53 protein-coding genes, 2 tRNA genes, 1 riboswitch and 1 other annotated feature (1 of these 57 running past the window's edge) are annotated in these 57,671 nt (G+C 35.3%); of the genes, 43 read left to right on the top strand and 12 right to left on the bottom strand.

Annotation, left to right across the window (positions count from 1 at the left end; translation table 11 throughout):
* Positions 1-272, top strand: a 272-nt coding sequence (locus NH288_RS02950; protein WP_265212948.1) for an IS3 family transposase, incomplete at its 5' end; no start/stop codon positions are given.
* A 68-nt stretch (positions 273-340) separates the two neighbouring features.
* On the opposite strand, the gene NH288_RS02955 is transcribed toward NH288_RS02950, so the two are convergent.
* The 4 genes from NH288_RS02955 to NH288_RS02970 all read right to left on the bottom strand — a co-directional run bounded on the left by NH288_RS02955 (position 341) and on the right by NH288_RS02970 (position 2,656).
* A tRNA-Leu gene (locus NH288_RS02955) sits at positions 341-430 on the bottom strand.
* Between the two features lie 41 nt (positions 431-471).
* Entirely contained in the window at positions 472-1,191 is a 720-nt protein-coding gene (locus NH288_RS02960; protein ID WP_265212949.1) for an amino acid ABC transporter ATP-binding protein, read from the bottom strand.
* Positions 1,178-1,882 (bottom strand): amino acid ABC transporter permease, encoded by a 705-nt coding sequence (locus tag NH288_RS02965; protein ID WP_265212951.1) that lies wholly within the window; start codon positions 1,880-1,882, stop codon positions 1,178-1,180. The genes NH288_RS02960 and NH288_RS02965 overlap by 14 nt, the downstream gene beginning before the upstream one ends.
* 6 nt (positions 1,883-1,888) lie before the next feature.
* Positions 1,889-2,656, bottom strand: a complete 768-nt coding sequence (locus NH288_RS02970) for a transporter substrate-binding domain-containing protein (protein WP_265212953.1) — start codon at positions 2,654-2,656, stop codon at positions 1,889-1,891.
* A 42-nt stretch (positions 2,657-2,698) separates the two neighbouring features.
* Positions 2,699-2,930 (bottom strand) — a binding site (T-box leader).
* 94 nt (positions 2,931-3,024) lie between these two features.
* On the opposite strand from NH288_RS02970, the gene ispE reads away from it, so the two are divergent.
* The 10 genes from ispE (at position 3,025) to thiE (ending at position 13,113) form a co-directional block, all read left to right on the top strand.
* Entirely contained in the window at positions 3,025-3,870 is an 846-nt protein-coding gene (gene ispE, locus NH288_RS02975; RefSeq protein ID WP_265212955.1) for a 4-(cytidine 5'-diphospho)-2-C-methyl-D-erythritol kinase, read from the top strand.
* Complete coding sequence (gene murI, locus NH288_RS02980) at positions 3,863-4,615, top strand: glutamate racemase (RefSeq protein ID WP_106459883.1); 753 nt, start codon at positions 3,863-3,865, stop codon at positions 4,613-4,615. Before ispE ends, murI begins: the two co-directional genes overlap by 8 nt.
* Complete coding sequence (locus NH288_RS02985) at positions 4,612-5,517, top strand: exopolyphosphatase (RefSeq protein WP_106459884.1); 906 nt, start codon at positions 4,612-4,614, stop codon at positions 5,515-5,517. Before murI ends, NH288_RS02985 begins: the two co-directional genes overlap by 4 nt.
* Before the next feature lie 2 nt (positions 5,518-5,519).
* On the top strand, positions 5,520-7,703 hold the full coding sequence (ppk1, locus tag NH288_RS02990) for a polyphosphate kinase 1 (RefSeq protein ID WP_265212958.1): 2,184 nt from the start codon (positions 5,520-5,522) through the stop codon (positions 7,701-7,703).
* 230 nt (positions 7,704-7,933) lie between these two features.
* A complete protein-coding gene (locus NH288_RS02995; RefSeq protein WP_265212960.1) occupies positions 7,934-8,932 on the top strand; it encodes a M15 family metallopeptidase in 999 nt (332 codons plus the stop codon).
* Between the two features lie 8 nt (positions 8,933-8,940).
* Positions 8,941-9,312 carry a RidA family protein gene (locus NH288_RS03000; protein WP_106459887.1) on the top strand — a complete coding sequence of 124 codons (372 nt, stop codon included), beginning with the start codon at positions 8,941-8,943 and terminating at the stop codon, positions 9,310-9,312.
* A gap of 732 nt (positions 9,313-10,044) precedes the next feature.
* Positions 10,045-10,530, top strand: coding sequence for an NUDIX hydrolase (locus NH288_RS03005; RefSeq protein WP_265212964.1), 486 nt, complete (start codon positions 10,045-10,047; stop codon positions 10,528-10,530).
* A gap of 136 nt (positions 10,531-10,666) precedes the next feature.
* Positions 10,667-10,767: riboswitch (TPP riboswitch) on the top strand.
* 405 nt (positions 10,768-11,172) lie between these two features.
* Positions 11,173-11,718: an energy coupling factor transporter S component ThiW gene (gene thiW, locus NH288_RS03010; RefSeq protein ID WP_265212965.1), complete on the top strand. Its 546-nt coding sequence runs from the start codon at positions 11,173-11,175 to the stop codon at positions 11,716-11,718.
* Positions 11,687-12,502 carry a hydroxyethylthiazole kinase gene (gene thiM / locus NH288_RS03015; protein WP_106459890.1) on the top strand — a complete coding sequence of 272 codons (816 nt, stop codon included), beginning with the start codon at positions 11,687-11,689 and terminating at the stop codon, positions 12,500-12,502. Before thiW ends, thiM begins: the two co-directional genes overlap by 32 nt.
* Positions 12,499-13,113 carry a thiamine phosphate synthase gene (gene thiE, locus NH288_RS03020; protein WP_265212969.1) on the top strand — a complete coding sequence of 205 codons (615 nt, stop codon included), beginning with the start codon at positions 12,499-12,501 and terminating at the stop codon, positions 13,111-13,113. Before thiM ends, thiE begins: the two co-directional genes overlap by 4 nt.
* Before the next feature lie 63 nt (positions 13,114-13,176).
* Here thiE and NH288_RS03025 read toward each other — a convergent pair whose 3' ends face one another.
* A complete protein-coding gene (locus NH288_RS03025) occupies positions 13,177-14,394 on the bottom strand; it encodes an FprA family A-type flavoprotein (protein WP_265212971.1) in 1,218 nt (405 codons plus the stop codon).
* Positions 14,395-14,597: 203 nt separating this feature from the next.
* On the opposite strand from NH288_RS03025, the gene NH288_RS03030 reads away from it, so the two are divergent.
* From NH288_RS03030 to NH288_RS03045, 4 genes are all read left to right on the top strand, one after another.
* Positions 14,598-16,274: an acyl-CoA dehydrogenase family protein gene (locus NH288_RS03030; protein WP_265212972.1), complete on the top strand. Its 1,677-nt coding sequence runs from the start codon at positions 14,598-14,600 to the stop codon at positions 16,272-16,274.
* 71 nt (positions 16,275-16,345) lie between these two features.
* Positions 16,346-18,139, top strand: a complete 1,794-nt coding sequence (gene nadE / locus NH288_RS03035) for an NAD(+) synthase (RefSeq protein WP_265212973.1) — start codon at positions 16,346-16,348, stop codon at positions 18,137-18,139.
* Positions 18,129-18,929 (top strand): metallophosphoesterase, encoded by an 801-nt coding sequence (locus NH288_RS03040; RefSeq protein ID WP_265212975.1) that lies wholly within the window; start codon positions 18,129-18,131, stop codon positions 18,927-18,929. Before nadE ends, NH288_RS03040 begins: the two co-directional genes overlap by 11 nt.
* Positions 18,920-18,993: transfer RNA gene (locus tag NH288_RS03045), tRNA-Arg, on the top strand. Before NH288_RS03040 ends, NH288_RS03045 begins: the two co-directional genes overlap by 10 nt.
* A gap of 76 nt (positions 18,994-19,069) precedes the next feature.
* On the opposite strand, the gene NH288_RS03050 is transcribed toward NH288_RS03045, so the two are convergent.
* Together NH288_RS03050 and NH288_RS03055 are read right to left on the bottom strand one after the other, a co-directional pair.
* The gene (locus tag NH288_RS03050; RefSeq protein ID WP_265212977.1) at positions 19,070-19,756 is read right to left on the bottom strand and encodes a thermonuclease family protein; all 687 of its coding nucleotides are present in this window, start codon (positions 19,754-19,756) and stop codon (positions 19,070-19,072) included.
* The gene (locus NH288_RS03055; protein WP_265212979.1) at positions 19,749-20,168 is read right to left on the bottom strand and encodes a Fur family transcriptional regulator; all 420 of its coding nucleotides are present in this window, start codon (positions 20,166-20,168) and stop codon (positions 19,749-19,751) included. The genes NH288_RS03050 and NH288_RS03055 overlap by 8 nt, the downstream gene beginning before the upstream one ends.
* Before the next feature lie 98 nt (positions 20,169-20,266).
* Between NH288_RS03055 and NH288_RS03060 the strand changes: the two genes are divergently transcribed.
* The 11 genes from NH288_RS03060 (at position 20,267) to NH288_RS03110 (ending at position 37,429) form a co-directional block, all read left to right on the top strand.
* On the top strand, positions 20,267-21,343 hold the full coding sequence (locus NH288_RS03060) for a metal ABC transporter solute-binding protein, Zn/Mn family (protein WP_265212980.1): 1,077 nt from the start codon (positions 20,267-20,269) through the stop codon (positions 21,341-21,343).
* Between the two features lie 26 nt (positions 21,344-21,369).
* Positions 21,370-22,029: a metal ABC transporter ATP-binding protein gene (locus NH288_RS03065; protein WP_265212982.1), complete on the top strand. Its 660-nt coding sequence runs from the start codon at positions 21,370-21,372 to the stop codon at positions 22,027-22,029.
* Positions 22,023-22,838 (top strand): metal ABC transporter permease, encoded by an 816-nt coding sequence (locus NH288_RS03070; RefSeq protein WP_265212984.1) that lies wholly within the window; start codon positions 22,023-22,025, stop codon positions 22,836-22,838. Before NH288_RS03065 ends, NH288_RS03070 begins: the two co-directional genes overlap by 7 nt.
* An 85-nt stretch (positions 22,839-22,923) precedes the next feature.
* A complete protein-coding gene (locus tag NH288_RS03075; RefSeq protein ID WP_265212986.1) occupies positions 22,924-23,928 on the top strand; it encodes a hypothetical protein in 1,005 nt (334 codons plus the stop codon).
* Positions 23,929-23,955: 27 nt separating this feature from the next.
* On the top strand, positions 23,956-24,921 hold the full coding sequence (locus tag NH288_RS03080; RefSeq protein WP_265212988.1) for a helix-turn-helix transcriptional regulator: 966 nt from the start codon (positions 23,956-23,958) through the stop codon (positions 24,919-24,921).
* Positions 24,922-24,930: 9 nt separating this feature from the next.
* On the top strand, positions 24,931-25,785 hold the full coding sequence (locus NH288_RS03085; protein ID WP_265212990.1) for a GIY-YIG nuclease family protein: 855 nt from the start codon (positions 24,931-24,933) through the stop codon (positions 25,783-25,785).
* Between the two features lie 79 nt (positions 25,786-25,864).
* On the top strand, positions 25,865-26,587 hold the full coding sequence (gene yaaA, locus NH288_RS03090) for a peroxide stress protein YaaA (RefSeq protein WP_265212992.1): 723 nt from the start codon (positions 25,865-25,867) through the stop codon (positions 26,585-26,587).
* Positions 26,584-27,705, top strand: coding sequence for an exonuclease SbcCD subunit D (locus tag NH288_RS03095; RefSeq protein WP_265212994.1), 1,122 nt, complete (start codon positions 26,584-26,586; stop codon positions 27,703-27,705). Before yaaA ends, NH288_RS03095 begins: the two co-directional genes overlap by 4 nt.
* Positions 27,695-30,730, top strand: coding sequence for an AAA family ATPase (locus NH288_RS03100; protein WP_265212996.1), 3,036 nt, complete (start codon positions 27,695-27,697; stop codon positions 30,728-30,730). Before NH288_RS03095 ends, NH288_RS03100 begins: the two co-directional genes overlap by 11 nt.
* Entirely contained in the window at positions 30,727-34,083 is a 3,357-nt protein-coding gene (locus NH288_RS03105) for a PD-(D/E)XK nuclease family protein (RefSeq protein WP_265212998.1), read from the top strand. The genes NH288_RS03100 and NH288_RS03105 overlap by 4 nt, the downstream gene beginning before the upstream one ends.
* Positions 34,070-37,429 (top strand): UvrD-helicase domain-containing protein, encoded by a 3,360-nt coding sequence (locus NH288_RS03110; RefSeq protein WP_265212999.1) that lies wholly within the window; start codon positions 34,070-34,072, stop codon positions 37,427-37,429. Before NH288_RS03105 ends, NH288_RS03110 begins: the two co-directional genes overlap by 14 nt.
* 964 nt (positions 37,430-38,393) lie before the next feature.
* On the opposite strand, the gene ymfI is transcribed toward NH288_RS03110, so the two are convergent.
* Positions 38,394-39,122 (bottom strand): elongation factor P 5-aminopentanone reductase, encoded by a 729-nt coding sequence (gene ymfI / locus NH288_RS03115; RefSeq protein ID WP_265213000.1) that lies wholly within the window; start codon positions 39,120-39,122, stop codon positions 38,394-38,396.
* A gap of 77 nt (positions 39,123-39,199) precedes the next feature.
* Between ymfI and NH288_RS03120 the strand changes: the two genes are divergently transcribed.
* Entirely contained in the window at positions 39,200-40,036 is an 837-nt protein-coding gene (locus tag NH288_RS03120) for an aldo/keto reductase (protein ID WP_265213001.1), read from the top strand.
* A 66-nt stretch (positions 40,037-40,102) separates the two neighbouring features.
* Positions 40,103-40,867 carry a nucleoside phosphorylase gene (locus tag NH288_RS03125; protein ID WP_106459908.1) on the top strand — a complete coding sequence of 255 codons (765 nt, stop codon included), beginning with the start codon at positions 40,103-40,105 and terminating at the stop codon, positions 40,865-40,867.
* A 65-nt stretch (positions 40,868-40,932) separates the two neighbouring features.
* On the opposite strand, the gene NH288_RS03130 is transcribed toward NH288_RS03125, so the two are convergent.
* The 3 genes from NH288_RS03130 to NH288_RS03140 form a co-directional block, all read right to left on the bottom strand.
* Positions 40,933-41,472: an NADPH-dependent FMN reductase gene (locus NH288_RS03130; protein WP_265213003.1), complete on the bottom strand. Its 540-nt coding sequence runs from the start codon at positions 41,470-41,472 to the stop codon at positions 40,933-40,935.
* Between the two features lie 89 nt (positions 41,473-41,561).
* Positions 41,562-42,953, bottom strand: a complete 1,392-nt coding sequence (gltA, locus tag NH288_RS03135; RefSeq protein ID WP_265213004.1) for an NADPH-dependent glutamate synthase — start codon at positions 42,951-42,953, stop codon at positions 41,562-41,564.
* Positions 42,940-43,782: a sulfide/dihydroorotate dehydrogenase-like FAD/NAD-binding protein gene (locus NH288_RS03140; RefSeq protein ID WP_106459910.1), complete on the bottom strand. Its 843-nt coding sequence runs from the start codon at positions 43,780-43,782 to the stop codon at positions 42,940-42,942. Before NH288_RS03140 ends, gltA begins: the two co-directional genes overlap by 14 nt.
* 171 nt (positions 43,783-43,953) lie before the next feature.
* Between NH288_RS03140 and NH288_RS03145 the strand changes: the two genes are divergently transcribed.
* From NH288_RS03145 to mnmA, 11 genes are all read left to right on the top strand, one after another.
* Positions 43,954-45,729 carry an ABC transporter ATP-binding protein gene (locus NH288_RS03145; RefSeq protein ID WP_106459911.1) on the top strand — a complete coding sequence of 592 codons (1,776 nt, stop codon included), beginning with the start codon at positions 43,954-43,956 and terminating at the stop codon, positions 45,727-45,729.
* Between the two features lie 78 nt (positions 45,730-45,807).
* Complete coding sequence (locus NH288_RS03150) at positions 45,808-46,608, top strand: J domain-containing protein (protein ID WP_106459912.1); 801 nt, start codon at positions 45,808-45,810, stop codon at positions 46,606-46,608.
* A gap of 8 nt (positions 46,609-46,616) precedes the next feature.
* Positions 46,617-47,399, top strand: a complete 783-nt coding sequence (locus NH288_RS03155; protein WP_265213008.1) for a threonine/serine ThrE exporter family protein — start codon at positions 46,617-46,619, stop codon at positions 47,397-47,399.
* Position 47,400: 1 nt separating this feature from the next.
* A complete protein-coding gene (locus NH288_RS03160) occupies positions 47,401-47,883 on the top strand; it encodes a threonine/serine exporter family protein (protein ID WP_106459914.1) in 483 nt (160 codons plus the stop codon).
* On the top strand, positions 47,880-48,362 hold the full coding sequence (msrA, locus tag NH288_RS03165) for a peptide-methionine (S)-S-oxide reductase MsrA (RefSeq protein ID WP_265213009.1): 483 nt from the start codon (positions 47,880-47,882) through the stop codon (positions 48,360-48,362). The genes NH288_RS03160 and msrA overlap by 4 nt, the downstream gene beginning before the upstream one ends.
* Position 48,363: 1 nt before the next feature.
* The gene (locus tag NH288_RS03170; protein WP_265213011.1) at positions 48,364-49,434 is read left to right on the top strand and encodes a GH25 family lysozyme; all 1,071 of its coding nucleotides are present in this window, start codon (positions 48,364-48,366) and stop codon (positions 49,432-49,434) included.
* A gap of 2 nt (positions 49,435-49,436) precedes the next feature.
* Positions 49,437-49,658 (top strand): YdbC family protein, encoded by a 222-nt coding sequence (locus NH288_RS03175; protein WP_106459917.1) that lies wholly within the window; start codon positions 49,437-49,439, stop codon positions 49,656-49,658.
* A 43-nt stretch (positions 49,659-49,701) separates the two neighbouring features.
* Positions 49,702-50,115, top strand: a complete 414-nt coding sequence (locus NH288_RS03180; RefSeq protein WP_265213014.1) for an EamA family transporter — start codon at positions 49,702-49,704, stop codon at positions 50,113-50,115.
* A gap of 33 nt (positions 50,116-50,148) precedes the next feature.
* The gene (locus tag NH288_RS03185; RefSeq protein ID WP_265213016.1) at positions 50,149-50,844 is read left to right on the top strand and encodes an aldose epimerase; all 696 of its coding nucleotides are present in this window, start codon (positions 50,149-50,151) and stop codon (positions 50,842-50,844) included.
* A 154-nt stretch (positions 50,845-50,998) separates the two neighbouring features.
* The gene (locus NH288_RS03190) at positions 50,999-52,066 is read left to right on the top strand and encodes a cysteine desulfurase family protein (protein WP_265213017.1); all 1,068 of its coding nucleotides are present in this window, start codon (positions 50,999-51,001) and stop codon (positions 52,064-52,066) included.
* Positions 52,063-53,166 (top strand): tRNA 2-thiouridine(34) synthase MnmA, encoded by a 1,104-nt coding sequence (gene mnmA / locus NH288_RS03195; RefSeq protein ID WP_265213019.1) that lies wholly within the window; start codon positions 52,063-52,065, stop codon positions 53,164-53,166. The genes NH288_RS03190 and mnmA overlap by 4 nt, the downstream gene beginning before the upstream one ends.
* Before the next feature lie 38 nt (positions 53,167-53,204).
* On the opposite strand, the gene NH288_RS03200 is transcribed toward mnmA, so the two are convergent.
* Positions 53,205-54,032 carry an exodeoxyribonuclease III gene (locus NH288_RS03200; RefSeq protein ID WP_265213020.1) on the bottom strand — a complete coding sequence of 276 codons (828 nt, stop codon included), beginning with the start codon at positions 54,030-54,032 and terminating at the stop codon, positions 53,205-53,207.
* A gap of 147 nt (positions 54,033-54,179) precedes the next feature.
* Here NH288_RS03200 and NH288_RS03205 point away from each other — a divergent pair, with 147 nt between their 5' ends.
* The 4 genes from NH288_RS03205 to NH288_RS03220 all read left to right on the top strand — a co-directional run.
* Positions 54,180-55,604 carry a hypothetical protein gene (locus tag NH288_RS03205; protein WP_265213022.1) on the top strand — a complete coding sequence of 475 codons (1,425 nt, stop codon included), beginning with the start codon at positions 54,180-54,182 and terminating at the stop codon, positions 55,602-55,604.
* 96 nt (positions 55,605-55,700) lie between these two features.
* Positions 55,701-56,150, top strand: coding sequence for a hypothetical protein (locus tag NH288_RS03210; protein WP_265213024.1), 450 nt, complete (start codon positions 55,701-55,703; stop codon positions 56,148-56,150).
* 45 nt (positions 56,151-56,195) lie between these two features.
* On the top strand, positions 56,196-57,467 hold the full coding sequence (locus NH288_RS03215) for a serine hydrolase (RefSeq protein WP_265213025.1): 1,272 nt from the start codon (positions 56,196-56,198) through the stop codon (positions 57,465-57,467).
* 13 nt (positions 57,468-57,480) lie between these two features.
* On the top strand, positions 57,481-57,671 hold the beginning of the coding sequence (locus NH288_RS03220) for an RluA family pseudouridine synthase (RefSeq protein ID WP_265213026.1). 727 nt of this gene lie beyond the right edge of the window; the window shows 191 of its 918 coding nt (coding positions 1-191); the start codon lies at positions 57,481-57,483; the stop codon falls past the right edge of the window.

A 57,671-nucleotide genomic window follows, 5' to 3' on the forward strand; every position in this document is an offset into this window, starting at 1 on the left:
GATTTCATTACCAACATAGTACTTGGACTAAAAAACTAGAAAAGATGAATATAAGGCAAAGTATGTCAAGAAAAGGGAATTGTCTAGACAATTCTCCAATGGAGAACTTCTTTGGAATATTGAAACAGGAAATGTATTATGGAGAAGATTTTAAAAGTTATGATCATTTAAGAAATGAGATTGAAAAATATATAAAATGGTACAATGAGGATAGGATTAAAACAAAATTAAACGGAATGTCCCCTGTTATGTACAGATTACATTCCGCTTAAAATATTATTAAATTATTCCGTGTTTACGGGTTCAGGTCAATGCCTTCTTTTTTTATGTTAATTAAGTTTGGTGCGGGATAGAAGATTTGAACTTCCACGACCTAAAATCGGTCACAAGATCCTTAGTCTTGCGCGTCTGCCAATTCCGCCAATCCCGCTTAGTATCACTATTAAATGATACTATGGTTTTTATCTTTTGTCAAATAATTTTTCCTAAGAAATCTTTAGCCCTGTCTGTCTTTGGATTTGCAAAGAAGTCTTTTGGATCCTTACTTTCTTCTACAATTTTTCCTGCATTCATAAAGATTAGCCTGTTTGATACTTCTCTTGCAAAGGCCATTTCGTGGGTTACTACAAGCATTGTCATGGCATCATTTGCAAGATCTGCCATTAGATTTAGGACTTCTCCTACCATTTCTGGATCGAGGGCGCTGGTTGGTTCATCAAAGAGCATGATTTTTGGATTCATCATGAGAGCTCTTATTATTGCTATCCTTTGCTTCTGACCACCTGAAAGCTCATCTGGATAGGAGTCTTTCTTATCTGATAGACCGATTCTTTCTAGGAGCTCTTTTGCCTTTAATTGGGCTTGCTCCTTATCTAGCTTGCCCCTTAGGACTGGAGCTAGGGTTAGGTTGTCTATTATTGTCAAGTGAGAGAAAAGGTTGAAATTTTGAAATACCATACCTATTTCTTCTCTAAGACTATTTATATTTATATCTTTTACATTTTCTCCTAAAAATAATATCTCGCCGCTATCTATCTCTTCTAGGAGGTTTAGGCTTCTTAAGAAGGTTGATTTTCCTGAGCCTGAAGGGCCAATTATTGATATTACATCACCCTTATTGACTTTTAAGTCTATTCCTTTTAGAACTTCGTTGTTTGCAAAGGACTTGTGGAGATTTTTAACTTCTAACATGTTTTACCTTCCTTTCCATGGCTTTGAAGGCTTGCTCTATTAGAATTACTATAATTAGATAGATTAGAGCTGCCGCAAGGTAAGGGACACTGGCCTTAAAGGTTTTGGATATTATTATTGATGCCCCACGAGTTAGGTCTGCTAGGCCTATGAATCCTGATATTGATGTCTCCTTTAGGAGGGTTATTACTTCATTGCCGAGGGCTGGGAGGGCATTTCTTAAGGCTTGGGGAAGGCTTATCTTAAAAAGTGCTTGGTTATATGATAAGCCAAGGCTTCTTGCTGCTTCTACTTCTCCTTTAGCCACTGAATTTAGTCCGCTTCTTATAACTTCAGACATATAAGCTGCTGAGTTTAAGGTGAAGGTTGCTATGGCAATGATTACCAGGTTATCAAGTCCTACTAGGATTACGTTAAACATAATTAGTAGTTGGATGGTTGATGGAGTCCCCCTTATTATTGTTATAAATAGGCCTGCTAGTTTATCAAGAAGATTAAGGGCAAAGCCTTTTGGATTGTCCCATTTTGGATTTAAGTCTAGCTTGGCTTTTTTTATTATAGCAAGGATTAGGCCTAGGATGAAGGATAATATCAGGGATACTATACTTACTAGAAGGGTTATTTTAAGCCCTTCTAGCAGGTAAACATATAGGTTATCATCTAAGAGATTTGTCTTAATTAAGTCAAACATCAGGGCCTACTTATATTTTTTGACGATTTCTTCGATTGTGCCATCGTCTTGTAGTTCTTTGATAGCTTTATTTATTATCTCTTTTGCTTCATCTTCTTCCTTACCAATAGCAAAGGCATAGTCTTCAGATTCGTAGTCAGCTTCCATGATTTCTAGGTCATCATTGGCAGCTAGGAATTTTTCTGCTGAAGTTTTGTCCATTAAGATTGCATCGACTTTTCCATTTTGAAGGGCAAGAACTGCATCAGGATATTTGGCAAAGGCGGATACTTTATCAAATTCTTCTTCAGCTATCTCATTTCCTACTGTACCAAGTTGGCTACCAATTGTTTTATCTTTTAGGTCATCTTTTGATTTGATTCCGCTATCTTTCTTTATTAAGAAAATTTGAGTGCTTGATGCGTAAGTATCTGTAAAGTCAACATTTTCAAGCCTTTTTGGATCTACTGTCATACCAGCAGCACCTATATCGGCCCTGCCTGAACCAATTGATGCTATGATGTTGTTAAAGTCCATATCTTTAATTTCTACGTCAACTTTCAATTTTTCGCCAATGGCCTTTACAATTTCTGGGTCGATACCAACAATATCTTCTCCATCATAAAATTCATATGGGGCAAAGTCCGCACTTGTTGCTACAGTTAATTTTCCATCTGCAAGGATACCTGGTAATTTATCTGCGCTTTCTGCTTCCTTAGCATCCTTAGTATTATTATTTGATCCACATCCTGTCATTAGTCCTGCTAATAGGACACCGATTAATAGTTTTTTCATTATAAATTCCTTTCTTTTTTGGGCATAAAAAAAGCTCCTCCCTATAGGGACGAGTTTACCGTGTTGCCACCCAATTTTTCTTATTTCTCACAAAATAAGACTTAATAAGTACTATCATACCTTATGCTGTAAGGGGCACACCCCTAAGGCCCTACTCTTAGTTCAGGTCTTAAGCTCAAAGACTCTCTTCATCTTACCCTTACCTGTCTTCTTCCACTGTACAAGACTCGCTAGAGGATTTATGTAAGATTACTCTTCCTATCATCGCTTGTTATGCTTTATTATATACCCTTTATTTTTCCTGTCAAGCTATTTAGATAAAGTATAGAAAAAATAATCATAAAGGATATAATAATTTTGAGGTATATATGATTAAAAAATGTTTTGCAAAAGTGAATCTAAGCCTTGATATTCTAAAGAAGAGAGCCGATGGCTATCATGATATAGATACAATCATGGCAAGGATTAGCTTATATGATAAGTTAGAAATTAAAAAGACAGGGACAAGTGAATTTGAGTACCAGTCTAATATAGATTTAGGTCATCTGACAGATAATTTGATCTACAAGGCTTACAAAAAATTAGCTCCTTTAGCTTATGAGAAGGGAGAAGACCTAGGAGTAGCTATCAAACTTAAGAAAAATATTCCCCTTGCAGCAGGCCTTGCGGGAGGGTCTACAGATTGTGCGGAAACCATTAAGGCCTTAAATGAGCTCTGGGACCTGGGTCTTTCAAAAAAAGAAATGGCTGAGCTTGGAAAAAGCCTAGGGGCTGATATTCCATTTTTCTTTGAAGAAAGCCTGGTAAGGGCTGAGGGAATTGGCGAGATAATAACACCTTTTACCAATAAAGTTAAGATGAAACTCCTCCTTATAAATGATGGGACAGAAATCGCATCATCTTATGTCTATAAGAGAACAAAAACCTATGGTCATATTGATAATGAGGCAATCATTTGTGGTTTAGAAAAGGGTAAGTCTGAGATAATCGATAGTTTTGAAAATGTGATGGAGGAAGTAGTCCTCAGAGATTTTCCTCACTTAAATACTATCAAAGAAAATATTTTGGCCAACGGAGCTTCTAGGGCCCTTGTTTCAGGTTCTGGAGCAACTGTATTTGGGATTTTCTTTGATGATGAGACTCTTGATAAGGCCTATGAGAATCTCAAAGATGTCTATGACTTTGTAGAAAAGGTGGACCTTATAGATGACTAATATAGGCGTGTTTGATTCAGGATTAGGCGGAATTGCTGTTTTAAATGAGCTAGCCAAGAAAAATGACGCCAATTTCTATTATCTAGGTGATAACCTAAGGGTCCCTTACGGCAATAGGCCAAAAGAAGAAATTAAAAAATTTGCTATAGAGCTTGTCACATTTTTAGAAAGATTTGATATAGACTTCTATATAATTGCTTGCAATACAATCTCAGTTACTTGCAAGGATTACCTTATAGAGCATTTCAAAAAGAAATTTATTGCCATTACAGATATGGCTGTTGAGGCAAGCCTTGAATATGAGGGAGATTACCTAGCCCTTGCCACCAAGGCCACAATATCAAGTCATTATATAAAAAATAAGATAGAGGCAAAAAAAGATGCCACAGTCTATGAAATGGCAGCTCTTAAGCTTGTAGATTTAATCGAAGAGGGATATCTTGAGGGACCTGACCTTGATGAGACACTTAGAGAATATTTATATCCTGCCAATGACAAGGCTCTTGAAAATATAATTCTAGGATGCACTCATTACCCGCTGATTAAAGACCAAATACAAAAAAATCTCACTTGCCAGGCAAATATCATAGATCCTGCAATTTATTTAGCAGATAAATTAGACCTAAGATCTGGCGAAAAAGGGGTAAATATATTTATGACAAAGAAATCAGCCAAGACAGAAAGACTGATTGACCAAATAATGGAAGTTGATTACAAATTAAATTACCTAGGAGATATCAAATGATTTATGCAATAATGGATATTGGTTCAAATACCGTAAGGCTATCAGTTTATAAGGAAAAAGATGGCGAAGCTATTAATCTATTTTCAGAAAAAGAGCAAGTTTCTCTAAAATCTTTCGTTAAAAAGGGCAGGCTTACAGAAAAGGGCATTTCAAGACTCTTACACACTTTAGGGAAATTTAAGGCAGTTGTGGATAATTTTGATGATATTGATGGTGTTTATCCTTTCGCCACAGCTACTGTAAGGGATGTGGCAAATAGGGCAGATGTCTTAAATCTGATCAAGGATAAGCTGGACCTAGATGTAGAAATACTTTCAGGCGAAGAAGAGGCTAAGCTTGCCTTTGTAGGTGCGGCTATTTCAACAGAAGTAGCAGAGGGTGTACTTACAGATATAGGTGGCGGTTCTTCAGAAATTGTCCTAATTGATCAAGGAAAGGTTATAAAATCAGTTTCCTTGTCAATTGGCTCTTTATCAGCCTTTAATGACTATGTCGATGGCTTATTTGCAGACAAATCTGATAAGAAAGAAATTGAAAAACGCATTGATCAGCTTCTTGAAGATAGCCTTATGTATGCAGAAGATCAAAAAATTCTTGCAGCAGTAGGTGGATCTGCTAGGGCTAGCTTAAAATTCTACAAGGAATATTATAAGCTTGATGATAGCGTTAGAAGCATGGATGCAAGCGAATTTAATAAGATGCTTAAGGAAATCTTAAAGGCAGATGACAGGTCTAAGCTAGATATGATTCTTGCTGTCAAACCTGATAGGGTTCACACTCTCTTGCCAGGAATGATAATTTTAAATAAAATTTGTAAATTTTTCTCAATCGATACAATAAATGTTAGCCAAACAGGTGTTAGGGAAGGGTATGTCTATAGCAAACTTTTAGGAAGGAAATAGCTATGACAGATATAAGCTTTACGCAAAATAGGGAGTTATCTTGGCTTGAATTTAACAAAAGAGTCATAGATGAAGCAAGGGATAAAAATGTGCCCCTACTTGAAAGGTTTAAGTTTTTATCCATATATGACAGTAACTTGGAAGAATTTTTTATGGTAAGGGTAGGATCTCTCACAGACCTATCTCACCTTAAAAAAGAACCTGTAGATGGCAAGTCAAAGATGACGGCCAGCCAGCAGATTGATGCGATTTTAGCAAAACTTGTACCAATGTATGAACAAAAGGATGATATCTACGAAGACCTTGTTTATGACTTGGCTGAAGAAGGGATAAAAATATCAAGAGTAAAAGATTTATCAGAAAGAGAGAAGAGTAGTTGTCAGATTTATTTTGATTCAAAAATCGAACCTATTCTTTCCTTTCAGATAATAGATAGGGTCCACCCAATGCCAAGACTCGCAAACTTAAGCCTTTCGGTAGTGTTTGATCTAGAAAAAAAGAAGGTCAAAAGTCAAAGTCCAAAGGAAACAGTCGGAATAATTTACGTACCTGATAGGCTAGATAGGTTTGTTAGAATATCTGAATCAAATTATGTTTTTATCGAAGATATAATCAAAGAATTTGGAAAAGAAGTCTTCGAAGGATACAAATGCCACAATTCCTATGTTATAAGCCTAACTCGCAATACCGATATAAGTTTTGATGATGATGATTACGATGTTGATATGGATTTTAGGTCCTATATGAAGGGAAAACTTAAAAAAAGAAAGAGGCTAGAACCAGTTAGGTTAGAGGTTGACAAGGACTTAAGTCTTCTGGATGTAGATTTTTTATGCAAAAGCTTCGCTTTAGACAAAAAATCAATCTTCACATCAAGAACACCTATGCAATTAGGCTTTATCTATGATTTTATAAGTGCCCTTCCAGAAGATTTTCAAAAAGAACATTCATTTGAAGAATTTAGCCCACAAGCATCAGCCATGGTTGATCCTCAAAGGCCAATGATAGAACAAATTCTAGAAAAGGACTTAATTTTATCATATCCTTATGAGTCAATGGATCCTATGATAAGACTTTTAGAAGAGGCAGCAGAAGATCCAAGCGTAGATTCCATAAAGATAACCTTATATAGGATAGCCAAGGATTCAAAGATTGCAGCAGCTCTAATAAAGGCAGCAGAGGCAGGCAAGGAAGTCATCGCCCTAATGGAATTAAGGGCAAGATTTGATGAGAACAATAATATCTTGTGGTCGTCAAGGCTAGAAGAGGCTGGTTGTAAGATTGTATATGGCTTTGACCACTACAAGTGCCATTCAAAAGTATGTCTAATAACCAGGTATGAAAATGAAGAAATATCCTTTATTTCACAAATAGCTACAGGAAATTACAACGAAAAAACAGCCAAACTCTACACAGATTTTTCCTTCATGACAAGTGATATGGTAATTGGCCAAGATTGCAAAGATCTTTTTGATAATATCCTGATTGGAAATCTCGAAGGTACTTATAAAAAGCTCTTGGTTGCCCCAAAATCAATGCAGGTAGGACTATATGATCTAATAGATGATCAGATAGATAAGGCCCAAAGGGGAGAAGAAGCCTATATAAGGTTAAAAATGAATTCCATTTCTGATAGGGTTTTAATTAATAGGCTGGCAAGGGCATCTCAAGCAGGAGTTAAAATAGAAATGATGGTAAGGGGCATAACTTGCATCCTGCCAGGAATTGAAGGTAAAACTGACAATCTTGAAATTTACCAAGTAGTGGGAAGGTTTCTAGAACATCATAGAATCTATCAATTTGGCAAGACTAATCCAAAAATTTATATATCATCAGCTGATTTTATGACAAGAAATATTAGAAATAGGATGGAAGTAGCTGTTCCAATAGAAGATTGTAGGATAAAGAAATATATATTAGACTTCACCAATCTAATGTTTTCTGATGATGTAAAGATGAGAAAAATGGATAGGTCAGGTTTTTATAAAAAGGTAGACAATATTAAAAATATTAATGCTCAAGAAGTTCTTATGATAAAATCCATTGAAGCTTCTAAAAATGTAAAAAATAAAAATCAATCAGACAATAATATAAATATCAATAAAAAGATTGATAAAAAATTGCAAGAGAAAAATATGAAAAACAGAAGCTTTTTAAGCTATATCGTATCAATTTTTAAGAAATAGTCAAAATAAAACTAAAAAATGTAAAAATCCGACAAATAAGTCGGATTTTTCTTATAAAACATCAAAAAATCCACATTTTGCCCTAGGTTTTTTTTCCAAAAGATGTTATAATGAATATAGCAAATGGTAAAACAGCGCTAAAGCTATGAATTGAAATATATTTATAATTATGCAAAATTTTACTTATCCAAAAGACTCACAAAAATATTGAAATAAATAGAGGATTGAAAATGTCAAACAAAGGAATAAGAGAGCTTAAGAGACGCAAAAGACGCGAAGCAAGAAAGAAAAGAAAAAGGGCGATTTTGCTTGGGGTAGGTGCACTACTTACAATCACCACCATCAAATTTGCCATACCTGAAAAAGATACCTACCAAATCAAAAGGCCAAGTGAATACAGAATGGCTTCAGGTGATCTTGTTAGAGCAACTAACGAAGATAAGAAAAAGCAAGAACGTGATGTTCATGTAGCCACAGAGATTGGTTTTAAAGATACAGATATAGCAGATGAGCTAAAAATAGAAGATAGCTCATACCAAGATCAATTAATTGAATATGTCAAATGCATGCAAACCCAATATGCCTACCAATTTCCTAATGATTATTCAAAAACAGATAAGTTCATTAAGGAAGGCGCATATTTAGGTTTTTATGGCTGTGAAAATGGCTTTGCCAAAGTAAAGATAGATGATACCTATTATTATGTAAATAAATATGGACTTGCAAGGCTAGACAAAAATGAACAGATAAAGGTTGTAAATGGCTTAGCCTATGTAAGTGAAGCCTACCCACTATCAGCTAATTTTGATCCAGGGGTAGATAAGACAGCCAGACGTGCTTTTGAGACAATGCGTCAAGATATGGCAAGGGAAAACCTAGACCTAAGGATAGCATCTGATTATAGAGGCTATGATCTTGAGCAAAAAATGTTTGAAGCAGGTGAGGTAGATGCCTCAAAACCTGGCACAAGTGAGCACCAACTAGGTGTGGCCTTTGATTTTTTTACCGAAGGCAGCAAATATAACGATAAATTTGAAGCGACAGCTCAATACAAGTGGTTAGCAGATAATGCCTATAAATACGGCTTTATCGAAAGATATCCAAAGGGCAAAGAAAACATAACTCACCACAAGGCCCAACCATGGCACTTTAGATTTGTGGGTGTTGAAAATGCCAAAGAGATCTATGATAACAAGCTAACCCTTGAAGAATTCTTAAAAATTAACTAGGAGGAAATATGAAAGCAATCAATACAGAGAAAGCACCAGCAGCAGTAGGAGCATACGTACAAGCAATAGCAACAGATAATTTAATATTCACATCAGGCCAACTCCCATTAGATCCAGCAACAGGAGAACTTGAAAGTGATATCAAAAAGGCTACAAAAAGAGCTCTAGAAAATATCAAAGCTATAGTAGAAGAAGCAGGTTCATCAGTTGATAAAATAATAAAATGCAATGTATTTTTAGATAAAATCGAAGACTTCGCAGCATTTAATGAAGTATACGAAGAATTCTTCGGTGACCACAAACCAGCAAGATCTGCCCTAGAAGTAGCAAACATACCAAAAGGAGCAGTAATAGAAATCGAAGCTATAGCCTTGTCCTAACGAACATGTAGTTTGAGTTATGGAAATCCTTATGTGGAGGTTCGAACTTGTCTTTATTTTTTGAAAAAAATAAGCAGAAAGTTCAGCCGATACTATAGCCTTGTCCTAACGAGAACGAAGTTCGAGTTATGGAAATACTTATGCAGAGGTATGAACTTGTCCTCTTTTTCTGAAAGAAAATGAGCAGAAAGTTCCACCGATGCTATAGCCTTGTCCTAATTTGTCCTGAAGGAAAATTATGGAAAGACTTATGTGGAGGCTTGAACTTATCTTTATTTTCTGAAATAAAATAAATAGAAAGTTCTGCCGATACTATAGCCTTGTCCTAACGAACACGAAGTGTGAGTTATGGAAAGACTTATGTGGAGGCTTGAACTTGTCTTTATTTTTTGAAAAAAAATAAGCAGAAAGTTCAGCCGATACAAAAGCTTCAATTAAAAAAGGTTTTGGCAAAAACAGGTTAGTTACGCCCAATTTTGAGTGAATTTTCATAGAATTTGTGGATACATTTCAATAATTTTGTCAAAGCAATTTGAGTTCAAAAAATGCTTATAAAATGAGATTTTTAGCTTTTTTGATAATAAAATCATTTGATGATTTATTTTATGAGTCATCAAATAAATTGTTTAAAAATTCTCATTATATAAAACTAAATCTAATAAAAAACAAAGTTGACCCAGCAGGGTCATTTTGTTTTTGTGGAAATTGAAAATAAAGTTAGAGGAGATAGAGATGGACCAGGATTGTGGATTTAGAAAAGGTAATAAGCGGTTTAGGTATAGGGCTGCTGCCATTATAGTCGAAGATGATTGCGTTTTGTTTGCGGGAAATGAAGCTAATGACTATTATTACTCCATAGGTGGAGGAGTCCATCATGGAGAAAGTTCTGAAGAAGCTGTAAAAAGAGAAGTATTCGAAGAAACAGGAATCGATTATGAGGTGGATTATCTGGCTATAATTCATGAGAATTTCTTTGTAGGAAGTTCTACTTTAGAAGGCGCCCTTTGCCATGAGATTTGCTTTTATTACATGATGAAGCCTAAGGGCAATAAGAATCTTAAGAGTAATAGCTACACCATGGAGGGACTTAAAGAATCCATGCACTGGATTCCTATTGATGAACTTGATAACTATAAGGCATATCCGTCTTTTATGAAAGAATATCTTAAGTCAGATCATTGCGGCCTAGAACATATAATTACAGATGAAAGATCCTAAGATTTTTTGCTAGTTTCTTAAGATATCCTCTTTATTTAGTAAAAATTTTCATTAATAAAAAAATTGATCAACTAAAAACTTATTTATAAGGAAAGTTTCGATTTTCATTGACAAAAAAATCATTTTATACTAACATAGGTATAGACAAGGGAGTTCTTTAAAGATCTGAGAGGAAGTTAATCTTCGACCTTAGCTGATTTGGATAATGCCAACGTAGCTAGTCGCAATCTTTTTTATGAGTTAATTCTTATCATGAATTTTTTTGAAACAGTCTTTGTGCTGTTTCTTTTTTTATTTCACTTTTATCTTTGATTAAACTTTCTTGTGAAGATCGTTTAGCGGTAGATCGGGCAGACCACTTTCTATCGCTTAAGAAAAGATGCTTACAAATAAAGGTTGTAATTTAAAAAGAGATGAGCATTTACCACTTTAAATAATGCAGTGGAGGCGCTGGAATCTAAGTTTTTAGTTGACTTAGGTTTTTATAGGCTAAGTGGAGGATATAATTGTAGCAAGAATTTATCGCTATTTTTAATACCTTGCACCAAATTTCAAAGATATAGGAGGAGAATTTGTTGAGTCTATAGAAAAAATTAGCCAATATATAAAAATTAGACCCAAACTCCTCAAAAGGAGAGTAAAATGAAAGAAAAAAACAAAACTTATATCATGATAACTTTATCCATGTTTGTAACAATTGGAGTAGTAATTTCACCCATCCTCAGATTTGAAGGCTTTGCGCCAACGGTTCACTTTGTAAATATAGTTTGTTCAGTCTTTATGGGACCTTGGTATAGCCTTGCAAATGCAATCCTCACTGCCTTTATCAGGATGACTTTTTTAAGTATTCCACCACTTGCAGTGACTGGCCAAGTATTTGGGGCTGTCCTTTCTGGAATTTTATATAGAAAGACCAAGGGCTCAATAATAGCAGCAGTCATAGGTGAAATAATAGGAACAGGAATAATCGGGGCAATAATATCAGCACCTGTAATGACCCTATTTTTGGGAAATAAAAACATTGCCCTATTCTACTATATACCAAGCTTTTTTATAGCAACTCTCTTAGGAGGATCAGTAGCTTTTATTTTCCTAAAGACCCTCCAAGGTTCAAATATGCTGATAAAGATACAAAATTCTTTAGGAATCCAAGCTTATGAAAAATCTAAAAGACCTAGTAAAAATTAGGGCAGAGATAAGAAAAAAAGAACCCCTAATCCATGCCATTACCAATCCCATAGCCATAAATATGGTTGCAAATTCAATCTTATTTGTGGGTGCTAAGCCAATTTGCGCTGAGCATCCACAAGAGATGGAAGATATAACCCCAAAGGCAGATGCCCTATCAATAAATCTGGGCAATATCAACCAGCAAAGAATGGAAGCCATGGATAGGGCATCTTTTTTTGCAAGTAAGAAGGGTCTACCTATAGTAATAGACCTGGTAGGAATTGGGGCGAGCAAGTTAAGACTTAACTTTGCTAAAAATTTATTTGATAAATATAAATTTTCTTTACTCAAGGGTAATGCCTCAGAAATTATAGCCCTAGCTAAGGGAGCTTCTTCTGCCAAGGGAGTCGATGTTGGTAAAGATGATGAGGATAAGAGCCTAGAATATTTGATAAAAACTTGCCAAGCCTTAAGTAAGAAATACCAGGCGGCAGTTCTTCTTACTGGTAAGATTGATATTTTGGTAAAAGATAATAAGTATTACCTAATAGAAAATGGTTGTCCAGAACTATCTAATATAACTGCAACAGGCTGCATGCTTACAGGCTTAATTTCAGCCTTTATAGCGGTGACCGATGTCATAAATGCAAGCCTACTTGCCATGCTAATTATGGAAATCGGTGCAGAAATGTCGGATAAAGATAAGCCTTACAGCTTTTTTGTAGATCTTATGGATAAGATTGGGACAATAAGTGATGAAATTATAATTGATCATGCAAAAATCAAGGAGGGAGAAATTTGAAAAAATTATATCTGGTGACAAATTCTGATAAATACACAGAAGAAGAATTTCTTAGAAGAATAGAGGAGGCACTTAGGGGAGGAGTGGATATCCTCCAACTTAGGGAAAAGGAAAAAACTGATGGGGAAATACTTGACCTTGGCAAAAAGGTCAAGGCCCTTTGTGATAAGTATAAGGTCCCTATGCTAATAGATGATAAGCCACATTTAGCCTGGGCCCTGGCTTGTGGGGTCCATGTTGGAGAAGATGATATGCCAGTTGGCCTTTGCAGGAAGCTTTTAGGGCCTGATGCCCTAATAGGAGCAACAGCCAAGTCGGTAGAAAAGGCCAAAGAGGCAGAGGAAGCTGGTGCTGATTATTTGGGAGTGGGGGCGATTTTTGAAACCAAAACCCATGTCAAAACCAGAAGGACCTCTGTAGAAACTCTAAAAGAAATCAAGGAAAAAGTAGCTATAGATGTCTATGCTATAGGCGGCCTTAATTTTGATAATGTAGATGTCTTAGAAGGATCTGCTGTCGATGGTATTTGTGTCGTAAGGGCTATAATGGATGCAGAAAATGTTTACGAAGAGACAAAGAAATTAAAGGGAAAAATAGAAGAAATTTTATAATAAGAACCCCAGGGCCAATCATTTTTAAGGATAGACCTGGGGTTTTGTTAATAAGAAAATATATTAGATTTCTGTATTTTTGATATCTTCAGCTATAACCTTAGCAAGTTCTTTAAGTTCTGCTATTTGTGGTTCTTTTACTGCTGAATTTATTTTTACATCTTCGCCGATGTATTTACATTTAGCCGGCTCTAAGATTTCTTTTGAAATCTCAAGGGATTTTCCGCCCCATGACCAGTTGTTTAAGAAAGAAACTGTTCTATTTTTATAGCCTGTACCTACAAGCTCTCTTAGGAAGGCATCCATTTTGTAATAAAGACCAGCATTGTAGTTGATTGGTGCAAATACTTGGTGGCTGAATCTATGGCAATCTGCTATTGGATATGATGGGTCCCAATCACTTACATCATATAAAACTATGTCTTCTACACCAAGCTTAGCTAGCTCTGCGGCAAGGATATCACTTGCTTGTTCTGTATCTCCATACATTGATGAGAATACTATAGCAACACCCTTATCTTCTGGAATAAATCCTGCCCAACGGCTGTATTTTTCAAGGATAAATTCGATTGATTCTTTATCCTTATAAACAGGTCCGTGTAGTGGTAGGATAGTGTTGATTGGAAGTCCTTCTACCTTTTTAAATAGGTTTTGAACCATCTTGCCTTGTTTACCAACTATATTTATATAGTAACGTCTAGCTTGTTCTAGCCAGTCACCCTTGTGGATAACCTTGCTAGCTTCGATATTACCAGCTATAGCATTGAAAGCACCAAAGGCATCTGCTGAGAAGAAGAGTCCTTCGTTTGTTTCATAGGTCATAAATACTTCTGGCCAGTGAACCATTGGAGCAAATACAAATTTAAGATTTCTCTTACCAATATTTAGCTCATCGCCATCTTTGATTTCATAATACCTATCTTTGAAATTATCATTATAGAATTGTTCGTATAATTTAAATGTTTTTGCATTACCAACAAATTTACAATTTGGGTATTCCTTTAGGACAAAGTCTATGTTTCTGCAGTGATCAGGTTCCATGTGGCTTATAACTATATAATCAAGATCTTCACCATCAAGAGCAGCCTTGATGTTTTCTAGATATTGTCTAGTAAAGGCTCCCTCAACAGAATCCATTAGAACATTTTTCTCATCCTTGATTACAAAAGAGTTATATGAAACTCCATTTGGAACTTCAAACATATTCTCAAATCTTGCAATTCTGCGGTCATTTACTCCGACCCAGAATATATTATCAAGTACCTCTATTATATTGTACATACGCACTCCTTTATTATTATTTCAACTTAACTATACCTGTTTTTTGAGAAATAGAAACATTTTCTTGACAATAAATAAACAATTGCAAATAATTATCATTTTTATGTTTGGATTGATAAAATATGGGTATCATTTTATTAGGATATAAAAGTTATAACACTTTATACAATATAATTTATCTAATGAAAATAAAAGGAGAGTATATGTCATTTAATTTACCAAGAGATTTAGAAGAATTTAGAAAAGTCGTTAGGGCTTTTGCTGAGGAAAAGGTTAAACCTATAGCCTTTCACTTAGACCAGACTAAAGAATTCCCTGCAGAAATTGTAAAGGAAATGGGTCAAATGGGCCTTATGGGAATACCTTTCGATGAAAAATACGGTGGAGCAGGCTTAACTAACGAACACTATTCTATAGCAGTCGAAGAACTATCAAGAGTAGATGGTGGCGTAGGTGTAATTTGTTCAGCTCATACCTCACTAGGTACATGGGGAATCAATGAATTTGGTACTGAAGAACAAAAAGAAAAATATCTAAGACCTCTTGTAGATGGAACTTATATCGGTGGTTTCGGTCTTACAGAAGACAATGCTGGTTCAGACTCAGCAGGAACAGAAACAACTGCAGTAGATAAGGGAGATTACTACCTATTAAATGGTAAGAAAATCTTTATAACAAACGCACCAGAAGCCCAAACCTATCTAGTAACAGCAGTTACAGAACCAGGCAAGGGTAATCACGGTATATCAATGTTTATAGTTGATAAGGACTTTGAAGGTTTTACCTTCTCAGAACCATACGACAAACTAGGTATTAGATCATCAATTACAGCTGAGCTTCACTTTAAAGATGTAAAAGTTCCAAAAGAAAACCTACTTGGTGAACTAAACAAGGGCTTTAAATACGCAATGATGATCCTTGATGGTGGTAGAATTGGTATAGCAAGTCAAGCCCTAGGTATAGCTCAAGGTGCTTATGAATCAGCTCTAGAATACTCAATGAATAGAATTCAATTTGGTAAGGCAGTAGGTCATTTCCAATACAACTCTTTCACCCTAGCACAAATGGCTACAGAGCTTAAGGCAGCTAGACTATTAGTTTATGATGCAGCTAAGAAGAAAGATGCTCACGTAAAAGGCTACGGTAAGGATGCTGCAATGGCTAAACTTTACGCATCAGACCTTGCTGAAAAACTTACATCTAAAGCCCTACAACTATATGGTGGTTCAGGCTTCATCAAGGGTGTAGATGTAGAAAGACACTACAGAGACGCTAAGATTACTCAAATTTATGAAGGAACAAATGAAATCATGAAACTTGTAATCTCAGGCTATATCCTTCCAAAAGATAAGACAGCTAAAAAGGTTGAAAAACCAGTAGCTCAAGAAGCAGAAAAGAAACAAGAAATCTTCACAGGAGATCCAAAAGAAGCAGCTAAGAAATTAGTAGCAGCTCTTGTAGCTGATGGTTATAAACTAAAGGCCGAACCAGTAGACCTAGAAGGCTCAGTTGAAGAAGCTGACAGGGTAGTAGCTATAGGTATGGGTATTGGTGAAGAAGGCAACGTAGAAATTGCTAAGAAGCTTGCAAATCTAACAGGTTCAGTACTAAGCGGATCAAGACCAATAGCAGAAGTTAAAAAATATATACCACTTAGACAATATATCGGACTTTCTGGTAGGAAATTTAAGGGAGACCTATATATAGGAATTGGTATATCTGGAGCAATGCAACACTTAAAGGGAGTAGAAGAAGCTAAAACTGTTGTAGTAATAAACAATGATGAATCAGCTAAGTTCTTCAAACACGCTAAATACGGTATAGTTGGTGACTTCCACAAGGTTGTTCCTGCCCTAATCGAAGAAATAGAAAAACTATAAAAATTTTAAGATGGGCCCTCCGGGGTCCTCTTTTTTTATCCATAAGGGGTAAAATAAGATTAGGTGATAAAATGAAAAGAAAAATAAAAATTACGGCTAAAAATTTCCCACTAGCTTTTGGAAATGTAAAAGCCAATCTTAAAAAAATAAAAGAAATAATTAAGAATTGTGAAGAAGAGAAAGTAAATATTCTATGTTTGCCAGAGCTTTGCCTAACAGGGGCAAGCCTTTACGACTCATATTTAGAAGGCGACCTTCTAGAGGCGGCTGAAAATGGCCTAAGGGACTTAGTAGAATTTAGTAAGAACTTTGATTTGGCCTTTACTATAGGTCTACCAATTAAGACAAAATTTGGTATTTACAATGCGGTAGCCCTAATTAAGGGTGGAGACCTACTTGGACTTGTGACTAAGTCTGAACCTAAAAATTATGAAAAATCCATATTTTCTGATAAGCCAGAGGGAACATTTAGGGCTTTTGACTACGAACTAGATTACGAACCTTTTGTAAATTTCATATCAGGCCTTAAAATAGGAATATCTGTAGGTGAAGATGACTTTGCATCCTACCCAAAAGCCTTTGACCTTAAAAAAATGGGAGCTGATATTATTCTGAATCCATCAGCTTTTACTAGAACAATTGGCTCTGATGATGATCTTAGAAAGGATATAGAGTATTTATCAAAAGACCTTATCTATGTTAACGCCTCAGCAGGCCCTGGTGAGTCTTCAACAGACTTTGTCTATAGTGGATCAAAAATTCTAGCCAAAGACGGTGAAATTTTAGAGGGGGATACAGGAATATTTCTAATGGACATCCAGGAAATAGAATATGAGCCAAACTTCCATAATTTTACAGAAGAGAAGGTAGATGTAGAAAAATTTCCATACCTACCTAAGGAAGAATTTTCTTATGAATTTATGAAGGAAACCCTAGAAATAGGTGCCCTTGGCCTAATAAAAAGACTTGAGGCAATAGGTGCTGATAGGGTATTTCTAGGCCTATCAGGCGGCCTTGATTCGACTATGACCCTCCTTATCATAAATAAGGCCTATGACCTAATGGGTCTTGATAAGGATAAAATAGGCATTTACACCATGCCAGCCTTTGGCACAAGTGATAGGACCAAGTCAAATGCCTATAAGCTTGCAAAAAGCCTAGGACTTGACCTAAAAGAAATAAATATTAGCAAGTCTGTAAGTGCGCACCTTGCTGACATTGGTCACGATGGGATAACAGCAGACACAGCCTATGAAAATGCCCAGGCCAGGATGCGTACCCAAGTCCTCTTTAACCTAGCCAATATGTATGGTGGAATCGTAATAGGAACTGGAGACTTATCCGAGTGCATGCAGGGCTTTGCCACCTACAATGGCGACCACATGTCAAATTATTCCTTAAATGCTACCCTAATGAAAACTGAGCTTAGGTATATAATTAAATCCTATGCCCACTTTACAGATAATAAGGACCTAGCAGAAGTCCTAACTGATATTTTAGAAACTCCAGTATCTCCAGAGCTTAAGAGCGAGGATAAGGGAGAAATAAGCCAAAAAACTGAAGAAATCATAGGGCCTTACGAGCTAATAGATTTCTTTATTTACCAACACTTGACCTACCATAAAAAGGCTAAGGAAATCCTAGCTGATGCAATAATTGCTTTTGCTGATAAATATGATGAAAAAACTATAAAAAAATGGTTGATATCATATTTTAAACGCTTTACAGCAAGCCAATTTAAAAGGTCATGTGCAGTAGATGGGCCAAATATCACAGGCAGGTCCTTTTCACCAAGAGCAGGCTTCAGGATAGCCTCAGATATGTCAGCTAAGATGTATTTGGAGGATTTAGCAGATGAAAACTAAAAATAAGGTAATTTTGGCAAGCCTTGCACTAGCGGCAGGGCTTGGCCTAAAATACAACCACGACCAGTGCTTTGTAGCCAGGGAAAAGACAGAAACTTTCTACTCTGATAAGGTCGAATCAGATATAAAAATAACCCATATAAGTGACTTCCACTCAAATGTCCTAGTGAATCTAGAGGAAGTTCTAGGAAATATAAAAAAATTTGACCCAGACTTAATATTTTTAACCGGGGATATGATAGATTATCCTACAGATTCTAAAATAGAAAGGACCATGTATTTTATCAACAAGCTAGATGAGCTTGGCATAAAAACATACTTTGTAAGCGGCAACCACGAAGAAGCAAGCCAAGATTCAGAAAAATTCTATGCCCAGATCCAGGATTTAGGCATAAGATTTATGCAAAATGAGGGAGAAAAGATTAAAATAAGAGATAATGACCTATATATTTATGGGACAAGTTATTTTGGGGCAAATCTTGCAGCCTTTGATCCAAGTGAAAATTCCTTAAACCTAGTCTTATCTCATTTTTCAAAGAAAATCAGGGATAAGTATGACCCAAGAATTGATTTTATATTTTCAGGTCACACCCACGGAGGCCAGGTAAGAGCACCTTTTATAGGAGCACTAGTTGCGCCAGGTGAGGGTTATTTTCCAAAATACGATAGGGGAGAATTCAAATACGGCTCATCCACAATCTATATAGAAAGTGGCCTAGGCAACACCTTCTTGCCACTGAGGTTTCTAAACCCAATCTCCTACACAAACATCACAATCAAGCGTCCTTAGTTTAATGGCAAAATAGGGGTGTCCGAAGCCCAAGATCAGGGTTCGATTCCCTGAGGGCGTGCCAAAGAAAAAGAACTGCACAAAATGACCGAATCCCAAATCAGCAATACTGATGGGATTGGTCAGTTGATGCAGTTCTTTTATTTTGCTGGCCTAAAACCAGCTTTTTTTGCTTCTTCTTCGCTATCAAAAATTATGGCGTTTTTATCTTTCGTGTTTTTATAGCCATAACTTCCCTCTAGGTGGTAGAGGCCTGAGTTTTTGTTGACTTTTACCTTTTTCTTGGTATTTTCCTCTCTACTTGACCAGATTCCTATAGCCTTATCCATGGCTTGATTTTCTAGGGCTTCTAGCTGGTCTTGGTATTTGGTATCTGGCTTATAAAAGTTAGAAAAGGCAAGTCCTTCCTTAACCAGGATTCCATTTAAAGTTTTTTTGCCAATATCATCTGTGTTGGGGTTTACTACTGGCTTTTCTAGCCAGATATAACGCAAAAGTCTGTCGTACTTATCCCTGTCTGATATATCTTTTTCTAGGTAAATTTCCCTATCTTTTAGAGCTTTTTCTGTAAAATCTTTGGCCTCTGGTCCCATAAATTCATCTGGATGGTCTCTATTTGCAATCTCGGGTGTATTAATTCCAACAAAGCGGACTTTTTCTATATTTCCGTTTATATTTACCCTGATTGTATCACCATCGATAATTTGAATGACCTGGGCTTTGACATAGGAACTTTGATTTTCTTCAACCTTGCTAGGTTGACTTTCTAAATCACAAGAACTAAGACTAAGCGCAAGGCAAAGGTATATTAATATCTTCCTAAGCATTTATCTTGGCCTGGCAGTCTGGGCAAATACCATAAAATTCGAAATTATGGCCTTCGATAATAAAGCCAGTTTCTCTTTCGATTTGGCCTTCAAGCTCATGAATTGGGCAATTTTCTATTGTAAATTTCTTATGGCAATGGCTGCAAGTTATAAAATGCTTGTGATTTTCCTTCTTTATTTGGTAATAATTTATTCCGTCAAGATCGCTTGTCTTAAAAAGAAGATTGCTCTCTTCTAAGATATTTAAGTTTCTGTAGATGGTAGAAAGGTCAATTGCAAGTTCATCTTTTATTCCGTCATAGATATTTTGGCTAGAAACAGGGCTATCAGCCTCTAAAATATATTCAAGTATTATCCTCCTAGCCTTGGTAATTCTTAGGTTTTTGTCTTTTAAGAGTTCGTTAAGTTTCATATTATCACTCCTTAAGATATTATTATACTTTTTATTTGACAGAGGGGTAATTAATTATATAATACTTAATGCAAATAACTTGCATAAAGGAGAATTATATGAAAAATAAAAATATATTAATGTTAATGGCCCTAAGCTTAGCCTTCACAGCTTGTGGCAATAAAACAGCACAAGAAGCAGATACTAAGACTCAGGTAGAAGAGCCTCAAAAAACAGATAAGGAAGTAGCAAGCGATGAAATTTATGGATCTTTTTATCCAATCTATAATCTAGCTAAACAAATAGCTGGAGATAAATTCAACGTAAAAGCTTTCAACTCCCTTACAAGCGAATCTCACGGCTGGGAGCCATCTGCTAAGGATATGGCAGAATTATCTGAAGCTAAATTATTATTTATAAATGGTGCTGGCATGGAAGAATGGAAAGATTCTGTAGAAGAAAGTCTCGATATAGAAATGGTAGATACTTCAAAAGATTTAGACCTAATCAAGGCAAGTGAAGAAGACCACGACCATGACCATGACCACGAAGATGCAGACCACGATCACGACCATGAAGATGCCGACCATGACCACGACCATGACCACGAAGACGCAGACCACGATCATGATCATGAAGAAGGCGAAGAAGGTCACCATCACCACCATCATGGAGAATTTGACCCACACACCTGGCTATCTCCAGTAAATGTCAAAGCCCAAGCTAAGGTAATAGCTGATAAATTATCAGAAATTGACCCAGCAAATAAGGATTATTACCAAGAAAATTACGAAAAAATTGCAGCAGACCTTGATGGAATAATCGAAGAATACACAGACAAATTCTCTAAAGTAGAAAATAAGAAATTTATAGTTCCTCACCAAGCTTTCGGATATATAGCAAGAGACTTTGGCCTAGAACAAATTCCTCTTGCAAGCCTAACATCAACAGATGATCCAGATGCTAAGGCTATGAAGGAAGTTACAGACCTTGCCAAGGCAAATAAGCTTAACACAGTATTTTATGAAGCAGGTGGTTCAGATAAGGCAGCAAAGACTATAGCTGATGAAATTGGAGCAAAAGTTGCCCCACTTAACACCATGGAATTTGCTACTCAAGAAGAACTAGATAAGGAAGTTAAAATCCAAGATATAATCAAAGAAAACCTTGAAAATATCTACAAATCTCTAGCATAATCCTATATTAAAAGCATAATATATACATGAAGCTTATAGAAATAGAAAAACTAAAATTTGGATATAATGAAAATTTAATATTAAAAGATGTAAATTTAAGTCTTGAAAAGGGTGACTTTGCCGTAATTTCTGGAGAAAATGGATCGGGAAAGTCAACCCTCATCAAGCTAATTCTAGGTGGACTTAAAAAGGATAAGGGGTCTATAAGACTTTTTGGTATAGACATAGAAGATTTTAAAAATTATGACAAACTAGGCTATGTCCCACAGGTCAATGATTCTGTAAAAATCGCCTTTCCTGTCACCTGTAGGGAATATGTAAGCCTAAACCTCTACAAGGATTTTAATATCTTCAAAAAGATTAAGAAATCAAATAAGGAAGATGTAGAAAATATCTTCACTAGCCTAAATATCAAAAATCTCATAGATAGGCCCTTCAACAAACTATCAGGAGGCCAAGCCCAAAGAGTAATGATAGCAAGGGCCCTAGTAGCAAACCCTGACCTTTTAGTCTTAGATGAACCAACAGTAGGTATTGACCAAAAGTCCAAAGACGACTTCCTAAAACTCTTAGTCCACCTAAACACCAATCACGGGATTTCAATTTTAATGATAACCCACGAGATGGAAATTTTAGGCGACTATGTGGATAAGATATTTAGATTAAGGGAGGGAGTCATATGTTAAACTATGATTTTATGAGAAGGGCCCTAGGGGTAGGAATAATGCTTGCCCTAATCATTCCCATGATAGGTATGGTCATGATAAATAGAAAGACATCCATGATAGGAGATGCCCTTTCCCACTCATCGCTTGCAGGTATAGCCATGGGACTAATCATGTCAATAAATCCCATGTGGACATCTCTTATAATCTGTATAATATCAGCCTTTGCAATAGAATTAATCAGGAAAAAATTCAACGAATTTGGCGACATGGCCACAGCCATCATCATGAGCCTAGGCATAGGCCTTGCGGCAATCCTTTCAGACTTTGCTCCAGGAGGCAAATCCTTTGAATCATACCTATTTGGCTCGATAACAACAGTATCATCTAGTGATTTGATCATGGTTAGTATAATATTTGTCCTAGTAAGCCTAGCATCCTTCTACCTATACAATGCCCTGCTTTATATATCAATCAACCCCCTAATGGCAAGGCTAGCAGGAGTAAGGGTAGCACTTATAAATTCAATATTTACAGCCCTAACAGCCTTAACAATTGCAATTTCAGCAAAGATAGTAGGAGCCTTGATGATCACATCCCTAATGGTAATACCGGTAGCAAATGCCCTAATAATAGCCAAATCCTACAAGCAAACCTACATCATATCCCTAATATTTTCCCTAATCTTCATGGTCTTAGGAATCACCATATCCTACTACGGCGGCCTAAAACCAGGCGGAACCATAGTAATACTAGCCATAATCTCCCTAATGATTACAGGCCTAATAAAGTTAATAAGCGACAAGTTAAAGAAAAAGATCTCTAAATAAAAAGAGGTCTTTTTTGCTTGCAAAATTACACATGTACATTTTTTTGTATACTGTCACTACTATAATAGAATTAAGAGGTGATTATATGAATTTGGAAGAAAAAATATTGTACGCAAGTAGAGCTAAATATGGAGAAAATCAGTATATAGAGGATAGGTTAAGAAAGGAAATTGAAGTAATAAAGAAAAAAACATCAATAGAAGAGGTTGAATTTTTGTTGTTTCTAAAAGAAAATCTTGACCAAAATATCCTAATCGGAAACATGCCTTTTTTAAGTCTATATCTTTTGGGTCTTAGTCTAATAAATCCACTTCCTGCCCACTATTATAATGAAAATACCAAGGAACTTGTCTTTGTGAAAGATGCAGAATATGGAGTTGATTTAGAAAAAAGGGAAGGATTTTGCCGAGATGGATTTAATATCGATCCAACCTATACATTTGAAAATAAAATTTATTTTGAAATTCGAATTGATAAAAAATTTAAAACTAAGTTAGACGTCTTAATGAGAGAGCATTTTGTTGATGGTGTGGTATATTCTCGGGGTAAAAATGAAAGAATGGAAAGGTACGATTTACATAATATTAGTTTAGTTTTCTTGGACGGTCTAACTAGCCTATATTATGAAAAAAATATTTCCCAAGACATAGATATGGAAGATTTTAAAAAATATTTATTAGAATATCATTTGAACAATAAACTTGAATTAAAGAATGGATTTCCAAGGAAGGTGACCGAATCTTTAGAAGATTTAAATTTCAAAGAAAATATAAAAAGCTATGGAGATTTTTTGTATCTTTTGGGTCTTACACTGACCTATACTAGGGCATATTCCTTATTTATTGATTTTTCAATTAGAAATTATCCATCAAATAGGGAAGAAATTTTTGCCTATTATTTAGACCATGGTATTGATAGGGAAAGCGCCGGGAAATTTGCCTATGACATAAGTTTCTTCAAGGCTGATATACTTCCAGATTTAGATCCAGAAATTGATGATTACCTAAGAAAACTTAACTATACATGGGATAAGACAAGCCTAGTTAAAGTCACCCTATATTCATATTTAGATTTTAAATTAACTCACTAATGTGATATAATTATTCTGGGAGGTCTTATGGCAAGTTCAAGATTAAATATTTTATATATCCTAGAAATTCTTCGCGAAGAAAGTGACCCCGACCACATTATTGCTATGGCAGATATAAGGAAAAAACTTTATTTATACTATAATGTAAATCTTGATAGGAGAACGATTACAAGCGCAATCAGTGATTTAATTGACTTTGGTATAGATATTTCAACCTTTGGTGATAATGGTAAGGGATATTATCTTTTGGATAGGCCCCTAGAAAAAAGTGAGACTTATTTATTAATGGATGCAATATTTTCCCTTGCATACATAGATATGGACCAATGTAGAGATCTTATAAGGAAAATTTCTAAGAGTCAATCTAAATACAATAGGTCAGTCAATAAATATATAAGCCAGGCTGACTTTTATAGGTCAAAAAGAACATCCAATAAAGAAGTTTTTCTAAATATTGAAACAATAAATGAGGCAATTGATGAGAATAAACAGATAGAATTTACTTATCTAACTTATGGGCCTGATAAAGTCCTTAGGCCAAGAAGAGAAAGACCCTATAAGTTAAACGCTTATAGGATTTTAGCTGACAATAAAAAATACTATCTACTAGGAACTACACCAGGTTTTAAAAATATTCTATCATTTAGGTTGGATTTTATAAAGGATATTAGAATCTTAGACGAAAATAGGGACAGCTTTAGGACCGATGACTTAAATAGGCTAATAGAAAAGGCAAGCCACGCATTTTTTGGCAAGCCATCATTTATAAAAATTCGTTTTTCTAAGGATGTTTTAAATCATGTCATAGATCAGTTTGGAACGGATATAAAATTAAGAGGAGAGGGTGATTATTATCTAGGAGAATTTTTAGCACCGGAAAAAGGCATAGAATACTGGGCTCTGCAATTTCTTCCTTATGTAGAAGTTCTAGAGCCAGTTAGCCTTAGAGAGTCGATTATTGAAAGTTTGAAAGAGAATTTATATGGGATTTAAGGAGAGGTTATGGAACTTAAACTAAATGATATTTTCAATTTGACAGAAGAAGAAATAAATAATAGCAAGATAGAATTTAACATGACTTATGGGTCGAAAGCAGATTATTTTATAGACTATTGGCTTAAACAAAATGATATTGATAAAATAAATGGTACATGTGAACAGTGTTCTTACTGGGGTTGGTATGGTACAAGTCAAAGGAATTTTTATCCAGATCAATGGGTTTTTAGTTTTTCTAGGATAAGTGGTGATGAACGGTTATTTATTTCTGCTGGTAAGGTTCTAGAAGTTCCAGAGGATGATTGGGCAAAAGTTGAGATTTTAGATAGGTTTAAACCGTTTTTTGGTAGATTAATAATTAATTGTAATAAAGGTCACACATTTGCAAGATATACCTTTAATCTAAGTTCGTACATTGAAAAGATAAGTGTGAAGGAATTACTTTCATGTCTGTATAGTGGTGATACTTTTGAAGGATATGACAGGGTTTACTTACCATTTGATAAATTATCTAAAATCTTTAAAGGTGAAATTTTACCTACTTACTATGAGGCCTTAAGTAAGGTTAGTGGGGTTTATTGTTTGACAGACACTAATACAGGTAAACTTTATATTGGCTCAGCAACAGGTATTGAAGGAGTAAGACAAAGGTGGGGGAATTATTTCTCAAGTAAAGATGGTGGAAATAAAAAATTAATTGAGCTTAAAAACAAAGAGGGTGAAGAATATTTTGAAAAATATTTTACCTTTACTTTAATAGAATTTTTTAATAGGTCATATGATCCTGAAAAGATAATTGAGAGAGAGCAGTATTGGAAAAAGTGCTTTGATACAATTAATAATGGTTATAATGGTAATTAGATATAATTTCCCAGCTATTAAGTTGGGAAATTTTTTATCTTAGTATGTTATAATATTACTATATAAAGAAAGGATTTTTATGAAAATTATTATTTCACCAGCTAAGAGTTTTAAACATTTTGATAATATAGAGACAGAGGGACTGCTTTTTCCTGACAAGACTAGGATTTTAGTTGATAAAATTAAGAAGCTTTCTATGAATGAGATGGGTAACCTTAATATGACAAACGACAAGCTTACGGAAAAGGCTTATTATGATTTCCAAGATTTTGACTTCGATGCTTTAAATAATCCGGCGCTTTATTCATATGATGGCCTTGTTTTTAAGCAATTTAAGATGGAGGATTTTGATGATTTATCTTATCTTAATAGGCATGTTTATATTATTTCTGCTCTGTATGGCCTTCTTAGGCCGATGACAGGGATTCGTGATTATAGGCTTTATTTTGACAATACCATGTATGACCTTTACGAATTTTGGGGCAAGGACCTTTATAATAAGCTTTTTGAAGATGATGACCTAGTTTTAAATCTGGCATCTAAGGAATATACCAAGACAATCAGTCCATTTCTTAAAGATGAGGATAAGTTTATCACTGTTGATTTTAAGGAAAATCGTGATGGTAAGCTTAAATCAATTGTCTCTTACATGAAGCAGGCTAGGGGAGCCATGCTTAGGGAGATTATTAAAAATAAAATCGAGGATATTGACCAGGTTAAAGAGCTTGTTATCAATGATTATAAGTATGACCCTTATAATTCTACGCCTGATACCCTTACTTTTGTGAGGGATAAGAGATGAAACTCCTCCACCTGTCCGACCTTCATATTGGCAAAAGTCTGGGTAATTTTTCACTCTTGGAAGATCAGAAATATGTCCTTGACCAAATCTTAGAAATTATTGAAGAGAAAAAGGTCGAAGCTGTCATGATTGCAGGAGACATCTTTGATACAGCCCTTGCAAGTGCAGAGGCTCTTGACCTTTATAATTATTTTATAGAAAAAATCGTCTTTGACCTTGATATTCCTGTTCTTGCCATAGCTGGTAACCACGATTCAGCCAAAAGACTTGATGTCAATAAGAGATTTTATAAGACAAATAAATATTACCTGGCAGGTGAATTTAACAGGGATAAGGTCACCCTTTTTGATGATGAGGGCCCACTTAATTTTTACCTCTTGCCTTTCATGTCCCTTGCCAAGGGAGAGGTCCTTTTTGGGGAAAAGCTTGATGATTTTACTAGGCTTTATGAGCTTGCCCTTGATGGGATAGATTATGTGGATAGAAATGTCTTAATCACCCACTGCTATGCTTCCTATAGCGAAAATAGCCTTGAAACAGCCTACAATGAGGGCCAAAAGCCCCTAGTTATTGGCGGGTCTGACATGATGGATGCTAGTCTTTTTGATAGATTTGACTATGTGGCCCTAGGCCACCTTCATTCTGCCCACTTTGTTAAGGAAGAAAAAATAAGATATGCCGGAACCTTTATGCCTTATTCCTTTGATAAGAAGGATATTAATAAGTCTGTGACCCTGGTTGACCTTAAAAAAGATAGTCTAGAAATAGAAAAAATCCCTATAAAGCTTCTTAGAGAATTTGAAGTAAGACAGGGGCTTTTTGATGATTTGATTAGAGAAAATCCGTCAGATTCTTATATCAAATTTATCTTAGATGATGAGGCGACAGTTGAAAATGCCATGGCCAAGTTTAAGACCAAATTTCCAAATGCAGTCCTTATAAATTATGCAAATAAGTCTGTCTTTGATTTGGACGGGGAAAGCCTTGACATAGATTTAGACAATAAAAATCCCCTAGAGCTTTTTGCTGACTTTGTCGATTTTAAGGACAGTAGAAAGCTTACAGGGGCAGAAGTTGAAATCTTAAAAGAAGTGATTGGAGAAGATTTTGAAGGCTAAGAGACTAAAAATGCGAGGTTTTCTGACCTACAAAAATGAAATAGAAATAGATTTTACCAAGTTTTTTGATAAGAAAATCTTTCTAATATCAGGCCCTACAGGGTCAGGTAAGACTACGATATTTGATGCCATATCCTTTGCCCTTTATGGGTCTATTCCAAGAGAAATAAGCCAAGAAAATATGAGGAGTGACTATCTTAAGGAAGATGATCCTGATACTTTTGTTGAATTTGAATTTGAAATTGGGTCAAAGACTTATCTTATAGAAAGATACCCAAATCAAAGGTCCATGGGAGCTAGGGGTCCAAGGAATTTAAGTCATAAGGCAAGTCTTTTTGATATAAGCGATGAGAAGAAGCTTTTAGCAGATAAGCCAAGAGATGTAGAACCCATGGTTAAGGAGATAGTGGGTCTTGATGTAGACCAATTCTCAAAGGTAATGCTCCTAGCCCAGGGCAAGTTCCAGGAGTTTTTATCAGCTAAATCAGATGTAAAGGCAGCCTTACTTTCTGATATTTTCAAAACCAAAAAATACAGGGATATAACAGATAGGATCAAGGAAAAGGCTAAGGTAAGCAAGAATAAAATTAAGGAAATAGATGATAAATTATCAAATATTATATCTTATGATGAAATTTTAAAAGAAGTCATAAATGGGGATTATATCCTAGCCCTTGATTTTAAAAATATCCTTAAAATAATAGGAGACAATGAAAAGGACCTTAGCTCTCAATTAAGCGAACTACAAAAGGATGAAGATATCCTAGATAAAAATATTAAAGATTCCTATAGAAATTTAGAGAAGTCTAAAAATACTAATGAGAATATAAGCTCTTATCAAAAATCACAAGCGGCTTACAATCTTTTGTATAAGAATTTTGAAGAAAAATCTAAAGAAAAATCTGACCTAGACCTAGCTAGCTTTGCCAAATCAATCAAAATCTATGAGGAAAGAATAGAAAAGACTCAGGATTCTATAGAAAATTTGACCAAAAACCTAGAGGCAGATAAAAATCTTTTGGAAGAGAAAAATGCTGAAGCAAAAAATCTAGAAAAAGACTTGGCAAAGATAGACGACCTTGCCAAAAATTTAGATAAAAACAAACTTGGCCTAGCAGAAAAGGAAAAGACCTACCAAGCTCTTGGTGAATTTTTATCAAATAAAAAAGCCTACGAATCTATAAAAACTATTGAAAAAGAAAAGCAAGACTTAGAGGAAAAGATAAAAAATATAGATGAGAATCTAGAAAACTTAAGAAAAACCTATGGACAAGCCCGTGAAGATAAGGCGAAACTTAAGGAAGAGGGCCTAGAACTTAAGGAAAAATTAAGGGCCAGAGAAGATAAGCTTCTTAGCCTTAAGAAAGACCAGGCAAGGCTTGAAGAAAACAAGGCCTATGAGAAAGATATTGAAAGCTTAGGCAAGGAAAGAGAAAACTATCTAAATTTAAAAGATAAGGCGAGCCTAGATAGGGAAATTGACCAGCTGAATTATTTTATTGAAAGATTAAATCACGATGGGATTTGCCCTGTTTGTGGGACTAAGCATGAAGAAAAATTACCCCTTCACAAGTCAGAGGGCTTAGATTTTGATAAGATAGTTGAAAAGCTAAATGACCTTAACCTATCCTTTGAAAAGATTAGGCTACTTATTGATAAAAATATCAAAGATTTGGAAATGGACGATAGCCTTGAAAATATAAAAAGTCTAATTAAGGAAAATGAAGAACTTATCAAATCCTATGGGGACCTATTAGATAAAAATCAAAAGGAGATTGACCTTAAATATAAGTTATTACAAAAGACAGAGGAAGAGGGGAAGACCTTGGGCCTTGAAAAAGAAAATCTAGGCCAAGCTTTAAAAGAAATAAATATTAAGCTAGACCGACTCCAAGAGTTAAAAATCGCCTACCTTAGCCAGAAGGAGAAAATGGAGGGCCTTAAAGAAGAAGCCCTATTAGCTGAAATAAAGTCATTTGAAAAAAATATAAAAGAAGCAAGTGATTTTATAGAAAAGACTAAGTCCCATGATCAAGAAATAAAACTTGCCCTTTCAAGTCTTAAGGCAGAAATTGGATCTTTTGAAAAAACTCTTTCAGAAAATAAAGAAAATCTCACATCCTACAAAAAAGAATTTAAGGACAAAGTATCTGAAAAATTTGAAAATGAGGATACCTACAGGGTTTATCTTGATAAATTTGATGAGTTCAATCTTTTAAAAAGAGCAAACGAAGAATATTTTAAAAATCTTGACAAACTAAAGGCTAATCTTGATAATCTAAAGGCTTTTAAAGACCTTGAAATCATTGATTTAGAAATCTTTAAAGAAAAAATTATAGATCTTGAAGAAAAGGCAAAGCTTCTTGCTGATAAAAAGCTTGCCCTAAGCCAAGACTTATCTTCCTTTAAAAGGGCGGGCCTTGAGATAAGGGCCATAAGCCAAGAATTTGAAAAGGAAAAAAATAAATCTCTCAGCCTTACAAGACTTGCTGATCTTGCAAGCGGGACAAGTGGAGCCAATAAGGGAAGGGAGAAGATTGATTTTGAAACCTACATCCTAAGTGTCTACTTTGATAGGGTTCTTAACTTTGCCAATAAGAGGTTTAATAAGATGACAGATGGTCAATTTACTATGATAAGGAAAAAGGAAGCGACCGATAATAGGTCCAAGGCAGGTCTTGATATAGAAATCCTAGATGCAAATACAGGCAAGCGCCGCCCAGCCACAAGTCTTTCAGGTGGGGAATCCTTCCTTGCAAGCCTATCCCTTGCCCTTGGCCTTTCTGATGAAATTGGAGCAGAAAATGGGGGAATCAGGATAGATACCCTATTTATAGACGAGGGATTTGGAACCCTTTCTAAGGAATTTTTGGACAATGCCATAAGAGCCATTGAAGAAATTTCTAAGGATGACAGGTTTGTTGGCCTAATTTCTCACGTGGATGAATTAAAAGATGCCATCGATGCCAAGATTTTAATAAGTTACGAGCCAAGCGATGGATCAAAGATAGAGGTGAAAGCATGATTTCATTAATACTAGCAAAAAAAGAACAGGATAAGAGCCTATATATTTACAAGGAAATAGAAAAAAGGCTTGAAGCTGGTCAAAAATCAATTCTTATAGTTCCTGAGCAATACACCCTAGAAACTGATATAGACTTCATAAACAATATCAGATTTTCTTCAGTAATGGATGCTAAGGTCCTTTCCTTTTCATCCTTTGCTGCATTTTTCCTAGATAGGGCGGGCCTTGCCAAGCTTAAATTCCTAAATAAGGAAGGCAAGCTCATGATCTTTACAAATATAATGCACGATTTAAATGATAAGCTCACTCTTTTCAAAAATTCCTATGGAAATATCGACTTCATCAATTCGATTACAGATTTGATTGCAAGTTTTAAGGATAATAATTTTGACCAAGATTTTTTTGAAAGTATTAAGGATGCTGAAATAGATGAGGCCAGCAGGATAAAATTTGAGGAAATAAGGCTAATCCTTGATGCCTACCAGGAAGCTCTTTCAGGCAAATTCATTGATGGTGAGGATATGACCTCTCTTTTAGCAGAATCCATTAAGGATGCAGACTTTCTAAAGGACTATCATTTTTATTTTGATAAGTTTGACTATATGGAAGAAAGGAAACTTGAGGTTATATCTGCCCTTGCAAGGGAAGAAATTGACATCACTATTGGCATTAATCTTGATCCTAAAAATCTAAATGAAGCCCTTCCAAGAGCAGAAATATTTGACCCAGCCTTTGGCTTTTATAAAAAACTTAGATCTAATTTTAATTGTGAAATTATAGAAATGGAAAATACGGAAAATAAGGCAGACCTTGACCACTTCTTAGATAACTTTGATATTTTTAACCCAAGGCCATATCTAGATAAGCCTAATAATATTAGGGTTTTAGAGTCTATATCGACAAGGACTGAGGTGGAAAATATTGCCCTTATTATCAATAAATTAATAAAAAGTAAGGACTTAAGATACAATGATTTTGCCATCTACATGACAGAAAATAGCGAATATGAAAATATCATAGCCAAGACATTCGATAGGTATGACATCCCTATATTTTTGGATAAGCGTAGGAAGATGAGTGATAATCACATTATAAAGACCTTTCTTGCCCTCCTTAGGCTTAGGGTTAATAAATACAGAAAAGAAGACCTCTATTATATCCTAAATTCTAAGCTAATTGATTTTGGTGAAACTTACGAGGAAGATTGCCACATCTTCATCAAATTTATTGGCAAAAGAAATATAGCGGGTGCCATGTTTGAAGATGATAAGTATTTTATTCTGGATTATGATTTCTATGAAAAGTTTTTGGAAAATGATCCAAAAAGAGAAGAAAAGCTTAAGAAAAAGGAAGAAGAATACCAGGCCATAAATAGGGTAAGGGATAAGATTTTAGAACTTTTAGCAAATTTAGATAATGAAGAAAATACAAGAGACCTTGTTGAAGGTATCTATAAGATGATTTCTGATTCATCAATAAGACTTGCCATTACAAGTTTTCAGGAAGAATTAAAGGACCTTGTAGCCCTTGATGATTATAGGGAAAATGAGCAAATTTGGGATAAATTTATAGAGATTTTAGACCAATTAGTTTTAATTATGGGAGATAGAAAGACTTCTCTTGCCAGGATTTATAGCCTAATAGAAGCCGTGACTAAGGATATTAAAATTGGCCTAATTCCACCATCTAAGGACCATCTTATAGTAAGTGATTTTAAGAGGGAGAGGGTTTCAAATAAGAAGATAAATATAATTTTAGGCCTTAATGATGCCTATTTTCCATCAGGAGAATCGAAAGATTTTATTATAAATGATGATGAGAAGGGAGACTTAAAAAAGCGCGGGATTGACCTTAAATTATATGATAAGGACATGGAAAGTCTTGAAAAACTAAGTCTTTATAAGATAATCGTAGGATCTGATAAATTGATATTTTCCTATGCGCTGGCAGATAAGTCAGGCAAAGAACTTAAGAAAAGCTTAGTTTTAAATGATATTTTAAATATTTTCCCTCAGATGCAAGTGAAATCAATTACAAAACTTGAGCCTAGTCTTGCTGCATATTCTAAGGAAGGCCTTAAGAAATTTGCCCTAGAAAATTTGGAAAAAGCTAAGAAGAATGAAAAAATAAGTAAGGAAGACTTGGACTTAAGCCTAGATTTCATCAAGTATTTAAAAGATAATTTAGAAAAAAAAGACAATCAGAAAATCTATGATTCAATCTTTAAGGGACTCTTTTTTACCAATGATAAGGCTCCGCTTAATTTAGACCTTGCTGGCAAGCTTTATGGGAAAAGGGCATATTCAGTTTCAGAAATTGAAACTTATTCACGTTGTCCTTACAAATATTTTATCTCCTACGGCCTAAGACCTGACGTGGAAAAAGATTTTGACGTTGACCAGATGGAAATAGGAAATATCGTCCACAAGTCACTTGAAGAGCTTTCAAGATTATTAAAAGAAGAAAATATCGACGATATCACAGATGAAAAACTAGATACGCTTTTAGAAGAAAATTTCAAAGAAGGTATTGATTTAAATTTAGAAACCTTGAGAAAAGATTCTCCTAAAAATGCCTATATCCTTGAAAATATGCTAAATTCTGCTAAGAGAAATGCAAGGGAGATCAAAAGGGGTCTTAAAAGGTCAGACTTTAAACTCTTTGCCTTTGAGGAAAGCTTCGATAAGGGAGGATTTTTTGACCAGGTCGATATAGATGGGGAAAACTACCTAAGGGGCAGGATTGACAGGATTGATAAGGCAGGAGATTTAATCAGGATAATAGATTATAAGACTGGGGCTAAGAGTTTTAAGCTTATAAATGTCCTAAATGGCCTAGACCTCCAGCTAATTGTCTACATGATGGCAGCAAGTGATAAAGATTTTAAACCTGTAGCATCATTTTATTTGCCACTTAGGGATGAGATAGAAAAGATGGATAAGGTTTCTCTCACAGACCAGGAAAATATCAAGGAAATCCTAGCAGATAAGTTCCAGATGACAGGACTCTTGCTTAAGGTAAATGAAGAAGTAATAAGGCTTATGGATAGGGACTATGACAAGGATAAGCTTGCTGTCTTTGACCCAAAGAAAAACGAAATTGTAAATCCTGAAGACTTTGAGGTTTTGACACACTTTGCAAAGGATTTGATAAAACAAATCATTGAAAATATCAAAAATGGCCTAATCGACCTTAGGCCTGTCAGGGAAGATAAGCAGAGAAAAGAATGCACCTATTGCGACTACAGGGGCGTATGCAAGTTTGATGAGATAATTGATTCAGATAGGTTTAGGGATATAGATAAATCCCTAAAGATAGAAGATGTAAAGAGGGATGCTTATGACAGAGATTAAAAAAACCAAGGCCCAAGAAGCTGCCATAGACACAGAAGATAAAAATATAATAGTATCAGCTGCAGCAGGATCCGGCAAGACCTTTGTCCTAGTTGAAAGAATCATCAGCCTAATGAAGAAATATCATATAGACATTGATCAGATGATAATTGTAACCTTCACCAACAAATCTGCAATCGATATGAAAAATAAGATTAGAACCAGGCTAGAAGAAGCGGCAGATGACTTCGACCCAGTCTTTCTTAAAAGACAGATAAGGCTCTTAAAGACTGCTCAAATCAAGACTCTTCACGCCTTTTGCTCTGACATGATTAGGGAAAATTTCTATTATTTTGATAAGTTAAGTCCTAATTTTAAGGTCCTAACAGAAAATACATCTATTATTATGAGGGCAAATGCTATAGATGAAATATTTGATGAAGAATATGAAAAGATGACAGATGGCTTTAGGATCTTTTTAGAAAATTTCGCCCAAAATAGAAATGATTCTCCTGCCAAAGGTCTTATTCAAGATACTTACAACATGATAATCGGCCAAATTGACCCACTTGCTTGGCTTGATAAAAATACAAGGTCAGCAAATATCGGTGACAAGCTTAAGGAGATTTCAAAAAAAGCTCTAAGGGACATGAAGGATAAGGCCTTTAAGCTAACAGTCATGGCCAATGAAAATGACATGAGAGAAAAACTCCAAGAGCTTGTGACAGAAGATTATTCAATATTTTTAGACCTTGAAAATAATCTTTACTCTTGGGATGAATTTTTAGAGAAAATAGAAAAGGTAAAGTTTGGCAGACTTTCTTCATCCAAAAATGATGATAAATTCCTTTACAATATCCTAAGAACTGACAGAAATTCCTATAAAAATTCTCTAGATAAGCTTAAAAATTTGGTAAGAAATACATCTTCTGACCTTATAAGCCTTACAAGCCATAAGGAAGAAATCCTCTTAGGAGAGATTAATAGGCTTACAAGGCGTTTTATGGAAGCCTTTGATCAGAAGAAAAAAGCCAAATCTTACTTAGATTTCAACGACCTCGAGCAATATTTTATAAGGCTATTAGATAATGAAACTGCAAGAAATAAGCTTGTTGATAAATTTGAATATATCTTCTTCGATGAATACCAAGATTCAAATGAAATTCAAAACTATATAATAGAAAAGCTTAAAAGGGAAAGAAGGCTATTTTTCGTAGGAGACGTCAAGCAATCAATCTATGGTTTTAGGAGGGCAAGGCCTGACTTATTCCTAGAAAAGCTTGATATATACGAAAGGGAAGAAGATTCTGTTAGGATAAATCTAAATGAGAACTTCAGAACTGATAGGCTACTCTTAGATTTTAATAACTATATCTTTGATAGGATAATGACCAAAGAGACAAGTGGCATTGACTATAAAAACGGCGGCCACAGGTTAAATTTCGGAAGAGATAAGGAAAATCCAAATGCCAAAGTAGGCCTTACAGTTCTTGATAAGGCAGTAAATGAGGAAGATTACCTAGTTAGACTCATAAGAGATTTAGTAGGGGAAGGCTATGCTTATAAGGATATAGCGATTCTTTTAAGAAGCGGAAATAAGTCTTATGTATATGAAGAAGCCTTCAAAAGGGCAGATATTCCTTATTTTAACGACATATCAAAGGTATCATTTTTGGCAGCAGAGGTTAATTTTTTCATAAATCTTTTAAAATATCTGGCCAATCCAAATGATGACATTGTTCTGCTTTCTGTCCTTAGAAGCGAAATTTTTAATTTCAGCGAAGATGACCTGGTAGAAATAAAGCTTTATTCTGATTCCTTTAGGTTTTATGATTGCTTTGATAATTATGATGGGAATGAGCAAATAAAGGCAAAAATTGATAATTTTAAGCTGGTCATAAAGGATTTAAAAAATAAACTCGCCATCTACTCTCTTTTCGATTTTGCTAACTACCTTTTTGAAAAAACTGGCCTTTACGACTTCCTCATGGCAAGGGATTTGGGAGCTGATAGGATAAATAATATAGAATCCCTAATCGACCTCATGGCAGAATACGACTCAGCCAATGACAATGGTCTTTATGGATTTTTAACCTATTATGAAAATATTTCAAAGACCCAAAAAGATACCATAGACCAGTCAAGAGATTTATCTGAAGAAGAGGACCTGGTAAGGATAATGACCATCCACAAGTCAAAAGGGCTTGAATTTAAGGTAGTAATCCTTGCAGATTCATCAAGATTAATAAAAAATATGCATTCGAGAAATCTTGCAATATTTGATGATAAGCTTGGGATAGGTATTGATATTGCAGATTATGATAGCAAGATCAAGGTCTCATCGATAAATAAAAAGCTAATTGAAAATAAGCTTATCGAAGAGGACAAAAAAGAAGAAATGAGAATCCTCTATGTAGGTCTAACCAGGGCTGAGGAAAGGCTATATATAACAGGAACTAAGTCACAAAGCTCTTTAGCAAAGCTTTATCAAAATGTAGATTATCTTGAAATGTCAAGCCACCTAGATTGGATCCTCTCAAGCCTATCCTTCGATAAGATAGGTGAGGAAATTTTTGCTAAAGACTACTTTACAGATGATTTTGATAAGCGAGTAGATATATCATATCTTGAAAGCCTAGAAGAAGAAAAAGTCAGGGAAAGTAGGGATATAGGTAAAATATTTGAGGATATCAAACCTAGTGCAAATTATAAGAAAATAGAAGACCTAATGGATTTTGCCTACAAGGGGGCAGATGATATAGGTGAGAGTCTCAAAAAATCAGTAACAGAGATAGCCAAAGACTTCAACAAAGAAGAGGAAGGCTACGAAAGATCATCCTTTGGCGAAAATTATTCAAACATAGACTTCAAGAAACCGGCCTTCCTAGAAGAAGAAAAAACCTACTCAGCCACAGATAAGGGAAGCCTAATCCACAAAGTCTTTCAAAAACTCCCAATGAAAGAATATGATAAAAAAAGCCTAAAAGCAGAAATAGAAATCTTAATAGAGAACCAAATAATAGAAAAAGAAGGAGCCAAACTTTTAGAAGTGGATAAATTTTTAGGATTTTTCCAAAATGATCTGATAAAAGAATTAATCAAGGAAGAAACACCTTACAGAAAAGAAGAATCCTTCCTAATGCAGTATGAGGATTACTACGTAAATGGTCAGATAGACCTAATCTTTGAAAAAGAAGATGAAATAATCCTAATAGACTTCAAGACAGACAGGATAAAAAGAGAAGAAGCCTACAAAAAGCAGCTAGAAATCTACAAAAAAGCCTTAGAAGAAGCCTTGGGAAAAAAGGTAAGCATGGGGCTTATATATTGGTATAATAGTGGGGAGATTAGTGTTTACAATAAATAATGGGTATTTTAGGGGGATTCCCCCTAAAACCCCTTTTTTTATTATCCAAGATAATAGTATTTTAGACTTTGATTCTTCGTAACTTAACCATTTAATATTTAATTTCTATTTACTATTGAATCTTCGTAATAAGGGGAGGCCCAAGGACCCTTTCGCATGGGTCCTCATCGGCCTCCCCTTAAACCCCTCCCCGTTACACCCCACAAGCGACTCCTTAGCGGAGTGCGAACAGAGAAGATTGCCTAACGGCAATCCTATCTTGGTAGACAAATCTCTTTGTTTTAGATTTCCTTATTCTTACTGATTTTGACATTCTGATGCCTAAAAATCTCAATCTAGTCCAAATATTTATTTTGTATACACTCTACATCTCAGCACTTACAAAATTTAATTTGTACTCGTGCGTCAGGAGATTTTCTTAACGGCATCTCCATTTACAAAATATTCCGACCATGGGAGAATTATTCTGTATTCTGAGAGGATATTGACATCTAAGTAAGTATTGGTCTCGTTTGCCATTGGCAAACATTGCTATTGGTGGGTCTAAGTAAGAGAGCTTTGATATTTACTGAATTAAAATCGTCAATTATTTTAAATAGAGGAAGCGTTAAGAAAATTTTGTTGAGCGTAACGAAGTGAAGCGAATCTAAATTTTTAGCTGACGAGATTTGAAATAATAGATTTTGAACCAGGATGAATAGCCGTCAGGTCTAATATAGAAGATTGCTAGAAGCAATCTTCAGTTTGCCCTCTGCAAGAGTCGCTTGCGGGGTGTAACGAAGAGGGGGTGTAAGGGGGAGGGCGATGAGGACCCATGCGAAAGGGTCCTTGGCCCTCCCCCTTTGGCGAAGTCATCAGCTTGATGACAATCATTTATTATGAGATAAAATTACAAGAATAAAAGTAAATAATAATTTTATCTTGGATAAAAAACCCCTAATAACTAGTATATCAATTACTGTAATTAATAAAACCCCCCATTTATATGAATAATATCCCCAGTTATATAAGAAGCCTCATCAGAGATCAAGTACCTGACTAGGCCTGCGATTTCTTCTGGCTTTGCTAGTCTTTTTATGCCTACTTCTTCTTTTAACTGATCGATTTCTTCTGGGCTAAAGTCTCTTTTCATCATGTCTGTATCCACCATACCCGGGGCTATGGCGTTTACTCTTATATTTGATGGGGCAAGTTCTTTGGCCATGGCCTTGGTGAAGGTATTTATGGCGCCCTTGCTTGTTGAATATGATGATTCCATGCTTGCTCCGAAGTCTCCCCAGATTGAGCTTATATTTATAATTACTCCCTCTTTTTTTTCAATCATTTTTGGTATGGCTCTTTTGGAGTTTAAAAAGACCGAATTAAGGTTGGTATTTATTACATCCAGCCACTTGTCAAAGGGAGTGTCTTGGATTAGGCCAAAGTAGGATATACCTGCGTTATTTATTAGGATGTCGACACTTTTGAAATTATCTTCAATTATTTTAAACATCGCTTCTACCTGGTCTTCATCTGATACATCTGCCCCTATGGCTATTACCATGGGATTTATTTCTCTTAATTCTTTTAGAAGATCCATGGCTTCATCTTTGCTCTTATTATAATTTATTACGATTTGATAATCTTTTGCGAGGTTTTTGGCAATTGCAGCACCTATTCCCCTGGAAGATCCTGTTATTAATACTGTTTTCATAACTTTATTATAACATATTTGTTAAATAGGGTATAAATTTATTGATGATATGATGATTAGAATTCTAAGGAGTAGATATGAAATATTTTAAATTAAATGATGGAACTAAGGTTCCTGCAATTGGTTTTGGGACTTTTAAAATTACTGAAGAAGCTGATATGGAAAGGTCTATTGGCTCTGCAATAGAAGCTGGCTATAGGTATTTTGATACTGCTAAATACTATGAAAATGAAGACTTAGTTGGTAAATACCTTAAGGGTTCTGGTCTTAAAAGGGGAGAAATACAAGTAGCTACCAAGGTTTGGCCTGTAGATTTTGATCCAGATGCTTGCAGAAGATCAATTGACAATTCTCTAAAAAAGCTCGACCTTGACTATATAGATGTTTTATTGCTTCACTGGTATGGAGAAGATTTTGATAAGGCTTGGAAAGTTTTTCAGGATTATAGGGACCAAGGCCTTGTTAAATCAATTGGTGTGTGCAATTTTACAAGAGCTCAACTTAAAGAATTAATTAGTCTTGGAGAAAAGCCAGTCCTTGACCAATTAGAAAGTCATTTATATTTACAAGATACTGATAATAAGAATTTCCTAATGGAAAATGGCATCCTCCACCAAGCTTGGGGACCGCTTTCTCAAGGCAAATCTAATCTTTTGAATGAGCAAATCTTAAAGGAAATAGGGGATAAGTACGGAAAAACTCCTGCCCAAATTGCCCTTAAATGGAATATAGAAAGGGATACTATGGTCCTTGTAAAATCTTCAAATGAGGGAAGGATTAAGGAAAATATTTCGATTTTTGACTTTGACCTTAGCGAAGAAGACATGAACGCCCTTGCCAGCCTTGATAGGAAGGAAAGATTTTCAAATGACCCAGAAAATAAGGAGTGGCTTGATAAGATAAGAAGAGGATAGGAAAATATATTTAAGGAATCGGCGATTATACTTGCCGGGTTTTTAATAAATATAAAAGGAAGAAATATGATTTACAAAAATGATCTAGCAATTTTGGAGTTTGACGATAATATCGAATCGGTGATTATGCCGAATCACGAAAATCTAGACATAAATTTACCTGTTAAATGCGTTTATGCTTTTTTGGAAGATGAGATTGACAGATATGTCGTGAGAAATGAAGGGGAGATTTTAGGTCATTTTGAATCGGCAACAAAGACTTATCCTATTTATAAAATTAATCATAAGGGCCATGACCTTTGTCTTGCTCAAGCCCCAGTTGGCTCTGCTCCAGCAGCCCAACTTTTGGATTGGCTTATTGGCTATGGTGTAAGGGAAATAATTTCCACTGGAACCTGCGGATCTCTAATAGATATAGCAGAGTCGACTTTTCTTGTTCCTGTGAGGGCCTTAAGGCAGGAAGGGACAAGCTTTCATTATGTTTTGCCATCTAGGTATATTGACATAAATCCTAGAGCAGTTTCAGCTATAGAAAGAGTATTTAGACAAAGAGGACTCAAATATAAGGAAGTCATGACCCGGACTACTGATGGATTTTATAGGGAGACAAAAGATTTGGTAAATTATAGAGTTGATGAAGGCTGTGCTGTTGTTGAGATGGAATGTTCTGCCCTTGCAGCTGTTAGTCAAATGAGAAAGGCTATCTGGGGAGAAATTCTTTTTACTGCTGATACCTTGGCAGATGTAGAAAATTATGATCAGAGAAACTGGGCTAGAAATTCCTTTTCCTATGCTTTAGAGCTTGCTATGGATGCAGTGATTGAAATTTAAATAAGGATTATTCCAATTAAAAAGGCGAGGATTTTAGTCCTTGCCTTTTCAGATGTTTAATTTTATTAGTCTATAAATTTTTTAGCAAAGTCTACGAAAGCATCGCATGCGCTCTTTACAAATGGTCTAGTTTCTTCGATTAGTTTGCCGTCTTTATCAAATAATTCGTTAATCTTAGCTAGGTATACTTCTGGTTTGCTCATGGCTATGAGGTCTACACAGGTGAAGGATTGCTTTAGGGCAAGGTTACTTGATACACCGCCCATTGTACCTATGGTTGAGCTAAATACTGTAGCAGGTTTTCCGGCCCAAAGATTGCCTTCTGGTCCACGAGATGCTATATCGATTGCATTTTTTAAAACTGGAGCAAGGGACCTGTTGTATTCTGGTGTGATAAAGATAAAGGCATCACATTTTTTAACATCTTCTCTAAGCTTTGTGTAGGCTGGGTGAATTTCTCCCATGTCTAGGTCTTGGTTATAAAAAGGTGTCTCGCTTAGGTCGATTTTATATGTTTCAACATCAAGCAGTTCTGCTACTTCCTTGGCAAGCTTTTTATTCCATGAATTCTTTCTAAGTGATCCTACTAATAATCCTATTTTCATTGATAAATCCTTTCTTTTTTCTTTAATTAAATTATACCCTAAAGTCTAAATTATAAGCAAAAAGAGCCAGCTAAAGCTAGCTCTAATGTTTAATCATTTTTATTTCTTATATATTTATCAATATTTGCTGCAGCTTTTTTACCTGCTCCCATGGCAAGGATTACTGTAGCTGCACCACTTACAGCATCACCACCTGCAAAGACCCCGTCTTTTGTGGTCATGGTTGTATCATCTATTATGATTCCGCCCCAAGATTCTGTTTCTATGTCTGGGTTGGTGTGTTTTATAAGTGGGTTTGGAGATTGGCCAATTGAAATTATTACTGATTCAAATGGGACTTCTTCATATTCTCCAGTTGGAAGTGGCCTACGTCTGCCTGATGCATCTGGCTCACCTAGGACCATTTTTTCTACCTTAACAGCCTTTACCCAACCATTTTCGCCGATGATTTCTACTGGATTGTGGAGGTTCATGAAGTTGATGCCTTCTTCTATGGCGTGGTGGCTTTCTTCAGCCCTTGCTGGCATTTCTTCAAAGCTTCTACGATATACTACTGTTACATCTGCCCCAAGTCTTTTTGCTGATCTTGCAGCATCCATTGCCACGTTTCCGCCGCCTACTACACAGACTTTTTTGCCTACGTGGACTGGTGTGTCATATTCTGGGAACTTGTAGGCCTTCATGAGGTTCATACGGGTTAGAAATTCATTTGCTGAGTAGACTCCATTGTAGTTTTCTCCTGGAATGCCTAAAAATGAAGGAAGACCTGCACCTGTCGAGATATAGATTGCTTCATAGCCCTTTTCCTTTAGGTCATCAAGGGAGAGGGTTCTACCGACTATGACATTTGTCCTAAGCTTAACACCTAGGCCAATTACGTTTTTAAGTTCTGTATTTACAAGCTTTTTAGGAAGTCTAAATTCTGGTATACCATACATCAATACTCCTCCAGCTGTGTGGAAGGCATCAAAGAGGGTTACCTTGTAGCCAAGTTTGGCAAGATCTGCTGCAGCAGTTAGGCCAGAAGGTCCAGCACCTACAACAGCTACCTTTTCCTTGTTAGCATAGACTTCTACTGGTTTTTTATATTTTAAATTATTGTGATAGTCTGCGACAAATCTTTCAAGCCTACCGATTGCAACAGGTTCGCCTTTTTTGCCTCTAGTACATACTCCCTCGCATTGGTTTTCTTGAGGGCAGACCCTACCGCAGATAGCTGGGAGGTTGTTGGTTTCAGAAATTTTTTGGTAGGCTGCCTCTATATCTCCTTCTGTGATGAGGTGGATAAATTCTGGAATCTTTACAGAAACTGGACAGCCATCCATACAAGGTTTGTTCTTGCATTGAACACAGCGCATGGCTTCTTCTTGAGCCATTTCAAGAGTATAACCTTGGGCTACTTCTTCAAAGTTTTTGTTACGAACATTTGGGTCTTGTTCTGGCATTTTGACTTTTTCTTGACTCATATTAAATTTGGCCATTTCTTACCTCCCCAGTCAGGTTGCAGATGTGTTCTCTTTCTTCTGTAGCATAGTTTCTGGCTCTATTCATAGCTTCATCAAAGTCTACTAAAAATCCGTCAAAGTCAGGTCCATCTACGCAGGCAAATTTCATTTCTCCGCCTACAGTTAGCCTGCAACAGCCACACATGCCAGTTCCATCTACCATTATAGAGTTCATTGAAACTGTTGTAGGAATATCGTGTGGTCTTGTAACAGCTACAACATTTTTCATCATAATAGCAGGGCCAATGGTTAGGACGTGGTCGTATTTTTTGCCTTCATTTATAAGATCTTCGAGCACTTGGGTTACAAAACCTTGTCTGCCATAAGATCCATCGTCTGTTGTTATGTATAAATTATCAGAACAAGCCTTTAGCTCGTCTTCTAGTATGATTATGTCCTTATTTTTAAAACCCATTATTACATCGACATTAGCTCCGACCTCGTGAAGGTATTTAGCTTGTGGATAGGCTATAGCTGTACCAAGTCCTCCGCCCACAACGCATACATTTTTGCCCTTAAGGGAATCTAGGTCTGTTGGCACACCAAGTGGTCCTACAAAGTCTAAAAATCCATCGCCAGCCTTAAGATTATCCATCCTCATAGTTGTACCACCGATAATTTGTACAATGATAGTTACGTTTTCTTCGTCAGTTGATGATATGGTAAAAGGCACTCTTTCGCCCTTTTCATCAAGCCTTAGGATAATAAATTGGCCTGGGAGAGCTTTTCTTGCAATCTCTGGGGCTTTAACAACAAATTTGATAGTGTTAGCATTCAAATTTGTCTTTTCAATAATTCTTGCCATTATTCCTCCTCAAATTGAAATTAAAAGCTAGTAGATATAAGCTTTTCTTTACTGATAATATACTATTTTGACAAGGATTAAGCAATGAGCCTGTAAAAAGCAATTTGAGGTGATATATTTATAAAATATAGTATTATAAAGCTATTGTTAATAATAAAAGAAGGGAGTTTTATGGAAAAGCAAAAGAGAAAATACACAACCAAATACCTTTTGAAACGCTTCATACCATATTATAAGCCATATAAAAAGGTACTTATACAAGATTTAATAGCGGCAAGCCTTACAACCCTATCAGAGCTAATCCTTCCAATTTTATTATCCTACCTTACAGATTGGGCACAAATTGGGATTTTGGATGGGCCAAGGATAGTAAAGGTTGCTATAATATATGCCATAACTAAGTCAATATCAGTAATAGCCAGATACTTCATGCAATCAAGGGGCCACATAATGGGAGCCTTCATCGAAAAGGACATGAGAAGGGACATTTTTAACCACCTCCTAGAGATGGATACAGAATTTTTCAACGAATCAAAGGTCGGTCAGCTAATGACTAGACTTACCTCAGATTTGTTTGAAATAACAGAATTTTCCCACCACGTCCCAGAAGAATTCTTAGTCGGGGCAATCAAACTAATTATATCCTTTATAGTATTGATAAATATTGATATCAAGCTATCTTTAATAATATATTTGATGATTCCAATCATGTATATCATGTCAAGAAGGTCCAGGGAAAAATTTAGACAGGCTACATTTGAGACCAAACGTCAAATAGGGGCAATCAATGCAGGAGTAGAGGATACTTTGCTTGGCATAAGCGTAGTAAAGTCTTTTGCCAACGAAGGAGTCGAAAAGGGTAAATTTGCCAAGGAAAATTCCAAATTTGCCGATATAAAATCTGATAGATACTATGCTATGGCTAGATTTTTCATGGTCAAGGATTCTTTTTCAGGAATTATGTATCTACTTTTGATAAGTTTTGGTGGCTACTTTGTAGTAAGTGGAGAGATAAGTCCTGGAGATTTAATAGCTTTTACCATGTATCTAAACATGCTAATTGCAACAATTGAAAGGCTAATTAACTTCACCGACACCTTTGAAGCAGGAACTACAGGAATAGAAAGATTTGTAGAAGTAATGAGCCTAGATAAGGATATATTTGATAAGGAAAATCCAGAAAATCTTGATGATGTGAAGGGTAAGATTGAATTTGAAAATGTCTACTTCAAATATCCAAACACGCCAGATGAGGACCCTTATGTATTAGAAGATATGTCATTTAAGATAAATGTCGGCGAAAACATAGCCCTAGTAGGCCCATCAGGAGCTGGAAAGACAACTATCTCAAAATTAATCCCAAGATTTTATGATGTTGATAAGGGGTCTATAAAAATCGACAATACTGATATTAAGGACCTATCAATTGAGTCACTTAGAAATAATATAGGAATCGTCCAACAAGATGTCTACCTATTTTCAGGCACAGTTAGGGAAAATATCGCCTATGGTAAGGATGATGCTACTGAGGCTGAAATAATAGAGGCTGCTAGACTTGCTGGGGCAGATGAATTTATAAAAGATTTGCCAGATGGCCTTGATACCTATATAGGAGAACGTGGAGTGAAATTATCCGGCGGTCAGAAACAAAGGATATCAATTGCCAGGGTATTTTTGAAAAATCCACCAATCTTAATCCTAGATGAGGCTACAAGTGCTCTAGATAATAAGAGCGAGGCAATTGTACAAGCTTCCCTTGAAAAATTATCTAAGGGTAGGACAACCCTCACCATAGCCCACAGGTTATCAACCATAATTAATGCTGATGAAATCCTAGTTTTAACTTATGATGGCATAGTTGAAAGAGGAAACCACAAGAATCTTTTAGAGAAAAAAGGCGTCTATTATAATCTATATAATTCCAATAACACAGACTTATTTGGATAAAATTGGCGGAAGGAAGCTTCCGTCTTTTTATTGGTAAAAATCCTTTAAGATGTATAATAAAGGGAGAAAGGGTGACTTATGAAGAAATTTTTTGGAAAGTTCCTTCACGGACTTGCAACATTAATCGGGACTATTTTTACAGTCCTTATAAATTTTATGAATATTTTAGTAATGACCTTTGAGGGCATCAGATCTCTCCTTGCAGTCGTATTTATGCTGGGTTGTTCAACTTTTATATTTTTGCCAACCTTGCTCTTATTTTTACCATCAAAGGTGTGGATGGCAATTTTTGTAATCATGATAATACCAGTTCTTGGACCAAGTTTTATATCATTTTTAAGATATGGCAACTATGTCCTAACTGAATGGATGTATGATAGGGCCAACTCCCTAATTACAGGAGAAAAGCAAGGATTTGACTCTCTTGGTGATTATTCAGAAAAATATATAAATGATAGGCAAAAGGAAAGACAAAGAGCTGCCGAAGAAGAGGCTAGGGCACGCCAAGAGAGGATGAATGATTACTTTGAAGATATATTCGGTAACTTCACCTACTATGAAACAAGAGATTTTGGCCAAGGAGATTTTTCTGGCTTTGGTAACTATCAAAACCAAGGCGGATATCAAGGTGGATATCAGAATTATGGAGTAAATGACCTAGGTTTTAAGGAAAAATACGAAAAATCTTGTCAAACCTTAGACCTACCTTTAAATACAGACATTTACCAGGTTAAGCTTAATTATAGAAAGCTTGCAAAAAAATACCATCCTGATCTAAATAAAGAGCCAGGAGCTAAGGAGAAATTCCAAGAGGTAAATGCAGCCTATGAGTTTTTGAGTGAAGATAATATTAAAAAGTATAAGAATACTTACCTATAGGAAAAATTATGCACGATCAGATAAGAAATGAAGAATCAGCTGTCCTATTATCAGAAATAGCCAGCGATGCTGGTGCCATCATGCTTGAAAATGGTGCTGAAGTTTATAGGGTAGAAGATACAATTGAAAGAATTATAAGAAGTAAGAAAAATACTAAGGATGTGGATGTTTACTCAACTACCAATGTTATAATCCTAAGCTTTTCTTACAAAAATGAAGTCCATACCAATGTTAGAAGGGTCAAAGCTAGGTCAAATAACCTTTATTATATAGATAAGGTCAATAGCTTTTCCAGGTCCTTCTGTAGGGGAGAGATGAGCCTTGAAAATGCCCTAAGGGAGCTTAAAAACATTAAGGAATCACCAGATAAACCCCTAATTTTTAAGATTGTCGGTGCAGGCATTGCAGCTGCTGCTTATTCACTCCTTTTAAAGGGTGGTATAAATGAGATGTTAATTTCCTTTATTGTAGGAAGCTTATCCTACTATTTTGCTCATTTTCTTGAAGAAAATAGTTTGGGATATTTTGTTGTTAATTACCTCTACGGAGTAATGGTTTCACTGGTAACTATCCTTGCCCTTAACTTTATTGGAGGGATTGAGTCATCTAAGGTTATAATTTCATCAATGATGGCTTTTGTCCCTGGAATAATGCTTACAAATTCCATGAGAGACTTGATGAGTGGAGATTCAACCTCAGGTCTAACTGGAGCTGTTATTGCAATTTTAATTTCAACAGCCCTTGCCATGGGCGTAGGTACACCGATTACTATTATGAAGCTTTGGAGTTAAGATGTTATATATAAAAGAATTTATAATTTCAACTATATCTGCCTTTGGATTTTCATATGTGTTTAATTCGCCAAAAAAGTCAGTCTTAGTTTCAGGACTTAATGCGGGCTTTGGCTGGGTTATATTTAGGCTTGTTGAGCAATTTAGCGAATCTGTCTATATAGCTTCTTTTATGTCAGCCTTATTTATAGCCATTAGTTCAGAAGTTTTGGCAAGGATTTTTCATTATCCAGCCAGCATATTTATCTTCCCTGGCATAATAAATCTTTGCCCAGGAGAAGCAATTTACAATACTATGAGATATTTTATAGCAAATGAGACACCTATGGCTATAATTTCACTTTATAAGGCCCTTGGTATAGCAGCAGCTATTGCCTTTGGAGTCTTATTGTCATCATCATTTTCCTTATCTTTAAGGACTTATAAGGAAAGAAGCCACAGGAGAACAGATTTTTTAAGCATATTATTAGGGAGAAAAAAATGATAGAAGTATATTTAGCAGGTGGGTGCTTTTGGGGAGTTGAAGCCTACTTTTCAAATCTTGATGGAGTAATTAAGACAGAAGTAGGCTATGCCAATGGTAAAACTGCCACAACCACCTATGAAGAGTTAAAAGTCACAGGCTTTGCGGAAACAGTCAAGGTAACATTTGATGAAGAAATTATAAGTTTAAATGAAATATTTGAACATTTTTACTATATAATTGACCCAACTAGCCTTAACAAACAGGGCAATGATGTTGGAAGCCAATATAGGACTGGAATTTATTCTAGGTCTGAAGCAATTTTAAAGGCAGCAAGAAACTTTTTAAATATTAAGCAAGAAAAAGAAAAAGAGAAAATTATGGTGGAAGTCAAGGTCCTAAATAATTATATCAGGGCTGAAGAATACCACCAAGACTATTTAAAGAAAAACCCAGCTGGCTATTGCCATATAAATCTGGATGATGTATTGGAGATATAAAATGAAAATTAGAAAAATATTAGGCCTAGGCCTGGCCCTCCTTTTAGCTGGACCAAGCTTATCCTTTGCAGATGAAATAGTTTATTACGATAATAGCAATTTGGATAAGGTCTTAGTAGAAAATGGAATAAAGGTTGATACAAATAAAATTTCAGCAAGACGTCAAGCAGAAATAGCCAAAAATAATGATCAGGGCAGGCAAAATCTTACAAAAGAGACTAAAGAAGCAATTAAAGAAGTCAAAGAAGAAAAAGCTCCAGTTCTTTATCCAAAGACAGCAGTTTACTCAAATGTAGTAGATATTTCAGAGCACCAAAAGCCAAGTGCTATCAATTACGACAAGTTTGCCAAAGACATAGAGGGAGCAATCCTCCGTTCATCAATAACAACTTTCAAGGAAGATGAAAAAACTAAGGAAAAGACCTATTATCTTAGAAAAGATTTCACCGTGGATACCCATTATGATAATCTTAACAGAAGGGGAGTCCCAATTGGATTTTATCACTATTCAAGGGCTACAAATGAAGAAGAAGCTAGGAAAGAAGCCAACTTCGTCCTAGATTTTGTTAAAGGAAAAAATGTATCTCTTCCAATCTATATAGATATAGAAGATAATCTAAGGCAGGCCAAGGCAGGCAGGGAAAACTTATCAAGGGCAGCAGATGCTTTTATAAAGACGATGAAAGCCAAAGGATATCTTGCAGGAATTTATTCTTATCCACACTTTGCCAAAAACCACCTAACAAGAGAAGTTAGAAATAATAATGAATTTTGGATAGCTGATTATAAGGCAAAAAACTATACAGGCTATACAGATACAGACTTTGATGTATGGCAATATGCCCACACAGGCAGGGTAAATGGCTACAATGGTAACATTGATAAAAATATCCTATACAGAGATTATCCATTAATAATCAAAGGCAGATCTTATAAGGATATGGATAAGCTTGTCCAAGAAATCATGGATGGCTATTGGTCCTATGGTAAGGAAAGAGAAAGACGCTTGACTTATGCAGGCTACGACTATAATATAATACAAAAAGAAGTAAACAAAAGATTGAGAGGTTAATTATGGCAATTAAATATGATATAGTAGAAAATATCGGAGTATTATCAACAAATGCTAAGGGTTGGACCAAGGAGCTTAACCTAGTAAGCTGGAATGAAAGAGATCCAAAATACGATATCAGAGATTGGAATGAAGATCACACAAGAATGAGCAAGGGTATAACCCTAAGTGCTGAAGAAGCGGAAGTACTTAAAAATATCCTAGCTGACGAATTTGAAGACTAAAAGCCTCTCCCTAGCTGGGAGAGTTTTTCTATAAGGAGAAAAAATGACATATTTTTACGCTCTAATATCTGCAATATTTGCAGCTCTCACATCAATCCTCGCCAAGTTTGGCATAGGAGATATTAATTCAAACCTAGCCACAGCCATAAGGACTTGCGTAGTCCTAGTATTTTCCTGGATAATGGTTTTTGTTGTAGGTGGCCAGCATGACCTAAGTCAAATATCCAAAAAATCCCTCATATTTTTGATTCTTTCAGGTCTTGCCACAGGCATCTCCTGGCTAGCCTTCTATAAGGCAATCCAACTAGGAGATGTATCAAAGGTAGTGCCGATCGATAAGTTAAGTGTGGTCTTTACGATAATATTTGCCTTTTTATTTTTAGGAGAAGTAGCCAGCAAAAAGGCTATAATTGGGACAATTTTTATCACCATAGGCACCCTTGTCATGGTTTTATAAAATTTGGGTAAATATAAAAATAAAGGAGATTTTATGGAAAAAGAATTAAAAAATAAAAAAATATATTTACAAGTAAATACAAATGGGGCCTACATAGAAAAATTCACCTATGATGAGAAAGATGTATTTTACCCAAAATTTCAAAGGGAAATTAATGGCAAAAATAAAACAAGAGGTGGCAGCCACCCATGCCTTCCATCCTTTGGTCCAAGCGAGATAAACGACCTTAAAGATCATGGCTACGGAAGAGATAAGGAGTGGGAAATTAAAGAGATAAGCGATAAAAAAATCGACCTCTATCTTGCAGGAAGATGTGGCTATGAAGGAGTAGATTCCTTTATAAGCTACGAGTTGGGAGAGGATTATTTATTAGCTGAGATAAAGATGGTAAATGGGTCTGATAAGGACTTGCCAGTAGCACCAGGCTTTCACCCATATTTTAAAGCAGGAGAAAGCTTTAAAGTAGAGGGCCTAGATTTTGGCGACTTTAACCTAGAAGACACTTATTTTTTGGATGCTAGTGAAGTAAAATTCAGGGCAGAAAATTTTAATATAAAAATCACAAGCGATAATTTCCACAAATTTGCAATTTGGACAGATTTTCTAGAAGATTATAGGTGCGTAGAACCATGCTACAATGGCAAGTCTTTCATCAAGGGCGGAGACCCATTTATCCTAAAATCTGGCCAAACTTTTAAGGCATCAATGAAAATAAAAATTGAAGAATAAGCAAAATATCCAGGTTCAGACTTGGATATTTTAAAATCAGTAAATATTATTCGAAAGAAATTTATGAAAAATTAAAGTGAAAAATGCCGCCTTAGGGCGGTTTTCATTTGCTCACAAACCTTGATATCAAGCTTTATAAAAGTATATTCAAAGAATGAAGAAGATATATTTTGACTATGCTGCAACTAGCATTAAAAGAAAGAAAATTTTAGAAAAAATATTAGAAAATGCTGATAAGTTTGACGGCAACCCTGATTCTAGCCATGCCTTTGGTAGAGAGGCTAAGAAGATTTTGGAAGATGCAAGAAGAAATATTGCAGAAAGCATAAATGCAAATCCATCTCAAATTATTTTCACATCAGGGGCAAGTGAGTCAAATAATACAGTTTTATCAGCCTTTGCTGATCAGAAAATTATCACAACAAATATAGAACATGACTCTATAGAAAATACTTATAAGCCAGAAAATACCATCCTTTTAGGGATTGAAAAAGATACCGACATTCTTGAGGCCCTTAAGGCAAAGCTTACTGATGAGGTTAAGCTTGTGTCAATAATGATGGTTAATAACGAAACTGGTTTTATTTTACCTATCAAGGAAATTGGAGAATTTCTAAGAGATAGGGATGTGTATTTTCATGTAGACTGCGTCCAGGCCTATGGCCATATTGATATAGATGTGGATGATATGGGGATTGATTTCTTATCCCTTTCTGGCCATAAGATTGGTGGAATTAATGGTTTTGGAGTGCTTTTTGCAAGAGAAAACCTCCCTTCCTTTATAAAGGGTGGCGAACAGGAAAAATACCGCAGGGCCGGAACTTCCTTTGTAATGGGAGCCTATTCGATGGCTAAATCTTTCCCTTATATGGTTGAAGAAAGGGTAAAGATAAAAGAATTAAAGAATTATTTGATAAATAGCCTTGGCAAAACTGGTTTGTCTTATGAAATAAATGGTAATCCAGAAAAAGATGTCGACCATATAATAAATATTTATTTTAAGGACTACAGGGCTGATTTTCTCCTTACCTATTTGGATATGCACGGTATAGGAGTGTCTGCAGGATCTGCTTGTAGGGCTGGGGCTGTGATTCCTTCAAAGGTTGTTGAAAGAATTTATGGACCGGATAGGGCGAAAAATTCCCTTAGGATAAGTCTTGGTTTTGAAAATACTAAGGAAGATATTGACAAACTTATAGAAGTGTTAGGAGCTTTGAGATGACAGATAAAAAAGATATAAAGGTAATAGTAGGTATCTCAGGTGGGGTAGATTCTTCTGTTGCAGCCCTTCTTTTAAAGGAAGAAGGCTATGATGTGACAGGGATTTTCATGAAAAACTGGGATGATACCGATGAAAATGGCTTTTGTACTGCCGAAGAAGACTTTGAAGATGCAGTAGCAGTTTGTAATCAAATCGGCATTCCCTACTATTCAATAAATTTTGAAAAAGAATACTATGACAGGGTTTTTACTTATTTTCTTGAAGAATATAAGAAGGGTAGGACTCCAAACCCTGATATCATGTGCAATAAGGAAATAAAATTTAAGGCATTTTTAGATTTTGCCAAAAATCTTGGAGCAGACTATCTTGCAACAGGCCATTATGCCAGAGTTGATAGGTCTAGCGGGGAAACAAAGATGCTTAGGGGCCTAGATTCTAACAAGGATCAAACCTATTTTCTAAGCCAACTTTCCCAAGACCAGATAAAGGATGTACTATTTCCTGTAGGAGATTTGCAAAAATCTGAGGTGAGGGAAATCGCTAAAAGAGCAGGCCTTGCTACAGCAAATAAGAAGGATTCAACAGGAATTTGCTTCATTGGCGAAAGAGATTTTAACGAATTCCTATCCCATTATTTGCCAGCCCAGCCGGGAAATATTGTCAATACTGAGGGAAATATTTTGGGCAAACACGATGGCCTTATGTATCACACAATCGGTCAAAGACGTGGTCTTGGAATTGGTGGAGAAGGTGAAGCTTGGTTTGTCTATGGCAAAGATTTAGAAAAAAACGAGCTTCTAGTTTGCCAGGGAAAGAAAAATCCACTCCTATTTTCAAATAAGCTTTATGGTTCAGAATTTTCTACAATTTCTGATAAGCCTTGCCCAGAAGAATTTGATTGCACTGCCAAATTTAGGTACAGACAGGCAGATATAAATGCCCATGTAAAATTACTTGGGGATGGCAAGGTAGAAGTGACCTATGATGAAACCAAGGCAGTTACACCTGGCCAAGCTGCAGTATTTTATGATGGGGAAGTGTGCTTGGGATCTGCAATAATTGATGAAGTATATATGAATGATAAAAAGTTAAGAGTATAAAAATAAACCTTGAAAGCATTGAACTTTCAAGGTTTTTCTTATATATTTATTTCTAAAACAATAGGTGTGTGGTCTTGTCTTTCGCCAGAGTTAATCATATCAGAATTTGTTATTAAATCCTTAATCCTATCAGAAACTAGGAAATAATCTATTCTCCAGCCTGAGTTGTTGATTTTACTTGTTTTTACCCTTTGGGCCCACCAGGTGTATTTGCCTCGGGCATCGCCGTGGATATATCTAAAGGTGTCTGTAAAGCCCTTTGCTAAAAGATTTGTAAAACCTTCCCTCTCCTCATCTGTAAAACCTGCTGACATGCGGTTATTTTCTGGATGAGCAAGGTCGATTTCCTCGTGGGCCACATTATAGTCCCCACAGGCGATTACAGGTTTATTATTATCTAAACTTTTTAAATAATCTGCATAAAGCTTATCCCATTCTTGTCTTTCAGGAAGTCTAACAAGCTTATCACCAGCATTTGGTGTATAAACGTGGGTGAAATAATAATTTTCAAATTCTAAGGTAATAATCCTACCTTCAAGATCCATAGTAGATGGGGCCCCGATTACAGGAAAGTCTACCTCAGGCTTTAGGCCTTTTTTATAAAGGGTCATGGTGCCTGCATAGGATTTGCGAGCGCCTTCCTGACTTGATAGCCAAACGTAATCATAATCAGGGAAATATTCGGCAAGTTTTTCCTTATGTTTCTTGCTAGGGCCGCCGTGAGGAAGTTTAGTCTCTTGAATGGCAATGATATCTGCATCTTCCTTAACGATAGTATCTAATACTAAACGGCTCATCACAGCCCTATTAGAATCGCTTGTAAGGGCTGCATTTAGTGAATCTATATTCCATGAAATAAATTTCATTTAAATCTCCTTTGTTATTTTCTTCTTATATTAGTATACAACTTTTAAAAAACTTTCAAAATTTCTACAAAATTAACACAAATTTAACACCCTATTGGGTATTATATAATTAAGAAAGATACCAATACATAATTTAAGGAGGGTGTCATGAAAAAATCTAAATTATTACTAGCCCTAGCAATCTCAGCTATGTTAATTAACACAGCTTTCGCTAGCGAAGAAATGAAAAATCAAAAAGTAAATGAAATCGACGCAGAAGACTCAATTACAAATCCAAAAGTAGCAGAATATAAGATTAAAAAGATTTATGAGGAAGGTGTTGACCTTGCAGCAGTTAATAACGAAGCAGAAGTCTACAATGTGCCAAAATCTTATTTTAAGGGAATGGACCTTAAGGAAGGAAAAGTATTTACCCTTTACACATCTTGGGAAATCCTAGAATCTGATCCTGCAAAATTTGTAAAAGTATATAGGGTCATAGAAGGTAAGGAAAGCCACGTAATAACTGATACTTATGTAATTAAAAAAATAAATGCAGAAGGGGTAGACTTATATAAAAAATCTAATCCAGATGATTTATATAATGTTCCTAAGAGTGAATTCAAAAATATTGACCTTGTAGAAGGTAAAGAAGTTGAAATAACAGCCGATGATATTCTAACAGCCTCTGACCCTGCAAAATTTATTAAAATACATCAAATAAAAGAAGTGAAATCTGAAGAAGAAAAAATTGTAAAAGATTATGTAGTAAAAGAAATTCACGAAGAAGGTGTAGATCTTTATGAACTAGGAAATGAAGCAAATGTCTACAATGTTCCTAAAAAAGAATTTAAGGACATGAAGCTTGAAAAAGGCAAAGTCTTTACAATTACAACTAACGATGTAGTTATGACTTCTAATCCAGCCCAATTTGGTAAAATCTATTCAATAGTTGAAAAAGAACAAGCTAAAAAAATGACCAAAGAATATGTAGTAGAAAAAATAAATGGAGACTTTGTAACAGTCTATGAAAAAGGAAACAAAGAAGACAAATACAATCTAAATAAAAAAGATTTTGGAAAAGTAAATCCAGAAGTAGGCAAAACTTACAAGATAGAAACATCTGAAGAAATCCTAACATCAGATCCAGCTCAATTTGCAGCTGTATATAAGGTTGAAGAAGTAAAAGAAAAACAAAAAAAGGAAGAGAAAAAAGAAAAAGCTAAAGAAACTATGCTTACAGACACCTTTGTAATAGAAAAAATCGATGAGGAAGGAGTCACAGTAGCTAGAAAATCAAATAAGGAAGATAAGTATTTAGTCCCTAAAAAAGAATTTGGCAAAAGCGAATTAAAAGTAGGAAAAGTCTATAAAATCACGACAGATGATGTAATCCTAACTTCTTATCCAGCCCAATTTGGCAAAATCTTTAAGATAGAAGAAGTAGAGGCAAAAGATAATAAAAAGGAAGATAAAAATTCTAAAAAAGAAAACAAGTCTTCTGCTAAAAACCCAAAGACAGGTCTAATCGGCTCATCAATGGCCCTAATTGGACTAATCGGTGCAGGTCTTGCTTATAAAAAAACTAAATAAGAGATAAATGTTTAACTTTATTACAATCCATTCCTCAGGGGTGGATTGTTTTTTTGCTTATTTACGATAAAGTTATCTTAAAAGAAGGGATAGGCAATGAAAAAATCACTTAAAATTTTTATAATAATATTTATAAGCATCATTGGTCTAATTGTGATTTTCAACCTAGCTTTAAATATACTTAGGGAAAATTCTCAGCTTAAAGACCTAAAAGAAATAGGAGATAGGTTGTCTTCTTATCAGTTGGAATATTATAGTGAGCGTGGCTTTGGCAATGATAGGGAGGATGTATATTCCTTTAGCCTAAAAGATACAGATGATATAAAAGATTTTAAGAAAATTAATGAATTTTTTGAAAAACGCTATGAAAATCTCACTGACCTTATAAAAAGAGAAAATCCTGACCACCATATCCTAAATGACCTTGAGAAATTTAGGCAAAATGACGATATTTATTATATGGACCTAGATCTAATGAGTGAGGAAAAATTATATTTTTATTCTCCAAAAACTAATAAGGGTTTCCTAATTATTTTCACTATCTAGACTTTGATAAGCAGAATGTGATAAGATTAGTAATAAGGAGAGTATATGAAAAAGATTTTAAAACTAAGTCTAATAATCTTTGGACTTTTTATAAGTTTTGAACCAAGGATCTTTGCGGATGAAAATTCCCTCAAAGAAGATATCCATGATGCAATTTATAATACTATTGATGGCAAGCTTACTTATGACATAAATATAAAATCAATCGGTGGAGAAAGTGATGTTGATATAAGGATGTCAAATGCTGATACGCCTTATCTTCCATCAGCATCAACAATCAAGATTTTTATCGGTCTTGCTATGAGAGATGCCATATATGATGGAGATTTTTCATATTCTGATGGTATAAAAGATGACCTTGACCTAGCCTTAAGAAATTCTGATAATGATGCAACAAACCGCCTCATAGAAAAATTAGGTTTTGATAGGATAAATAGAGCGATTTTTAAATATACTTTGTCAGATAAAACTAGGCTTAATAGGCTAATGCTTGGCCAAGGAGATGAAAATATAACAAACTCTAAGGACCTAAGTAAGGGACTCATTGAAATTTATAAGTCAAATGATGAAATATCTAAAGATATGATAAAATCAATGGAAGATTCATCATCAAAAAGAGTCAAGCTTTTAAAAGATATAAATCCAAGCTTATATTGCCTAAACAAAACAGGCGAGCTAAAAAATATTGAAAATGACCTAGCCCTTATAAATACTGGAAAGTCTAGCTTTATAATAAGCCTTTTGACAGAAGATAGGGCAAATCTTGGTCGTGATATGCAAATAAAGCTCATAAATAACTTAGGTTTGGAAATAACGGAAGCCTTCGTTAATTATGATAAGAAGATGACTCTTCTTAAGGAGCAAAAAGAAAGAGCAGAGATTTCTAGGATGGATACGACAGAGAAGAAACTTGCCTATGCAATTTATAAAAATCAGATAAGTTATGATGCAGCAAGCCTTTTATTAAAGACAAATTCTGTTGATAATATTAGAGAAAATTTAGAAAGATCAAATAAGAAATCAGAATATCTAGTAATAAGAGCAAGTGATAGCCTCGCTAAGCTTACAAAAAATAAAATAGAAAGTAAGGATGACAGGACCCTTAACCTAATAAGACTTATTTATACAGATAAAAAAGATTTAAGACAAATAAATACCAGCCTTGCCCTAGCCTTTTATAACAACAACAGGAGCCTAGAAGCTGCAAAGACTCTTCTAGAAAAATCTCCAAGGGCAAGTCTTGATATTAGGTCAAAGCTATTGGCTAATATCAAAAACTCAGAAGAAATGGTAGAAAAAGCCAAAAAAATCCTATAGAAAAGAAATAAACATGATATTAATTGCAGATGATACGATAAGAGTAGATAAGTATATATCCGACGAACTTGATGAAATACCAAGGGAGAAGATAAAAGACTTTATCAAGGATAAGCTTATACTAGTAAATGAAAATCAAATAAAACCATCTTTCAAGCTAAAAGAGGGCGATGAAATCTTTATCGACGATAGCCTATTTGAAGT

This window comes from Anaerococcus sp. NML200537 (assembly GCF_026131715.1).
GTDB classification, from domain to species: domain Bacteria; phylum Bacillota; class Clostridia; order Tissierellales; family Peptoniphilaceae; genus Anaerococcus; species Anaerococcus kampingae.

Excerpts from the sequence above, each read along its gene's own strand:
- NH288_RS03130 (WP_265213003.1), bottom strand. The coding sequence starts at position 41,472 with ATGAAAATAGGATTATTAGTAGGATCACTTAGAAAGAATTCATGGAAT.
- ymfI (WP_265213000.1), bottom strand. The coding sequence starts at position 39,122 with ATGAAAACAGTATTAATAACAGGATCTTCCAGGGGAATAGGTGCTGCA.
- nadE (WP_265212973.1), top strand. The coding sequence starts at position 16,346 with ATGAAAAGAAAAATAAAAATTACGGCTAAAAATTTCCCACTAGCTTTT.
- NH288_RS03160 (WP_106459914.1), top strand. The coding sequence starts at position 47,401 with ATGTTATATATAAAAGAATTTATAATTTCAACTATATCTGCCTTTGGA.
- NH288_RS03030 (WP_265212972.1), top strand. The coding sequence starts at position 14,598 with ATGTCATTTAATTTACCAAGAGATTTAGAAGAATTTAGAAAAGTCGTT.
- NH288_RS03140 (WP_106459910.1), bottom strand. The coding sequence starts at position 43,782 with ATGGCAAGAATTATTGAAAAGACAAATTTGAATGCTAACACTATCAAA.
- NH288_RS03085 (WP_265212990.1), top strand. The coding sequence starts at position 24,931 with ATGGAACTTAAACTAAATGATATTTTCAATTTGACAGAAGAAGAAATA.
- NH288_RS03185 (WP_265213016.1), top strand. The coding sequence starts at position 50,149 with ATGGAAAAAGAATTAAAAAATAAAAAAATATATTTACAAGTAAATACA.
- NH288_RS03180 (WP_265213014.1), top strand. The coding sequence starts at position 49,702 with ATGACATATTTTTACGCTCTAATATCTGCAATATTTGCAGCTCTCACA.
- ppk1 (WP_265212958.1), top strand. The coding sequence starts at position 5,520 with ATGACAGATATAAGCTTTACGCAAAATAGGGAGTTATCTTGGCTTGAA.
- NH288_RS02995 (WP_265212960.1), top strand. The coding sequence starts at position 7,934 with ATGTCAAACAAAGGAATAAGAGAGCTTAAGAGACGCAAAAGACGCGAA.
- ispE (WP_265212955.1), top strand. The coding sequence starts at position 3,025 with ATGATTAAAAAATGTTTTGCAAAAGTGAATCTAAGCCTTGATATTCTA.
- NH288_RS03155 (WP_265213008.1), top strand. The coding sequence starts at position 46,617 with ATGCACGATCAGATAAGAAATGAAGAATCAGCTGTCCTATTATCAGAA.
- NH288_RS02985 (WP_106459884.1), top strand. The coding sequence starts at position 4,612 with ATGATTTATGCAATAATGGATATTGGTTCAAATACCGTAAGGCTATCA.
- mnmA (WP_265213019.1), top strand. The coding sequence starts at position 52,063 with ATGACAGATAAAAAAGATATAAAGGTAATAGTAGGTATCTCAGGTGGG.
- NH288_RS03190 (WP_265213017.1), top strand. The coding sequence starts at position 50,999 with ATGAAGAAGATATATTTTGACTATGCTGCAACTAGCATTAAAAGAAAG.
- NH288_RS03080 (WP_265212988.1), top strand. The coding sequence starts at position 23,956 with ATGGCAAGTTCAAGATTAAATATTTTATATATCCTAGAAATTCTTCGC.
- NH288_RS03005 (WP_265212964.1), top strand. The coding sequence starts at position 10,045 with ATGGACCAGGATTGTGGATTTAGAAAAGGTAATAAGCGGTTTAGGTAT.
- NH288_RS03055 (WP_265212979.1), bottom strand. The coding sequence starts at position 20,168 with ATGAAACTTAACGAACTCTTAAAAGACAAAAACCTAAGAATTACCAAG.
- NH288_RS03025 (WP_265212971.1), bottom strand. The coding sequence starts at position 14,394 with ATGTACAATATAATAGAGGTACTTGATAATATATTCTGGGTCGGAGTA.
- NH288_RS03050 (WP_265212977.1), bottom strand. The coding sequence starts at position 19,756 with ATGCTTAGGAAGATATTAATATACCTTTGCCTTGCGCTTAGTCTTAGT.
- NH288_RS03125 (WP_106459908.1), top strand. The coding sequence starts at position 40,103 with ATGATTTACAAAAATGATCTAGCAATTTTGGAGTTTGACGATAATATC.
- NH288_RS03060 (WP_265212980.1), top strand. The coding sequence starts at position 20,267 with ATGAAAAATAAAAATATATTAATGTTAATGGCCCTAAGCTTAGCCTTC.
- NH288_RS03205 (WP_265213022.1), top strand. The coding sequence starts at position 54,180 with ATGAAAAAATCTAAATTATTACTAGCCCTAGCAATCTCAGCTATGTTA.
- NH288_RS03145 (WP_106459911.1), top strand. The coding sequence starts at position 43,954 with ATGGAAAAGCAAAAGAGAAAATACACAACCAAATACCTTTTGAAACGC.
- NH288_RS03150 (WP_106459912.1), top strand. The coding sequence starts at position 45,808 with ATGAAGAAATTTTTTGGAAAGTTCCTTCACGGACTTGCAACATTAATC.
- NH288_RS03215 (WP_265213025.1), top strand. The coding sequence starts at position 56,196 with ATGAAAAAGATTTTAAAACTAAGTCTAATAATCTTTGGACTTTTTATA.
- NH288_RS03105 (WP_265212998.1), top strand. The coding sequence starts at position 30,727 with ATGATTTCATTAATACTAGCAAAAAAAGAACAGGATAAGAGCCTATAT.
- NH288_RS02970 (WP_265212953.1), bottom strand. The coding sequence starts at position 2,656 with ATGAAAAAACTATTAATCGGTGTCCTATTAGCAGGACTAATGACAGGA.
- thiW (WP_265212965.1), top strand. The coding sequence starts at position 11,173 with ATGAAAGAAAAAAACAAAACTTATATCATGATAACTTTATCCATGTTT.
- NH288_RS03070 (WP_265212984.1), top strand. The coding sequence starts at position 22,023 with ATGTTAAACTATGATTTTATGAGAAGGGCCCTAGGGGTAGGAATAATG.
- NH288_RS03110 (WP_265212999.1), top strand. The coding sequence starts at position 34,070 with ATGACAGAGATTAAAAAAACCAAGGCCCAAGAAGCTGCCATAGACACA.
- NH288_RS03040 (WP_265212975.1), top strand. The coding sequence starts at position 18,129 with ATGAAAACTAAAAATAAGGTAATTTTGGCAAGCCTTGCACTAGCGGCA.
- NH288_RS03210 (WP_265213024.1), top strand. The coding sequence starts at position 55,701 with ATGAAAAAATCACTTAAAATTTTTATAATAATATTTATAAGCATCATT.
- NH288_RS03175 (WP_106459917.1), top strand. The coding sequence starts at position 49,437 with ATGGCAATTAAATATGATATAGTAGAAAATATCGGAGTATTATCAACA.
- NH288_RS03000 (WP_106459887.1), top strand. The coding sequence starts at position 8,941 with ATGAAAGCAATCAATACAGAGAAAGCACCAGCAGCAGTAGGAGCATAC.
- gltA (WP_265213004.1), bottom strand. The coding sequence starts at position 42,953 with ATGGCCAAATTTAATATGAGTCAAGAAAAAGTCAAAATGCCAGAACAA.
- NH288_RS03075 (WP_265212986.1), top strand. The coding sequence starts at position 22,924 with ATGAATTTGGAAGAAAAAATATTGTACGCAAGTAGAGCTAAATATGGA.
- NH288_RS03095 (WP_265212994.1), top strand. The coding sequence starts at position 26,584 with ATGAAACTCCTCCACCTGTCCGACCTTCATATTGGCAAAAGTCTGGGT.
- msrA (WP_265213009.1), top strand. The coding sequence starts at position 47,880 with ATGATAGAAGTATATTTAGCAGGTGGGTGCTTTTGGGGAGTTGAAGCC.
- NH288_RS03200 (WP_265213020.1), bottom strand. The coding sequence starts at position 54,032 with ATGAAATTTATTTCATGGAATATAGATTCACTAAATGCAGCCCTTACA.
- NH288_RS03170 (WP_265213011.1), top strand. The coding sequence starts at position 48,364 with ATGAAAATTAGAAAAATATTAGGCCTAGGCCTGGCCCTCCTTTTAGCT.
- NH288_RS02965 (WP_265212951.1), bottom strand. The coding sequence starts at position 1,882 with ATGTTTGACTTAATTAAGACAAATCTCTTAGATGATAACCTATATGTT.
- NH288_RS02960 (WP_265212949.1), bottom strand. The coding sequence starts at position 1,191 with ATGTTAGAAGTTAAAAATCTCCACAAGTCCTTTGCAAACAACGAAGTT.
- NH288_RS03065 (WP_265212982.1), top strand. The coding sequence starts at position 21,370 with ATGAAGCTTATAGAAATAGAAAAACTAAAATTTGGATATAATGAAAAT.
- murI (WP_106459883.1), top strand. The coding sequence starts at position 3,863 with ATGACTAATATAGGCGTGTTTGATTCAGGATTAGGCGGAATTGCTGTT.
- NH288_RS03120 (WP_265213001.1), top strand. The coding sequence starts at position 39,200 with ATGAAATATTTTAAATTAAATGATGGAACTAAGGTTCCTGCAATTGGT.
- thiM (WP_106459890.1), top strand. The coding sequence starts at position 11,687 with ATGAAAAATCTAAAAGACCTAGTAAAAATTAGGGCAGAGATAAGAAAA.
- yaaA (WP_265212992.1), top strand. The coding sequence starts at position 25,865 with ATGAAAATTATTATTTCACCAGCTAAGAGTTTTAAACATTTTGATAAT.